Genomic DNA, 57,671 nt, shown 5'->3' on the forward strand with positions numbered 1-57,671 from the left:
ACGGTGCGACTGCGCGACATGGTTGATCGCCTGGTCTTCCGTCACGACCCCGACGCGGTCCGGGAACGCCGCCGCGAAGCCTTGGACAAGCGTGGGGTGTGGACGGAGAACTTCGCCGACGGTACCGGTGAGATCACCGGCGTCATGGCCGCCGAAAACATCCGCATCGCCGAGAAGGCGGTGAAAGCGCTGGCCGACACCGTCTGCGCCCATGACGGCCGTAAACGCAACCAACGCAACTCCGATGCCATGTTCGCACTGCTGACCGGCACCGCCTTCGAGTGTCAGTGCCAGCGGGAGGACTGCGACGCCGACATCCCCGACCCGGCTGAGGTGGTCCGGTCGGTGAGTACCGAGATCGTCATCCACGCCGTCACCGACCCCGCCACTCTCGACGGCGCGCCCGGTATCGGCTGGGTCGACGGCCACGGCGTCATCTCCGACGAACACATTCGCGACCTCGCCAACCGGCCCGACGCGACCATCAAACCCATCACCCCGGTCCGCACGGCACCCATACGTGTTGCCGCAGAGTCGGACTCGTCGGCCGGTGAAGACGAGGGCGACGCACAGTCGCGTCAGGTCGAGCGTTCGCGACCCGACGCCGGTGCGACTGGTGAGCCGTCCGAGCCGAACTCGACGGATGCGCCGGAGGCGGCGTCGTCGGGTGTAGTCGTTGTCTATCCCGGTGCACAATCCGCCGATCCCTACCGGTCCACCACCGCCTGCGCGAATTTCGTGCGCGTGCGCGACGGCTACTGCACCGAACCCGGCTGCCCGAGTTCAGCATTCGACAGCGACCTCGACCACGTCACCGAGTACGACCACACCAGCCCCACCCACGGCGGGGCGACGTCGAGTGAGAACCTGAACGCCAAATGCTGGTTCGGGCACCTGCACAAGACCTTCGGCGACTGGATCGATGCCCAGTACCGCGACGACGACGGCCACCTGGTCACCGAGTACCGCACTCCGGAGGGTTTCACCATGCTCGGTGACGCCGAAACGCTCGAGGACTTCTTCCCCAACCTGCGACGCATCCGCTACGAACAACCACCCCAGGCACCACCGACCCCTCGGGTCATCACCGGCGAGGACACCCCGCCGCCCACCAACCGGCTTGCCAACAAACACGCACGCCGGCGGGCCGAACGTGCCCGCAACAAGAAGCAACGCCTCGCCGACCAGGCAGACCCGCCGCCGTTCTGACGGGTCACGTGTCCTGCGTCGTCGCACGTGAGTCGTCGAACTCGAGCTCAGCCGTCCTGTGCGTCCAGCTTCGCCGCGACGTCGGCGGGGAAGCCGCCAGAGGCGATCGGGCCCCATCGCGTCGGGGTGATGCGGATCAGCGACTTGCCCTGCATGCGCATCGCGGCACGGTACTCATCCCAGTCCGGATGTTCGCCGGAGATGCTGCGGAAGTAGTCGACGAGGGCGTCCTCGGCCTCGGGCATGTCCAGGACCTCGGCGTCTCCGTCGACCTGGACCCAGGCGCCGTTGAACTCGTCGGACAGCACGACGACGCTCGCCACCGGGGTGGAGCGGAGGTTCGTCGCCTTCGCGCGACCCGGATAGGTCGAGATCACGATGCGGCCGTCGGCATCGACGCCGCCGGTCACCGGCGACAGCTGCGGGCTGCCGTTCGATCGGACGGTGCTGAGGATCATCTTGTGACGGGGCCGGATGAAGTCCAGCAGTCCGGCACGGTCGACGGCATCGGCTTTCGCAACGGTTCTGGCCATGCCGACGACCTTACGCCGACGTCTACGTCGGCAATGCGGCGATCAACCCGGCGAGGATCGCCGACACCGGTGGTTCCTGCTTGCCGTCGACGGTGATGTCGTCGTCACTGTTCACCAGGATGATGATGGTCGTGTCGGAATCGTAGTTGTGGAACAGCGACGAGTTGAAGCCCGGGAAATCGCCGTCGTGGCCCCACCAGCCGTCCCGATTGCCGATACCGATGCCATACCCCGCGGTGGCGGTGTTCGGCGGCGGAGACGTGAGGATCGAGTCGCGACGCAACTGCTGGGTGGACGCGTTGAGCACCGCCCGGCCGGTGAACAGGGCATCGCCCCAGCGCTGCAGGTCGTCGAGGGTCGAGATCACCGCGCCCGCAGTGAAGGCGAAGGACGGATTCCAGTCGGTGGAGTCGACGGTCTTCCCGGCCGGCTGACCCTGGCTGGTCACGCCGTCGACGTGGGGATCGGGGATGTCGACGGATCCGCCCGGCCAGGACGAATCGTCCATGCCCAGCGGGCCGAAGATCCGTTCGTCGAAGACGTCGCGGATCGGTTGCCGCAGGACCCTCTCGATGAGGAGCCCCAGCAGCACGTAGTTGGTGTTCGAGTACTGCCAGCCGTCCCCAGGCGCGAAGGCCGGTGGCAACGTCTTCGAGGCGTCGACGAGTTCGGTTGGCGCCCAGTCATATCCGGGATCGGAGAAGAATCTCTGCGTGAAGGTGTCGGACAGGGTGTACGACGGGATGCCACTGGTCATGTCTGCGACCTGACGGACGGTGGCGTTCCCGTTGGGGGCGCCGGGGATGTACTTGCTGATCGGATCATCGAGCGAGACCCGCGCGTCCTGGACGAGTTGCAGCAGGATCGTCGCGGTCATCGTCTTGGTGAGCGAACCGATACGGGTGTGATCGGACGCGGTGATCGGCCGATCCCGTCCCTTGACAGCCGTGCCGGCCGTTCCCGTCCAGATACCCGACGGTGAGATGACGCGAGCGATGACGCCGGGGAAGCCGCCGGTGGACTGGAGGTCGTCGAGCACCTTCTGGAATGCGGCGCTGCTCTCGACCGACACCGATGAGGGGGTGCTCGACCCGTCGGAAGCCGTCTGGGACGTCGAGCAGGCGGCGAGGCCGAGCACCGCTGTCACGCCGAACACCAGGACTCGTAGGACAGCGGGGCGCACGGGCCGACGGATCATCCCGTGATGATCTCTCGCAGACGACTCGAACAGCCAGTCCATCTCGGTATCTGGCGCAGAATTCGCGCTGTCCGGTTTACCTCAGACCCGATGCGCGAAGAGAGCCGCCACCGGGTAGATGTCGAGTGCGGTGGCGACCTTGGCCTCGATGGCCCGTTGCCGCTGCATCGTCCCGAAACCGCCGGCGGTGGGCCGGTCGGGGATCGTGTCTCCCGAATCGACGACACTCCAGGAGGATCCGGCCTCGACGAGGGAACGGTGCTTGATCGAGTAGTAGACCGGCATCGGCACGACCGCGACGCCCGGGTCCCCGGCCGCAGCCGCCATCAGGTGGGGGTGGAATCGCGTGCTGATCCAGGTGTTGCCCTGCCCTGCGGGCAGCCCGTCGAGCCAGACGTCACGGAAACTGAGGATGCGTGCGCCGTCGAGTCGAGACCCGAGACGGAACGGGACCTCGTAGTCGTGTCCCGGGATTCCCTCGACGACGGTGACCCCGGTTCCCGGTACCTCCCAGGCGTCGAGGGTGTCGTGCACGAACCCGGCGAGCGCCTCCGCTCCGGATCCGCGTGAGCCGGTGAACTTCTCGGTGAGGTCCGACTGCAGACACAGCACCACACCGTGACCGTGACCCGGTGCGTCGGCGGGAGTCTCGTCGCGGTAGATCGCCGGTTGCGGACGGTTGAGTGCGAGCCAGGCGTCGTCCCCGGAGTTCCGCACGCCCGCGACCCCATCGAGCGCCTGCGCCGACGGCGTGTCACGCACATCGATGATGTCGAAGGTGCCCAGCGCCGTGGCCAGGGCGGTCCACGCGGGTTCGGAGACGGTGGGCACCAGTCCCTGCCCGGTGGCCACGGCCCTCGCTCCCGATCTGCCCGATACCGCGGCGGCCCCCACGAGCAGCGAAACATGATGCGGCCACACGGTGTTCACATATCCGCCGCCGAGCAGATGGATGGTGGTCGCCGTGTGGAGGAGGTTGATACCGGCGCTCAGCCGCGGTGCCAGGCCGGAGTCGAGGACAGCCCGGCCGACCCACGCCCACGGGGCGTCGGGTTCGATGCCGGGGGCGTGGTTCGTGAGTTGCCAGAGCGTGTCGACGACGAGCAGGTTCGGGTGCGCGTCACCCATCAAGGCGGTCGCCGACCCGGGGTTGTGGCAGTCCAGGATCACCGTCGCGTGGGGACGGATGCGCGTGAGGTGGCGCAGCCAGGTGCGCGCGATGAGTTCGTCGCCGTAGTTGGGGTATCCGGTCGGTGCGATCAGGTAGATGACCTCACCGGAGCCCAGGGCGCGTCCGACGTAGGACTCACCGGCCCGGCGTCGTGCCGATGCCCCCATGCGGCTCGCCAGCCCGCGAAGTCGCGGCACCTGCCCCCATTCCCTCATGGTGAGAGACTACGGCGGCGGGGCGGCGGCGCGACTCGGCGCTTCGCGAGAAGCGATCCCGGTCACGCGAATGTGGCGCGGAGGTAAGCCAGGACCGCGGCGGCGTCGTCGAGCGGGCCGCGGTAACCGAGATAGCCGTCCGGGCGGATGACGAAGGCCGTCGAACCGTCCGGTCGGTATCCGGCGGCGAAGAGGCCTTCGGTGTCGCGGAGCAACGGCAGGTCGGTGCTGCCGACCTGCGCGGTCGGTGCCGCCACCACGTGTACGGTCATGTGCCCGCGTGCCGCCGCGGTGATCTCCGCGGCCAGGCCTTCGAGCACGGCGACGTCCTCGGCACCCGAGGTCGCGTCGGCGTACAACACGAGCGAGTGGTCGACGCCGCCCAGCAAGGAGAACAGCCGGAGCGGGTGATTCACCGATTCGCGACCGAGCCCTGCGGCGTCCGGGGCCCGTTCCCCTGCCCGCGGTGCCGACGGCGTGCCGGGGACCGTCGAACCCGCGGTGAACGGGCTGTCGGCGTAGGAGATCAGCAGCTGGGCTTCGCGGCGCGTCACGAAGTCGACGTCGGTGGAATCGGTGCCGATGCCCTCCCGAGCGTCGCGGACCGTACGTCCGACGACCTCCTCACCGACCGGTCGTCGTTCCAGGTCATAGCTGTCGAGCAGGCCGGGTGCCGCGACGCCGTCGACGGCCAGCGCCAGCTTCCACGCGAGGTTGTGGGCGTCCTGCACACCGGTGTTCATCCCCTGAGCGCCGGTGGGCGGATGGATGTGCGCGGCATCGCCGGCCACGAACACCCTTCCGCGACCGTAGGAATCGACGATCCGATGGCTGATGCGGAACACCGACGACCAGCGCATGTCCGACACAGTGGCGGGTTCGGGTGACAACCGGTCGACGACGGCCTGGATGTGGGACAGCTCGGGCGTGCGGGTGCCCTCGAAACCATGCGCGACACCGTCCCCGCCGGAGGTCTCGCCGATCGCGAGTTCGTCGGGTACGAGCATCGACATGCGATACCGTCCGCGGCCCGGTAGCGGGATGCACACCAGCAGGTCGTCGGTGGTGCCGTCGCCGGCCTGATGCATCGCGCGGATCGCGTAGCCACGGGGCATCGACCAGTCCACGGCCACGTCGCCCAGCATGTACTGCTCGGCGAACGCACCGCCCTCGAAGCTCAGACCGAGACCCTTGCGAACCGTGCTGTGCGCGCCGTCGGCGCCGATCAGATATGACGCGCGGACCTGGGTCTCGCCACCGTCCGCGTCGGCCAGCGTGACGGTGACGCCGTCGACGTCCTGCTCGAACGCCGACACCCGCACGCCGCGTTCGATCTCGGCATCGAGGTCGGTGAGCCGGTCTCGCAGGACGCGCTCGGTGGCGTATTGCGGCAGCAGGTGGAAGCGGAAGGGGACATCGTCCGGCGTGGACAGGTCGATCCGTGAGACCTCAGAACCATTGACGTACACCAACTGCCCGCGCATCTCCATACCCGCGTCCAGGATCGGCTCGAGAACCCCCATGCTCTCGAACACCTCGAGGGTCCGTGGCTGAATCCCAACGGCCTTCGCGTACTGGGGAGGGTCGAGAAGGGGGTCGACGATCCGCACCCGGACCCCTCGCCGGCGGAGTTCGATGGCAGCGGTCAGACCGATCGGGCCCGCGCCCGCGACCAGTACGTCTACGTCATTCACACCGAACCCCTTTCGTCGGTCGGCGAGTGCCGACACTCGCAGGCATTATTCTCCGTGCGGCCGAGCTCGGGCGTGGGACTGGGAAAACGTGGCACAGCTTCGATTCTCGGCACTGCATTGTCGGATGTCCGGCACCGCGGACCGACCGGGCTCAGCGCGGGATCGACGACGGTCCGAGGGTCTCGGCCCCCAGCGCGGTGACCCGCGCGCGGAGTTCGCGATCGGCGGTGACGACCACTCGACGACGGTCGGGGTGCCGGCCCACGACGTCGACGATCATGTCGTCGCCGACCGCCTGCGCCTCCACCACCGTGACGCCGGGGACCGACGCGATCCCCCGAGCCCTGCCCTCGACGACGAGCATGATCGCGAGCGGACCGGTCAACGCCTCGATACCTGGGGCAGCGAGTTCAGCGAGACGATCCCGCAAGCGCTCCGCCGCACCCCGACGGTCTCGCCACCATCCGTCCGGCACCGATCCGACGACATTCGCACCGTCCACGACGAGCAGCGGGACGTCGAGGTGCGACGGCGTCGGATCGGTCATGACCCCATCAGTCCACGGATCGGCGTGGTCGCGCAACCCCCGTCGGCCGACTGCCCGGGTGTCAGACGATGTCGCCGTGGCAGAACCTGTCGTGCGGGTCGAGCGTCGCCTTGATCTCCAGGAGCCGACGACGGTGTTCGACGCTGTAGGACTCTGCGGCGCGGCCGGCGCGTTCGGCTCCCGACGTGAAGTTCAGGTACGTCGCACCCGTGACATAGGGCGCGAGCTCGGTGCGGGTGACGCGCAGCGTCGATTCGACGGCCAACGCCACATGGGGATCGGGGACGATCGACATGAGTTCGAGGAGGAACTGTCCGGAGCGTGCCCGATCGTTCGCCGCCCGGGCGGCTCCGCGCGCGATTGCGCCGTCGGCGTGGCGGATCTCGGCGGAGACGATGAGCGGTGCCGAGCCCGGTGCCGGCCGGCTGCGTCCGGCGATGACGTCGATCGCCTCGTCCTGCAGGTCGTCGAACCATTCGGTGGTGACCATGACCGGCATCGGTTCGGTGGGGTCCATGCTGATCGCGTCCGCTGCCGCGAACGGCATCTCGTCCCACAGGTCGACGAGGGGTGTCCGCCAGTTCCGCCACTCGTCGACGACCGCGCGGCCGGCGGCGATGTCACCGGACCAGCAGCCACGCACCACCGCAAAACTGCCGCCGCGCAACGGTTCCGGAACGTCGTCGGTGGGCGGGAGATTCAGGATGGTGACCGCCGAGGTCAGTTCCTCGCGCTGGGCCGGTGCCCAGTCCCGGAACCGGCGCATGATCTCCTCGGCCTCGGTGACCGGGTAGAACAAGTTGCCCGCGTACACGGTCGCGACGTCGGCGAGGGCGATCTCCATCGAGGTGACGACGCCGAGGCTGCCGGCTCCACCGCCCTTCAGAGCCCAGAAGATGTGCGGGAAGCTCGCGTCGCTGACGCGGATCGGGGTGCCGTCGGGGGTCACGAGATCGAAGGCGAGCACGGCGTCCGACCCCAGACCGAAGCGGCGTCCGAGCCAGCCGAAACCGCCCCCGAGGGTGTAGCCGACCGCGCCGACGGTGCTCGCCGAACCCATCAGGGGTGCGAGTCCGTACGGGACCGCGGCATCGAGGACCATCTTCCAGGTGGCGCCGGCGGCGACCCGGGCGGTCCGCGTGACGGGGTCGACGGTCACCGACGTGAGGCGGGAAGTATTGATGAGGAGACTGCCGTCGGCCGGTACGCCGGTCCCGTGACCGGTTGCCTGGACCGTGATCCGCAGATCTTCCTCGGCGGCGAACCGCACGGCTTCGACCACGTCGAAATGGTTCTCCGGGATCGCGATCACCGATGGTCGGTGGATGACGAGCCGGTTGAAACCGGCGCGGGCCTCGCGAAAACCCGCATCTCCGGGGCCGAGTACCTCGCCGGCGATCCGGTGGCGCAACTGTGCGAGCACCGAGGTGCGGGTGCGGACGATCAACCGTTCGGGTCGGCCGGTCGGTGAGGTGGGTGTCGGGGTCATTCGGTGAGTCCTCGGGTGTGGCCGGCTCGGCCGGCGCGGGCGTTCTTCTGGTCTCCGGTCGGCCCGGATTCGCAGACCAGATTTCCCGACGGGGCTTGGAGGCGACTTGAGGCGGACTTGAGCCTCACACCGACGAGGACACGCCCCACTCTGCGGCGAGCGCGTCGATCCGCCCGACCAGGGCTTTTGCCTCCTGGGTGATCGCGACGTCCCGAGCGCGTCCGAGCGTCGCGCCGAACACCGAGGCCGGCCGACCGTTGGCGTACTCGTAGCGGGCGCGGACGAGAAGACGGTGCGCGTCCCCGTAGCGCTCACCGGTTCGCTCGGCGAAGTCGTCCGCCTGGTCCAGGAGGGCGGCCGCGTCGGTCTTGCCCGCGGTGACCAGTACCTCGGCGTGCAACCCGAGCCAGAATCCCTCACCTGTGCGCGGAGGGGCCGCACTGCCGGGTTCGTCGGTCGCGGGTCCGCCGGTGTCCAGCTGATCGATTCGGACCAGGGCGTCGTCGAGTTCACCGGTCATCGCACGCGCCCACCAGTACATGCGTTCGCCGCCGCGACGCAGATATGCGAGCGGACCCGGAACCTCGGAGTCGATGATCTGTCCGGCGTCGAGCGCCCACTCCGCGTCACCGATCATCGCCGCCGCGCCGACCGCGAAGATCGCCGTACCCAACCGCGACCTGGGGTCCGGGCGGGCGTCAGACATCGTCGCGAACAGCCCGCGGCCGGCATCACCGCCGACGTGGATCGTCGCCGCCCAGATCCGGAAGCCGCGTGCCATCGTCAGTTGGTCGTCGCGGAGCCCGTCGACGTCGTCGAGAGGGCCGTAGGTGTCCAGGATGCGATGAGCCGCACCGAAATTGCCGCGCGTGAACTCGTCGATCCCGGCGACCTGCATGCCGAGGTGAACGACCACGGCGTCGTCCGACCGTTCGGCACGTGCACGTAGATCGTTCGCGAGCCGGTGGCCCGTGCGTACGTCGGCGACCTGGATGTGCGCGGCGCAGCGGGCGTAGTCGAGGGTGGCCAGCAGTCGCCGGTCGTCGAGTGCGGTCGCCAGTGTGCGGGCGCGCTCCTGGAGGTCGGGGTCGGCGGCGAAGTACCCGTGAGTGGAGACCTCACCCGCCAGCTGGGTGGCGATCGCCCGCAGTTCGGCCTGCTGGTCCCCGGTGGCCCGCGCCAGCGTCGACGCATCGCCGAAATGGCGTTTCGCGCCGTCGAAATCGTAGGTGCGCAGAGCGATGTCGCCCGCCGTCAGAAGGGCGCTGGTCGTGCGCTCACGGTCGGCGAGGGGACCTGCCGACCACAGGTGGCGAGCGACCCGGGTGACCGCGTGCGGTGACGAATTGCCGGCCAGTGCGTCGGCGATGGCCAGGTGGATGCGTCGGGCGCGCATCGAGGGGATCGCGTCGGCGATCGCCTCACGGATGATGTCGTGGCTGAAACTGAATCCGAACGGATCGTCGGGTCCGAGATCGATGACCCCGGCGGCGGAGGCGGCTTCGAGGTTGTCGAGCGCCTGGTCGACCGGCCGTCCGGCTGCGGTCGCGAGCAACACCAGATCCACCCGGGTGCCGATGAGCGCCGCGATGTCGAGGAGTTCGGTTGTCTCCGTGGACAGTCCGAGCAGCCTTTGGCGCACCACGTCGCGCACCCCGGACGGCACGGCGTTACCCGCGATCGACCCCTGGGCGGCGAGGATGCGGGCCAGTTCGCGGACGAAGAAGGCGTTACCACCGGTGCGTCGCTCGATCGAGCTCACCGTGGCGACCTCTGGCCACTGCTGCGTCTCGCGGCGGATCAGCTCGGAGATGTCGTCTCCGCGGAGTGGCCCGACCTGGATACGGCGGTGTTCGGGCAGCCGGGCCAGCGTCGCCAGTGTCGAGGCGACGACCGGCCGGTGGGTCGGCGACCGCAGGGAGGCGAAGAACGTGACGCCCGGGGTCCGTCGAGAAGTCATGTGCGCGAAGAGTTCCAGTGAGGCACCGTCTGCCCACTGGAGGTCGTCGAGGACGATGATCAGCTTCGAGGTCTCGGCGACGCCGTCGAGGAGATCGGCGGCCTGATCGTAGAACTGGAAACGTGCTGCGGCGTCGGGCATCTGGCGCGGTGGCGGGATGACGTTGACGCCCTCGGTGACCATACGGCCGAGTGAGCTGTCCAGGAGCCGCTCACGGTCGGCCGGATCGAGCTGGGGGAGGACCGTGCCGAGGATCTGGACCCACGGCCACATCGACGGTGCCGCGGGATCGTCCACGCACCGACCCCACAGCACCCGAAGGTCGGCGGCACCGGCCGCACGACGGCCGGCTTCGTCGATCAGGGCCGTCTTGCCGGCTCCGGGTTCGCCTTCCACCACGACGACCCCGCCGTGTCCGGTCATCGAGGCGAGTACGGCGCGGTGCAGCGCGGCCAGTTCGTCGGTGCGCCCGACGAGCGATGGCGCGTCGTCCGCGGGGTCGAGGGGATCGGCTTCGGGCGTCCGATTCTCCGCGTCGTCGCTGGCCGGATGCTCGACGACGCCGTTGCCGGCCCGCTCGCTCATGGTGATCGCCGCGCGCGGTGCGGTCGGCGCGTCGAGATGTGGGGCGTGGTCGAGGATGTCGCGTTCGAGTTCGCGGAGTCTCGGTCCGGGGTCGACGCCGATCTCGTCGGCGAGGATGCGGCGCGCATTGGCGATCGCCCCGAGGGCATCGGACTGCCGCCCGAGTCGGTACAGCGCGGTGGCGAGCAGAACCCAGAGGCCTTCGTCGAGCGGCGATCGTTCGACGGCGCTGTCGAGTTCGGTGACCAGGAGACGATGGTCCCCGGCAGCCATCCGCGCCTCGAAAGACATCTCCCGCGCCGCGCCGAGCATGCGGTCGAGATGATCGGCGGCCTCGTCGCGGAACGCCAGCCCCTCGAACTCCGGGAGAAGGGGACGGTAGGAGTCGAGGACCTCCTGCAGGAGCGGGGCCGCGGCGGCGGTGTCGCCGTGCTGCATCAGGGTCCGCGCCGAGGTCAGGTCGGTGGTCAGACGCCGCAGGTCGACCTGTTCAGGTGCCGTCGGGAGGCTGTAGCCCGTGCCGTGGGTGAGCAGCACGGTCGAGGGACTGCGCGGTTTGCGGTCGGGTTCGAGGGCCTTGCGGAGCCCCGAGATGTAGGACTGCAGGGACACTTCGGCACGGTCGGGCGGCGAGTCGCCCCAGATTCCCTCGATCAGCCGGTCGGCACGCAGCGGCGCGCCCTCCGCCAGCACGAGCTGCGCGAGTGTGGCACGTTGTTTGCGGGTGCCGAGTTCGACGGGATCGGAACCGATCTGAGCGCCGAGCCCGCCCAAGACCGTGAACGAGAGTCCGAGCATCAGCGTGAGTGTAATGGTCTGGACACCTCTGGCGCGGGGTTGTCGGGGCAGGTGCGATTCTTCGTCCGACATCTGCGGGTGCCGCGAACCCTGTCGGTGGCCCGTCGGCACCAGGCCTCGGTCCCGAAGGCCGGCCGTTTAGCCTCGGGGGATGGGATTCACCAGGGCCGAACTCCTCGAATACCGTGACCGCACCGTCGAGGACCTGGTCGGTGACGGCTGCCGGTTGCTGTTCGTCGGCATCAACCCGGGACTGTGGACCGCCGCCACCGGAGCCCATTTCGCGCGGCCCGGAAATCGCTTCTACCCGGCACTGGCGCGCGCCGGGATCGTCGACCGGGTGATCGACGCGTCGCGCGGCATGTCCGAGGCCGACGCCGAACTGCTGACCGGGCGGGGGATCGGCATCACCAACGTCGTTGCCCGCGCCACCGCAACCGCCGCGGAACTCACGGTCGACGAGTTGCGGAACGGTGGTCGTCGGCTTCGGGCGCGCGTGCGGGAGATCGGGCCCCGGGTGGTGGCGGTCGCCGGGATCACCGCCTACCGCAGCGCCTTCGGGCGGCGAGACGCGGTGCCCGGCCGCCAGGAAGAGACCTGGGACGGGGCGCAGCTCTGGGTGGTTCCGAACCCCAGCGGACTCAATGCGCACGAGACCGTCGACTCGCTCGCCGCTGCGTACCGGGAGGCGGCGGTCGCGGCCGGCGTGGTGTGAGCAGAGCACCCTGGAAAGGGGGGCGCTTTCCGGCTGTGGCTTCCGCCGGGATGTAGGACGGTCTCAGAGGTCTTCGGAATTGAGAATCCGGCGGCGCATCGACAAGAGTTCGACCTCGGGATGGTTGGCGGCGGATCTCTCGACCGCGTCGAGCACATCGACGACGTGGGTCCGGTCGGCCGCCACCACGCTCGTGCCGATCAACGCGCGCCGATGCATGTCGAGGTGCCCGACCTCGGCCACCGAGACCGCGAACCGTCGGCGTAGTTCGGCGACGATCGGCCGGACGATGGAACGCTTCTGCTTCAGCGAGTGCACATCACCGAGGCGATAGTCGAACTCGGCGAACCCGATCCACATCAGAACCCGATCAATTGTCGGTGCGGATCAGCGTCGCCACGTGGTCGGGCACGTACTTGGACAGGGAACGCGGCGGCCGGTGGTAGTTGCCCGTGTCGACCGGCTTCTTCGGTAACGTCACCCGCGGACGGGGCACCTCGCCGTAGTCGATGCTGTCGAGCAGGTGTGCGATCATGTTGAGCCGCGCGTGCTTCTTCACGTCGGATTCGACCACGTACCAGGGGCTCAGCGCAGTGTCTGTGTGCACCATCATCTCGTCCTTGGCGCGCGAGTAGTCTTCCCATCGGTAGACCGACTCGAGATCCATCGTACTCAACTTCCATTGCCGCACGGGATCTTTCACGCGCTGGCGGAATCGCTTGAGCTGTTCGTCGTCGGAGACGGAGAACCAGTACTTGCGCAGGATGATGCCGTCGTCGATCAGCATCTGCTCGAAGATCGGCGTCTGCCGCAGGAACCGTTTGTGTTCCTCGGGCGTGCAGAAACCCATGACCTTCTCGACTCCGGCACGGTTGTACCAGGACCGGTCGAACAGCACGATCTCGCCGGGCGCCGGCAGATGCGCGACATAGCGCTGGTAGTACCACTGCCCGCGTTCGCGGTCGGTGGGTGCCGGAAGCGCAGCGACCCGCGCGATGCGAGGACTCAGATACTGGCTGATCCGCTTGATGGTGCCGCCCTTGCCCGCGGCGTCGCGTCCCTCGAAGACCACCACCACGCGAGTGCCGGTCTCACGCACCCATTCCTGGAGTTTGACCAACTCGGTCTGCAGCCGGAACAGCTCCGCCTCGTAGACGTTGTCGGAGATCTTCTGAGGTTTCCGGGTGTCCTTCTTGGCCATGGGAAGAGAGTACGGGCTGCTGACCGGTCACGGGGTCAGAGCGGCATCGCGTTCGGCCTCGAGTTCGACGATCGACGCGTCGATCCGGGCGCGCGAGAACTCGTTGATGTCGAGCCCTTCGACGATCTCCCACTCGCCGGCGACCGAACGCACCGGGAACGAGCAGACGATGCCCTCGGGCACACCGTAGACGCCGGGCGACGGCAGTGCGGTGGACGTCCAGTCGTCGGCAGGGGTCCCCAGTACCCAGTCGTGAACGTGGTCGATCGTCGCGTTGGCCGCCGACGCCGCCGATGACGATCCGCGTGCCTCGAGGATCGCGGTGCCGCGGCGGGCCACGGTCGGGATGAAATCGTCGACGAGCCACTCGCGATCGGCGGCGAGATCGGCGCCGCTTCGCCGGCCGACACGAGCGTGGAAGATGTCGGGGTACTGCGTCGCCGAGTGGTTGCCCCAGATGGTCACCCGGCTGATCTCGCCGACCTCGACCCCGGCCCGGTGGGAGAGTTGGGCGATCGCGCGGTTGTGGTCGAGACGGGTGAGCGCGGTGAATCGCTGCGGCGGCACCTCGGGTGCGTGTGCCGAGGCGACCGCGGCGTTGGTGTTGGCGGGATTGCCCACCACGATCACCCGGATGTCGTCGGCGGCAACCTCGTTGATGGCCGCGCCCTGCACGGCGAAGATGTCGGAGTTCGCCGCGAGCAGATCAGCGCGTTCCATGCCCTTGGACCGTGGACGAGCACCGATGAGCAGCGCGAAACCAGCGCCGTCGAACGCTTTTCGCGGATCGTCGAAGACGTCGACCGATTTCAGCAGACCGAAGGCGCCGTCGTCGAGTTCCATCGCGGTGCCCACGGCGGCGGGAACCGCCTGGGGTAACTCGAGGAGCCGGAGGGCGATGGGTTGGTCGTGACCCAGCATCGCGCCGGCGGCGATGCGGAACACGCTGGCATATCCGATGCTCCCGGCCGCACCGGTCACCGTGACGACCGCCGGTGGGGAGGTGCTCACGAGTACTTTTCCATCAGCAGGACCTGGGTGCCCTCTGCGGTGAGCACGAGCGCGTGGCCCACCGAATACCAGGTGAGGGGTTCCTTCGTGAACGTGTTGATCCAGTCGTCGGCGCCCGAGCGGGGACCGGGGCACGCCATCATCGTCGAGGCGAGCGAGGCGAGGCGCAGGACCGAACCGTCGACCTTCATCTCACCGACGTGCCGGTTGCATCCGGCGAACAGTGAGATGCGGTTGGCGGCGGGGAAGGTCACCTGTAGCGGCCCTCCGCCGGGGATCTGGGGGCCGGTGACCGTCGTGGACGAATACGACTTGCCGACAAATGGTGGAGTTGCCGGCGCGGCGACACCCGGACCGGCGCCGAATGCACCGATACCTGACACGAACAACACTGCGCTGACCAGCGCGACAATGCGTAAGCTGATGCGATGGTCGCGGGCTGGGTGGAGTACGCGTGCCGTCTGACGGCGATACCCGGAGCTCACGATCTTTACGGTAGCCGACCGGATGGGGATGCGATATGGCCTTCGGGGGTGAGATGTGGTTCCCGTGACGTGCCGGACCGAGTATCTGACGGCCCGCCATCACCGTTCCGCGAGCGCCGCGTGGATCGTGATGATGGTCGCGCTGGTCGGGCTCGTGGGGCTCAACATCGCCGGCGTCGACGGTCTGCTCATCTCGGCAGTGGTAGCCGGACTGCTGGCCTTGTCTCTGTTCGCCGCGGCGTACGGCCGACTGGGCGAGCGTGGAGCGGTGCTGCTGACCGTCGACGACGACACCGTGTACTTCGGCGACGAGGACCGCACGCTCGTGTCCTACCCGTTGACCGCACTACGATCCTTCGCGATCGGTGGTCCGGCGGACGACACCTCGCCGATGGCCGGACAGCGGGCCCAGCACCTCACCGTCTTCGGACAGAAATACCTCAAACTGACCTTCGCGCGTGAGCAACCGCGCGTCGGCGCGGGGGTGGACGAAGATCTCGACTCCGACTTCTGGAGGGTCGCGATCATCGAGGGTGATCCGGCGGCCGCTGTCGTCATCGATCGACTGAAACAGTATGCGCCACAACGTGTTTCGACCCAGAAGCGTTCGACGCAGAAGAGTTCGACGCGACCGAGAGCTGCCGCCGAGCAGCGGGAGAAGGTGTCGGTGGCGTCGGTGCCGCCTGGCCACGACGCCTCGTCCGACGAGCACTCACCCGTCGATCTGCGCCGTCCCCGTATCGCCGACGCCGGATCGGATGAGGCCGCGCAGCGGCTGTGGGAGGAGGCGACCCGGCGCCACGACGAGATCCTCGGCGTCTACGGCAGCTACGAACTCGACCCGGCCCTCCTGCTGAAGTATCCGGCCGTCACCGACGTGACCGTCGAACAGACCCAGACCTTCCATCTCGCGCTCGACGAGGCCACCGCGCTGCGCACCGACGCCTACCCGGGCGACCGCGGTCGCGCCGATGCCTACCAGCAGTCCGTGGCCGCGCTCCGGCGGGCGTGGATCGCATGCGAGAAGCACGGGCGACGCATCGGGGCCGGTTATCTCGAACCCGCCGACCGGGATGCCCTCGACACCGCCCTCAAGCTGTACAACCACGCCGAGGCCAGCAGCACGCCCGCCGAGCAGGCGACCTACTACGGTCGCGTCCGCGACATCGTCACCACGATGTCCGATCGCGGGGTCCTACATCCGCCGGAGGCCGCGGTCGCCGAGCTGCGCGCTGTGACGCGGCGCGCACTCGAGGCCGGTACTCCGCAGGTGTGAGCTTCAGTAATGGGCGGCTCTGATGAATTCTCCGCCGAGTGTGTACATGCCCTTCGATGCCTCGACCCGGGCCATCTCGATGCGGACCACGTGACCCGGGTCGTCGTGGAGCCGAGGCTCGGACACATCCATGGCGACGGCCCCGCGATCGTATTCGGGAACCGAGCCGCGCTTCATCGCGTCGTCGCGAACGCGGTCGAACAGCTGCGGTGAGATCGCGTCGAAGTCGAAGCCGTCGGGCCGGTGGCGTCCCTCCCTGCCGGTGACCTCCGGGAACTTCCCGGGCGCGATCACCACCTGTCCGCTGCGGATCGGGGTCGTGTACCGGATCAGGATACCGCCGCTGTTCTGGATGCTGCTGGCGCTGATGATCGGGGTGTTGTCGGCGATGCCGCGGATCACGAACTCGTCGAGGACAGGTGCGTCCGGCGCGATGCCGGCGAGCGACAGTGCGTCGCGGGCGATCGTGAAGGCGGTGTCGAAATCCGCAGGGTCGAAGAACTCCGCGACGGTTCCGTCGGTGTGGGCCTCGATCTCGACGTCGCGGACGAAGGCGTCGCCGGGGTCGAAGGTGCCGGTGATGACCACCGGCTCGTTCGGCACGGGTCGCTGGATCTGCACCCGGTCGAGTTCTGTCTCGGCCACCGCGGGGGAGACCTCCGCCGACATCGAGTGGGTGATGTCACCGAGCGAACCGGGATTGATGGTCGCGGCGTCGAAGGTCTTGTCCGCCCGGTCCATGTTGGGCACCGCCGACGCGTTGGAACCGCCGTCCCAGACGTTGATGCTCGTCGCGCGGCCGTTCGTGGGATCGAACACGATCGCCTGGTCGGAGGACGAGTCGAGGTTGTAGTTCAGGCGCAAGACGTTTCGGGTGGCACCGGGCCCCAGGCGGTCGACGATCTCGTCCAGGAGCCGCTGGTGGCGCTCGGCCAGTGCGGCCTCGTTCTCGTCCGCATCTCCGTCCACGGCCGAACCGAACGACGGGAACGAAGGGCCGGAGATCTTCCAGCTCCCGGCGACGCCGAACAGCAGGGCAAGAGCGACCAGAAGTGTCACCACGGGGTAGATGACCGCCCACCGGCCGGGATGGTCGTCGAACTCCGGGGTGTCGGTCTGGTCGCGGGGCGGCAGTTGATCGGGTGCGAGTGTCGTGAACGGGCTCGATGCCAGCGCCTGGAAGTGGCCCTTGCCCATGGAGGTGATCCACCGCGCCTCGTAGGAGGTGTCATTCGGCGGGCTGACGGTGGCGGTGACCATCGTGGGCTGCAGGTCGTCGGAGCTGAGACTGCTGCGGGTCAGTGCCTCGACCTCGATCTGCGGGGCGTCCCGGGTGACACCGCGCCGGAACTCCGTCAGTTCGGACACCCGCGACGCGCGCGGACCGATCGCGATGCCCAGGAAGACCAGCGGAACGCCGACGGACAGAGCGACCCACCAGGCGTTGAACGCGCCGAGACCGACGCCGGTCGCCACCACCAGCCCGGCCAGAACGGCCCGGACCAGACGCAGGCGTGTCCTGTTCGGGAAGGTCACGCTCATCGGCCGTCCTAGGGTCGGGGAAGCAGAGGGCGAAATGCGGGCGGGGCGGAACAGGTGGACTGATCATAATGTCGCCGACCCCGCTCTACCAGGGGCCGCGTACCGTTGTTGCTGACCTGACGGGGCCGAGTGGCGCGACGGGTCGTGTAGTGGCCGGGAAACGATCAGGAGAAGTGTTTCGGTGGGAAAGCTGACCAACAGCATGTGGCGACTTCTGGGTGCCCAGTCGACTCGCAATCAGTCGAAGTCGCTGAGTGTGATCAAGGAGGCCGAAGCCCACACCGATTGGGCAGCCGAACTCGACGACGACGCCTTCGTCGGCGAGGCCGAGAAGCTCGACCTCGGGGCGAAGGCCGGCGACCGGGCCAAGTTCCTGGCGCTCGTCCGCGAGGCCGCGGATCGCTCGATCGGACTGCGCCCCTTCGATGTCCAGCTGCAGGGCGCGCTGCGTCTCCTCGAAGGCGACATCGTCGAGATGGCCACCGGTGAGGGCAAGACACTCGCCGGCGCCATCGCGGCGATCGGGCATGTGCTCGAAGGCCATCAGGTCCACGTCATCTCCGTCAACGACTACCTCGCCACCCGTGACGCGGAGTGGATGAAGCCACTCTTCGCCGTCTTCGGTATTGCGGTACATGCCATCTCGGAGAGCTCCAGCCGCGAGGAGCGTCGGCGCGCCTACGCCGGCGACGTCACCTACGGCTCGGTCAACGAGATCGGATTCGACGTCCTCCGCGACCAGCTCGCCCTGTCCGAGGCCGACCTCGTCTCGCCCAAGCCCGACGTGGCGATCATCGACGAGGCCGACTCGGTGCTCGTCGACGAGGCGCTCGTGCCGCTCGTGCTGGCCGGATCGACCGAGACCGAGGTTCCCGACCAGGCCATCCACGACGTGGTGTCGCGGATGAAGAAGAAGCATTACGAGGTCGATGCCGAGGGTCGCAACGTGACGCTCACCGACGAGGGCGCGGCCTTCGTCGAGGAGGAACTCGGCGGGATCGACCTCTACAGCGAGGAACACGTCGGCTCCACGCTCGTGCACGTCAGCATCGCGATGCACGCGCACTATCTGCTCGAGCGCGACATCCACTACATCGTCCGCGACGGCGGCGTCCACCTGATCAACGCCTCGCGTGGTCGGGTGGCGCAGCTGCAGCGTTGGCCGGACGGCGTCCAGGCGGCCGTCGAACTCAAGGAGGGTCTCGCCCAGACCGACTCCGGTGAGGTCATCGACACCATCACCGTGCAGGCGCTCATCGGTCGCTACCCCAAGGTGTGCGGTATGACCGGTACCGCACTCGCGGCCGGCGAACAGTTCCGGCAGTTCTACGACCTGCGGGTGTCGCAGATCCCGCCGAACACCGAGAACATCCGTACCGATCTGCCCGACCGGGTCTACGACACCAAGGCCAACAAGGTCGAGGCGATCGTGGCCTACGTCAAGGAGATCCACGAGACCGGACAACCGGTCCTCATCGGCACTCACGACGTCGCCGAGTCCGAGGAGCTCGCCTACTTCCTCGAGAAGGCCGGCGTGTCGTCGGTGGTCCTCAATGCCAAGAACGACGCGCAGGAGGCGAAGATCATCGCCGAGGCCGGCGCGCGTGATGCCGTGACGGTGTCCACGCAGATGGCCGGCCGCGGTACCGACATCCGGCTGGGCGGCTCGGCCGACGACTCCGCGGCCCGCGACGCGGTCGTCGAGCTCGGCGGTCTGTGCGTGGTCGGCACCGGACGACACGACACCGAGCGGCTCGACAGTCAGCTGCGGGGTCGCGCGGGCCGTCAGGGCGACCCGGGTACGTCGGTCTTCTTCTCCAGCCTCGAGGATCCGGTCGTCACCAAGAACCTCGCGTTCAAGCGCGATCCGGTGTCGCCCAACGACGACGGTTCGATGGGCAGCAAGGGCATCGACCTCATCGAGCAGGCGCAGCGGATCGCCGAGGGCGTGCGCCTGGAATTGCACGCCAACACCTGGCGATACAACAAGCTGGTCAATCAGCAACGCGACATCATCGTCGACCGACGCATGAAGATCCTGACCTCCGACACCGCGCTCGAGGAACTGTCCGAACTCGAACCGGAGCGGTACGCCGAACTGACGGGGGAGAAGTCCCCGGCGGAGGCCGACGACGAGGTCGCCGTCGAGCCGGTGCCCCGTGACGTGCTCGGCCAGGCGGCGCGGGAGATCGTGCTCTACCACCTCGACCGTGCGTGGGCGGACCATCTCGCCTTCGTCTCCGATGTCCGGGCGAGCATCCACCTGCGGTCGCTGGGCAAGGAGAGCCCGCTCGACGAGTTCCACCGGATGATCCTCGCCGAGTTCGCCGACCTGCCCGCCCAGGCGCTGGAGAAGGCGCGGGAGACGTTCCGCGAGGCGAAGATCACCGCCGACGGCGTCGATCTCGGATCGTCGGATCTGCACCGCTCGACGACGACATGGACGTACATGGTCCACGACAACCTCTTCTCCTCGGGCGGGGCGAAGACGCTGCAGGGCATCATCGGGATCTTCCGGTGACCGAGCCGGAGGCGGCCTCCGCGCCGGCTCCGGATCGGATCGTGACCGTGCCGAATGCGCTCAGCGTGCTCCGGCTCGTCCTCATCCCGGTCTTCGTGTGGTTGCTGCTCGTCGAGAAGGCCGACGGGTGGGCGTTCGCGGTCCTGATGTTCTCGGGATTCTCGGACTGGGCCGACGGGAAGCTGGCTCGTCTGCTCGATCAGTCGTCGCGGATCGGGGCCCTGCTGGACCCGGCGGCCGACCGGCTCTACATCGTCATCATCCCGCTGGCGTTCGGCGTGCGTGAGTTCCTGCCGTGGTGGCTCATCGGTGTCATCGTCGGCCGGGATGTGCTGTTGTTCGCCACGGCGCCGTTGCTGCGTACGCGCGGTGTGCTGGCACTGCCGGTGCTCTACATCGGCAAGGCCGCGACCTTCGCGCTGATGAGTGCGTTCCCGTGGCTGCTTGCCGGACAGCTCGATTCGGTCGTCGGCGACATCGCGTACCCGGTCGGGTGGGCGTTCATGATCTGGGGTGTGGGGCTCTACCTGTGGTCCTTCGTCCTGTACTGGTATCAGACGATCCTGGTGATGCGACACATGCAGTCGCGCCGTCAGGCCGACACCTCGCCAGACAGTAGAGTCTGACGGGAACGAAAGGGGCTCTTGTGACCGACAGCAAAGTGCCAGAGGACCTGCGCTACACCGCAGAGCACGAGTGGATCGAGAAGATCGGGCCGACGACCGTGCGCGTGGGCATCACGGACTTCGCTCAGGATGCGCTCGGTGACGTGGTGTTCGTGCAGTTGCCCGACACCGGGGCGGAGGTCACCGTCGGCGAGTCCTTCGCCGAGGTGGAGTCGACCAAGAGTGTCTCCGACATCTTCGGGCCGCTGACCGGTACCGTCAGCGCGGTCAACGACGCACTGGACGCCTCGCCCGAACTGGTCAATTCGGACCCGTACGGCGAGGGCTGGCTGGTGGTGATCGAGGCCGCCGACGAGGCGACCCTCGAGGAGCAACTGGGAGATGGTCTCGACGCCGCGGGCTACCGCGCCGTCATCGAAGGGTAGGACTTCCCGCCGATACCACCCGGTGGCTCTGATCGACCTGGCTGATCGCCCCGGTGACGATATGATCGACCGTGCCGGAGTCGACTCGCTCGCCGGTGCGATCGACATGACCGGTACGGTTACGGCAGTGGGAATGAGGCGTGACGTGAGCGAACTTCGCGATCATGCACCGAGATCTACCCGTCCGCACACGTCATGTAGATTCAACCGGCCATCGTGGCGAGAGCCGACTCCGAACCGACGCGAGACCGCGATCGGGACCGGAGACGTGGACGGCCGGACAGTGCGGTTGGCCGAACAGTGCGGTGTGCACTGACAGTGCGATTGCACTGACGACGACGAAGGAGAAGTGGTGAGCGAAAACGACAGGGACTTCGAGGCGCCGGTGGAGACCACCTCGGTGTTCCGGGAAGAGTTCATCAATGAACTCGATGCCGGGACCAGCACCTCGAGTGAGCCGGCCGAGACGGGAGTCGAGCGACTCGCTCCCGGGACCGCGCTGCTTGTCGTGAAGCGGGGGCCCAACGCGGGATCGCGGTTCCTCCTCGACCAGCCGACGACCTCAGCGGGTCGGCATCCCGACAGCGACATCTTCCTCGACGATGTGACGGTCAGCCGTCGTCACGCCGAATTCCGACTCGGCGACAACGAGTTTCAGGTGGTCGACGTGGGCAGCCTCAACGGCACCTACGTCAACCGGGAACCCGTCGACACCGCATCGCTGAGCAACGGCGACGAAGTCCAGATCGGTAAATTCCGTCTGGTCTTCCTGAGCGGTCCGCGCGACGAAGCAGACGCCTAAAAGTCGTGACGGCGTCCACGGCCCCTCGCGGCGAAGGATCGATGTCTATAGGCACGGTCCTCGCCCAGTTGCGTGATGACTTTCCCGACATCACGATTTCCAAGATCCGGTTCCTGGAATCGGAGGGTCTGGTGACCCCGGAGCGGGCGCCGTCCGGCTATCGGCGATTCAGCGAAGCCGACTGTGAACGGTTGCGCTTCGTGCTGACCGCCCAGCGGGACCGTTATCTCCCGCTGAAGGTCATCAAGGAACAACTCGATGCGATCGACAACGGGAACGGCGGCTTCGGTTCCGGCGGGACCGTGGCGTTGTCCACGGCTCGCGGCACCGTGGCCCCCGCAACCGATTTCGGTGCGCGTGCCGGTCGGGTGTCCCGGGAGTCGCTGATCGAACGGACCGGCGTCGACTCGGCGTTCGTGACCGAACTGCAGCGAAACGGGCTGCTGATCCCGGGCCCGGCCGGGTTCTTCGACGAGGACGCCGTACGCCTCGTCGAAGCGGCCGCGGCACTGGCCAGCTATGGCCTCGAGACACGCCATCTGCGTGCCTTCAAGGTGTCCGCGGACCGGGAAGCCGGCCTGGTCGCCCAGATCGCCAACCCCATCGCCAAGGGCAAGGGGACCGGTGCCCGGGACCGTGCCGAAGAACTCGTTCGCGAGATCGCGGCGCTGTCGGTGACCCTGCACACGCAGTTGGTCAAGGCAGCCGTCCGCGACGTGCTCGACTGAACACTTTCTCGACCAGCGCACTCCGGCCTCCTCGGTGTCCGCATCGGGCTGAAGTGATCGTGCCGCCCAGCAGCGAGTCGGCCGCCGTGTGTCGCCTGAGCGGTGTAGCGTCGAGGTCATCAATCGATCGCCCTACGAGGCGTCTGGGAGGTGCGAGATGAGCGAGATGCGTGTGGTGGGCATCAGGGTCGAGCCCCCGCAGAGTCAGCCCGTGCTCCTGCTCCGCGAGGTCGACGGCGAGCGGTATCTGCCGATCTGGATCGGACAGAGCGAGGCTGCGTCAATTGCCCTGCGTCAGAAGGGAATCGAGCCGCCGCGCCCGCTGACCCACGATCTGATCGTGAATCTCATCCGGGAGTTCGGCCAGACGCTCCTCGAGGTGCGCATCGTCGACATGCAGGAGGGCACCTTCTACGCCGAGATGATCTTCTCGGGCGATCTCCGCGTGTCCGCGCGGCCGTCGGATTCCATCGCCGTCGCGATGCGTGCCGAGGTGCCGATCATCGCCGACGAGGAGGTCCTCGCCGAGGCTGGCCTGCTGATCCCGGAGGAAGAACCCGAGGACGCCACCGCCGAGCCGGCCGACGAGACCAAAGAGGACGAGGTCGAGAAGTTCAAGGAGTTCCTCGACAACGTCTCGCCCGACGACTTCAAGGCCAGTGGCGCCTGAGCTGTCCGTGGTCACGGAACGGCAACCGGTAGGTCACCGTTTGTCTCAATCTCAACTTGAGGTTGAGCCTCATGGCGCGTCGCGTTGATCCGGTGTCTCCCGAGGCATAGCGTCAATCCCGACATCGCGCACCATTCAGGGGCCGATGAAGATGTGATCGGCTGACCCGTGCAGGGCCTGGACCGCGTACTGTAGACGTGGATGTCAGGCATGTGATGCGGCATCCGGTCCGAGCTCTGCGAGGGAGACAGAAGTGGGCGATCGTCCGGTCGACAGTGAAGTGACGTCGAGCGACCCGTCACCCGACCACGCTGTGACCGATCGTCCCGCGGGTCCCACCCAGGGCAGTCTCGAGGAGATCGCACCCGGGCTCTTCCCCGACGACACCGTTCCCGACGAGCTGGTCGGCTACCGCGTGCCGAGTGCCTGCCAGATCGCCGGTATCACCTACCGCCAGCTCGACTACTGGGCTCGTACCTCGCTGGTCGTCCCGTCGATCCGCGGCGCCGCGGGCTCGGGTAGCCAGCGTCTGTACTCGTTCAAGGACATCCTCGTCCTCAAGATCGTGAAGCGACTCCTCGACACCGGCATCTCGCTGCAGAACATCCGTGTCGCCGTCGACCACCTCCGGAAGCGCGGGGTCGAGGACCTGGCCAAGATCACCCTGTTCTCCGACGGCACCACCGTCTACGAGTGCACGTCGGCCGAAGAGGTCGTCGACCTCCTGCAGGGTGGACAGGGCGTCTTCGGCATCGCGGTCAGCGGCGCCATGCGCGAACTCACCGGCACCATCGCCGACTTCCCGGGTGAGCGGGCCGACGGAGGTATCAGCGAGACGGCACCCGAGGACGAACTCGCCGCTCGCCGCAAGAATCGCACCCGCCGTACCGGCTAGCACCCGCACTCTGCCCGCACCCCGCCACGTGATCCTCACGACTCTCGCGATGTCGTCTGGACCAACGGGACGTGGAACTGCGTAGACTGGTGCGCGCGTCGCTACGCCACGGGAGAGCGTCACCGAACACAGGTGACCGCCGAAGGAGCAATACCTCTCCGTCAAACTCTCAGGCACCCGGACCGTGGTGGTGACGGCGTCTCTGGAAAGTGACGATTCGTCGTCCGCCCACGGTGAAAGGTCGTCACGCAACCGCGTGACACCGAATCTCTCAGGCGTCGTCCGGTCCCGGCCGGTGACATGACAGAGGGGGAGGGCGAGCCTGCCGGCACCGAGCCGGCGCCTGCGAGAGGTTGCCCTCACCATGCCCTCAGCCGACACGTCGTCAGCGCCAGTCACCTTCGTGGACCGCCACGTCGGTCCCGACCCCGACGAGACGCAGCGCATGCTCTCGGTGATCGGTGTGTCGTCGCTCGATGAACTCGCCCATCGCGTCATCCCCGCGGTCATCGCGGATGAACTCGACTCGAACGTGCTGGGGGCTCTACCCAGCCCACAGAGTGAGAGTGAGGTCCTGGCCGAGCTCAGCGGTCTCGCCGCCCAGAACACCGTGGCCCGTTCGATGATCGGTCTCGGCTACTACGGCACCCACACGCCCGGCGTCATCCTCCGCAACGTCCTGGAGAACCCGGCCTGGTACACGGCGTACACGCCCTACCAGCCGGAGATCAGTCAGGGACGCCTCGAGGCCCTGCTGAACTTCCAGACCATGGTCGCCGATCTCACCGGGATGGAGGTGGCGAACGCGTCGATGCTCGACGAGGCCACCGCGGCGGCCGAGGCCATGACACTGCTGCGCCGCGCCGGCAAGTCGAAGTCGTCGCGCATCGTCGTCGACGCCGATCTCTTCCCGCAGACCCGCGCGGTGATCGAGACCCGCGCGGAGCCGCTCGGCATCGAGGTCGTCGAGGCATCGCTGCATCCGGAGCTGCCGAACCAGGGGCTCCCCGAGGGCGACTTCTTCGGCGTGATACTGCAGGTTCCAGGTGCTTCGGGTCGGATCGTCGACGCCGCGCCGATCATCGCCGCCGCACACGAGCGCGGTGCACTCGTGGCGGTCGGCGGCGACCTGCTCGCGCTGACGCTGATCACGCCGCCGGGGGACCAGGGAGCCGACGCCTGCTTCGGCACCACCCAGCGTTTCGGAGTTCCCATGGGCTTCGGTGGTCCGCACGCCGGTTACCTGGCGGTCGGTTCGAAGCACGCCCGCCAGCTGCCGGGCCGTCTGGTCGGCATCTCCAAGGACGCCGACGGCAACCTCGCCTATCGCCTCGCACTGCAGACCCGTGAACAGCACATCCGGCGGGAGAAGGCCACCAGCAACATCTGCACCGCGCAGGTCCTGCTGGCCGTGATGGCGGCCATGTACGCGTCGTACCACGGGCCGGACGGGCTCCGGGCCATCGCGCGCCGCACCCACGACGCCGCGGTTCGTCTGGCGAATTCGCTTGCGGCAGGCGGCTTCTCGGTCACGCACGCCTCATTCTTCGATACCATCGAGGTCCGCGCCACGGGGCAGGCCGACGCGATCGTCGCCCGGGCTCGTCGTGAGGGCATCAACCTGCGCCGCGTCGACGCCGACACCGTCTCGATCGCCTGCGACGAGACCACCATGGAGGCCGACCTCGAGGGTGTGTTGCGCGCCTTCGACGCCGCCCGCGTGCAGCCGCTGGATTTCGCGCAGCCGATCGAGAACCGCACCAGCGAGTACCTCACCCATCCCGCATTCAACCGGTACCGCACCGAGACCGCGATGCTGCGCTATCTGCGCGCCCTGTCCGACAAGGACATCGCGCTCGACCGCAGCATGATCCCGCTCGGTTCCTGCACGATGAAGCTCAACGCGACCACCGAGATGGAACCCATCACGTGGCCCGGGTTCGCCGGACTCCACCCGTTCGCGCCGGTCGAGGACACCGTGGGCATCCGCGAGCTGATCTCCACGCTCGAGGGCTGGCTCGTCGCCGTCACCGGCTACGACCGGGTGAGTCTGCAGCCGAATGCGGGTTCGCAGGGTGAGTTCGCCGGACTGCTCGCGATCCGCGGGTACCACCGGAGCCGGGGGGATCTCGACCGTGACGTCTGCCTGATCCCGTCGAGCGCCCACGGCACCAACGCCGCGTCGGCGGTCATGGCGGGCATGCGCGTCGTGGTGGTCGGCTGCCGGCAGAACGGCGACGTCGATCTCGAGGATCTGCGCGCCAAGATCGCCGCGAACGAGGGCCGGATCGCCGCCATCATGATCACCTACCCGTCCACGCACGGCGTGTTCGAACACGACATCCGCGAGGTCTGCGGCGCGGTCCACGACGCCGGCGGACAGGTCTACGTCGACGGCGCCAACCTCAACGCACTGGTGGGTGTGGCACGTCCGGGTCACTTCGGCGGCGACGTCAGCCACCTGAACCTGCACAAGACCTTCTGCATTCCGCACGGTGGCGGCGGACCGGGCGTGGGTCCGGTGGCGGTGCGCGAGCATCTCGCTCCGTTCCTGCCCGGACACCCGCTCGCCGACGAACTTCCGGGCACGGCGACCATCGCCGCGGCACCGTACGGTTCGGCGACGATCCTGCCGATCACCTACGCCTACATCGCCATGATGGGCGCGGCCGGTCTGCGCCGGGCGACACTGACGGCCATCACCGCCGCCAACTACGTCGCCAAGCGACTCCGGGACCACTTTCCGGTGCTTTACACCGGTGAGGGCGGTTTCGTCGCCCACGAGTGCATCCTGGACCTGCGCACGATCACCAAGGAGACCGGCGTCACCGTCGACGATGTGGCAAAGCGCTTGGCCGACTACGGTTTCCACGCTCCGACAATGAGCTTCCCGGTGGCCGGAACCCTGATGGTCGAGCCCACCGAAAGCGAGAACCTCGACGAGATCGACGCCTTCTGCGACGCCATGATCGCCATCCGGGAGGAGATCGACCGGGTGGCCGGCGGCGAGTGGCCGGTCGACGACAACCCGTTGCGCGGTGCGCCGCACACCGCCGAGGCGCTGGTGGGCGAGTGGGACCATCCGTACTCGCGGGAGATCGCGGTCTACCCGCAGGGACTGCCGTCGGCGGGCGCCCGCGCGAAGGTCTGGCCCTCGGTGCGTCGTATCGACGGCGTCTACGGCGATCGCAACCTGGTGTGCAGCTGCCCCCCGATCGAGGCCTACAGCAGCTGATCACTCCGGTCGACGAGTCGGTGCTATCCTCCGGCGGTTTCCGTAGGGGCCGGCGAGACCGCAGAACTCGCCGGCAGACTCGTGGGTCCGTAGACCACGCGGTTGATCGCGACGATCGCGCCGTTCTCCGGTGTGGGCATCGGATCAGGGGTACGCGGGAAGGTGACCGTCGCGGTGGCCGCCGGCATCGGGGCGGCGCCGCGGAATCCGAGTTCGGTGAGCAGCTTCAACTGGTCGGGCTGCGACGCGTAGGTGATGAACTCCGCCACCGCATCAGCCGCCACGTCACTCACCTCCGGCCCGGAGAGGCGGATGATCGGGTAGTCCGCGATCGGCGTCGGTCCGCCCGGTATCACCTCGGCCAGACGTGCCGGTTCGTCGGACCTGGTCATCTGGAAAAGTCGCTGTTCGGTGATCGGGACGACGTGGATCTCGCCCTTGGCCGGGTCGGCGGCGTTGGCGATCGCGGTTGCCGCGCCCTGCGGGGTGCCGTCGGGGGAGAGTGGCGCGCCGTCGAGCATCGCCTTCACACTCGACGTAACACGCGGTGATTCCGCGTCGGCCGTGGTCAGGGGGCCGGTCGTGCGCGTCACGCGGGTGGCGACGGCCTGCGCCGCGAGCGCGCTCGCGTCGGATTGGGCGCCGACCGGCATGGCCATGCGCAGCGCCCCCCAGCCCTGCAGGCCGAACTCGGTGAGCGAGGCGTCGCGTCGTTGCAGGGTCGGGATCTGGGACCAGTCGAGCTGGTCGCCGGCGGCCCGGGCGAATTCCGGCGAGACCGCGAGGACCACCGGGGTCGAGACGAGCGATCGGTTGCTGCCCTCGATCAGATCAGGTTTGGCCGAGGCCAGGTCTGCTGACCACACCGAGGACTGCGGTACCCACGCGGCCGGGTACGCGCCCATCGATTCGGCTTCCCAGGTACCGGTGAGGCCGTCGAGGGTGATCTTCGCGTCTCCGGGACGGACTGCGACGGTGATGCAATGGTCGCGGACCACGGGCTTGGTGTCGGCGAAGGCGGTCGCGATCGCGGCGAGACCGGGCGCGATGTCGGGATCGGCGACGATCGGAACCGACGCGGCGCCCTCGACACACTGGGCGGCCGCGTCGTCGGCCTGTCGGTTGATGCGGTCGCCGAGGTCCTGCCAGGCCACCACGATGGCGGCGACGAGCAGGATCGACAGCAGTGCGAAGACGACACCTCGGCTGACGCCACGGTTGCGGATGCTCTCCCCGCGGTTCCGATGATGTGCCAACGCCGATGCCCTCCCTGCCGTGTGCGCCGGGACCGGGGTTTCCCCGGTCGATGTCCAGCGCAGGGTACGACGATACGCCGTGCCGGTCCACCGGGGACCGGCACGGTCGTATCAGTGCGTCGTGACCGCGGTGTCAGCCGGCCGCGTTGGCGGCTTTGTACTCGCGGCGGCGGCGATGCAGGATCGGCTCGGTGTAGCCGCTGGGCTGCGTCGCTCCCTCGAGGATCAGCTCCTTGGCCGCCTGGAAGGCGATGTTGGAGTCGAAGTCGGGGGCCATCGGACGGTAGGCCTTGTCGCCGGCGTTCTGGCGGTCGACGACCGGGGCCATCCGCTCGAGCGAGGCGATGATGTCGGCCTCGCTGACGATGCCGTGGCGCAGCCAGTTGGCCAGCAGCTGGCTGGAGATGCGCAGCGTGGCGCGGTCCTCCATCAGGGCGACATCGTGGATGTCGGGCACCTTCGAGCAGCCGACGCCGGCATCGATCCAGCGGACCACGTAGCCCAGGATCGACTGGCAGTTGTTGTCGAGCTCCTGCTGCTTCTCCTCGTCGGACCAGTCGGTCTTCGCCGCCAGCGGCACCGTGAGGATGTCGTCGACCGAGGCCGGATCGCGCTTGGCGATCTCGTCCTGACGCTCGAAGACGTCGACCTGGTGGTAGTGCAGCGCATGCAGGGTCGCAGCGGTCGGCGAGGGCACCCACGCGGTGGTGGCACCGGCCTTGGGGTGACCGATCTTCTGCTCGAGCATGTCGGCCATCAGGTCCGGCATGGCCCACATGCCCTTACCGATCTGTGCCTTGTGCTGGAGTCCCGCGTGCAAGCCGGTGTCGACGTTGAAGTCCTCATACGCCGCGATCCACTTCTGCTGCTTCATCTCGGCCTTGCGGACCATCGCACCGGCCTCCATGGAGGTGTGGATCTCGTCGCCGGTGCGGTCGAGGAAGCCGGTGTTGATGAAGACGACGCGCTCGGCGGCGGACTTGATACACGCCTTCAGGTTCACCGTCGTGCGGCGTTCCTCGTCCATGATGCCGACCTTGAGGGTGTTCTCGGGCAGGCCGAGGACCTTCTCCACGCGGCCGAACAACTCGACGGTGAACGCGACCTCGTCGGGGCCGTGCATCTTCGGCTTCACGATGTAGACCGAGCCGGTCCGCGAGTTCTGGAGGCCCTCACTGCTCATGCCGTGGATACCGATCAGCGAGGTGACCAGGCCGTCGAGGATGCCCTCGGGGACCTCGTTGCCCTCGGCGTCGAGGATCGCGTCGTTGGTCATCAGGTGACCGACGTTGCGGACGAACAGCAGCGAGCGGCCGTGCAGGTCGAAGGTGGTGCCATCGGGGGCCGTGTACTCGCGGTTGCCGTTGAGCACGCGGGTGAAGGTCTTGCCGCCCTTGGTGACCTCTTCGGCGAGATCGCCCTTGTTCAGGCCCAGCCAGTTCCGGTAGCCGGTGACCTTGTCCTCGGCGTCGACCGCGGCGACCGAGTCCTCGAAGTCCATGATCGTGGTGATCGCCGACTCGACGACGACATCCTTGATGCCGGCCGGATCGGTGGAACCGATCGGCGACGCCGGATCGATCTCGATGTCGAGGTGAAGGCCGTTGTTGCGCAGCAGAATCGAGGACGGCGAACCGGCGTCTCCGCGGTAGCCGACGAAGGCGGCCGGATCGGCCAGCGTCGAGGTGGCGCCCCCGTCGAGGGTCACCTGGAGGGCGCCGTCCTGAACGGCGAACGATCGCACGTCGGTGTAACTGCACTGTTCGAGCGGGACGGCCTTGTCCAGGAAGTCCTTCGCGTAGGCGATGACCTTGTCACCACGGACCTTGTTGTAAGACGACCCCTTCTCGGCGCCGTCCGTCTCCGGGATCGCGTCGGTGCCGTACAGGGCGTCGTAGAGCGAACCCCAGCGGGCGTTCGACGCGTTGAGCGCGAAGCGGGCGTTGAGAACCGGGACCACGAGCTGCGGCCCGGCGGTCTCGGCGATCTCGCGGTCGACGTTGCCGGTCGTGATCTGGAAGTCCGCGGGCACCTCGGCGAGATAGCCGATCTCGGTGAGGAACGTCTTGTAGGCGTCGAAGTCGGCGGTGCCGGGCTTCAGATCCGCGTCCTTGTGGTCACGGTGCCACCCGTCGATCTTGGTCTGGAGATCGTCGCGGACGGCGAGCAGCTCGCGGTTGCGCGGGGCGAGGTCGGCGATCACCGATGCCGCACCCGACCAGAAGGCGTCGGCCTCTACACCGGTGCCGGGCAGCGCCTCGTTGTTGATGAAGTCGTACAGGACGGAAGCGACCTGCAACCCGTTGACGGTGATCCGATCCGACATGATTGCCTTTCTCGAGCCAATGAAGACACACCTATGCTACTAGCCGGTAACGCCGAACCGTACAGGCGTCCTGTTTAGGCGTGGCGCGCTGTCTCGGCCAGGTGCGTACAGCGTCGTAACACCTCCGCGCGGAGTTGTGTTCCGGCATCGGCGATGGCCGATTGTTCGCGGACGTACTCTGCTCGTCCGGCCGGTGTCTCGATCGGGATCGGCTCGTAGCCGAGGTCACGCAGATCGTAGGGACTGGCCCGCATGTCGAGGTCCCGGGCGCGTAGGGCCAACTCGAAGCAGTCGACCGTCAGACCTGCGGGCAGCAGTGGCGCCAGGGTGAAGCAGTGGCGGTAGAGATCCATCGTCGCGTGCAGGCAGCCCGGCTGTTCGTGGTCGATCTGCGACGCGCGGCTCAGCTGGTTCTCGTTGCGCGGCCGGGCCGGCCCGGTGAAGAAGCGGAACGCGTCGAAATGGGTGCAACGCAACGGCATCTGCTCGACGACGCGGTCGGTCCCCGCGCGGCCCAGCCGTAGCGGGACGTCATGCCGGGTCTCGTCGGTGCGATAGACCATCGCCCACTCGTGGAGGCCGAAGCATCCGAGCCGAGCCGGGCGCGCGGCAGTGGCGCCGAGGAGGTCCACGGTGGCCCGTAGGGCGTCTCGACGGCGCCGGACAAAGTCGAGACCCACGTGCACGCCGGACTCGGTGCGTTCGTAGCCGCGCAGCGGCAGGAACTCGTCGGCGTCCTCGAGGACCACGCCGAACCCCGGATGCCAGCGCAGCACATGCGACGGTCGCGACGAGTAGTACGTGAACAGGAAGTCGATGACCGGGTGTTTGACGCCTTTGCGACGAGCGTCCAGATACGGACCGATGAGCGCGTCGACACGGCGCCGGTGGTCGTCGCGTCGCGCGCGCCATTCCTGCCCGGTCAGTCGCTCCTTCTCGTTCGACCCTTCCTGCTGGTCAGGGTGCACGGTCATGGCGGTCATACGCGGTGGGTCTCGTCCCGGACGTTGCCGACGAACTCCTCGACGAGGTCGGCGAGCGGGACGATGCCGATGGTCCGGCCGTTGTCGTCCACGACGGCGCCCAGATGCGAACTCGTGCGGCGCAGCACGCTCGTCGCCTCGTCGAGGGGCGTGGTCGAGGCGATGACCGGTAGCGGCCGGATCTTGTCGACACCGATGATGGTGTCCGGGCCGATGTGCTCGTCGAGAATCTCGTCGAGGACGTCCTTCAGGTGCAGATAGCCGGTGAACGTGCCGTCCGGTCCGCGGACCGGGAAGCGGGAGAAGCCGGTCTCGGTGACGGCCTTCTCCACGGCGCCGAGCGTGGGCCCGATGCCGCCGGTCGCCGACACCTGAACCTTGACGCTGCGCATCTTGTCGAGGGGGATCATCACCTCGGTGACGGTACGGCCGATGGACTGCAGGGCCCGGGTCAGGCGCTCGTGTTCCTCGGCGTCGATGAGTCCCTCCTGCTTGGACTCGCCGAGCATCTGCGCCAGCTCACCCAACGAGACCGTGGACTCGAGTTCGTCCTTGGGCTCGACGCGCATCAGCCGCAGCGAGATGTTGGCGGTCCAGTTGTAGAAGGAGATCAACGGACGCACCAGACGGATGAACATCAGATGCGCCGGGACCAGCAGCATGGCCGCCGATTCGGGTCCGGCGAGTGCGATGTTCTTCGGCACCATCTCGCCGAGCAGGATGTGGAGCACGACCACCAGGGACAGGGCGATGGCGAATGAGATCGGGTGCAGCAGGGCGTGCGGCACGTGGGCGAGTTCCAGTGGCTTCTCGATGAGGTGGGCGACCGCCGGTTCGCCGACGCGGCCGAGCAGGATCGAGCAGATCGTGATGCCCAACTGGGCGCCGGCCAGCATCAACGACAGGTTCTCACCGGCTCGGATGACGGTCCGTGCACGACTCTTTCCGCTCTCGGCCAACGCCTCGAGACGGTCGCGGCGCGCCGAGATCAGCGAGAACTCGGCACCGACGAAGAAGGCGTTGCCCACCAGCAGCGCGAAGGCCAGCACGACCGCCCAGAGGTCACCCATCTGCTTCCTCCGGATGTCGTGGCTCGTCTCCGATGCGTTCGGCGGGTGGGGCCGGACGCAGTGCGACGACGTCGATTCGACGGCCGTCCATCTGGGCGACGGTGGCCCGCCAGGTGACGTCGTCGCGGGCCTCGGGCATCTCGGGTGAGCCGTCGCCGTCGCCGACGGGGGAGCGGCGCGGCAGGTCGACGACGTCGTCGACAGTGGGAATGCGTCCGAGGCAGTACATGATCAGGCCGCCGAGAGTGTCGTAGGGTCCGTCGGGAGCGTGGTAGCCGGTCGCGTCGTAGAGTTCGTCGATCCGCAGCAGCCCGGCACACAGGTAGCCGTTGCCGTCGATCGGGACGACATCCGCGCGTTCGTAGTCGTGCTCGTCGGTGACGTCGCCGAGGATCTCTTCGATGAGGTCCTCGGTGGTGACGATTCCGGCGGTACCGCCGTATTCGTCGATGACGACGCACAGCTCCATACCGTCGGCACGGATGCGTTCCATCAGGGCGTCCCCGTCGAGGCTGGCGGGTACCCGCGGGACGGTGCGCGCGATCGACGTGACCCGGGTCGTGGCCTGGCGTTCGGGCGGGACGGTGAAAGCCTGCTTGATGTGAACCACGCCGACGAGGTCGTCGAGGTCTCCGTCGACGACGACCGGGAAGCGCGAGTGACCGGTGCGCGACGAGGCCATCACGAGGTCGCGCACGGTGTCGTCGCGGTCGAGGGTGTCGATGGTGACGCGGGGGGTCATCAGGTCTTCGGCGGTGAGCTCGCCGAAACGCAGAGAACGGTCCACGAGCGTCGCGGTCTGCTCGTCGAGCGCGCCGCGCCGGGCCGAGTTGCGGACCAGGGACACCAGTTCCTGCGGTGAGCGGGCCGAGGCGAGTTCGTCGGTGGGTTCGACGCCGAGTCGGCGGACGACCCAGTTGGCGGTGCCGTTGAGTCCGTTGATCGCCCAGCGGAAGACAGCGGAGAAGGCGGTCATCGGACCGGACGTGGCGCGGGCGACGGCCAGCGACTTCGCGATCGCGAGGTTCTTCGGGATCAGCTCGCCCAGGACCATCGACAACGACGTGGCGATGACGAGCGCGAGGATGAGCGAGGTCGCCGAGGCGACCGACTCGCTCACCCCGGCCGCGGCCAGCGGTGGCTTGAAGATGCGGGCGAGGACGGGTTCGGCGATGTAGCCGGTGATCAGCGTGGTGATCGTGATGCCGAGCTGGGCGCCCGACAACTGAAACGACAGAGTCGAATGCGCGCGCTGCACGAGGCGTGAGCGACGGTCTCCGCGTTTGGCGACATCTGCGGAGATGGTGGAGCGTTCGAGGGCGGTCAGGGAGAACTCGGCCGCGACGAACAGCGCGGTGCCCAGCGTCAGGGCGATGAACCCGACCAGGCTCGCGACGAGCAGGAGGACCTCCACGTCACCACCCGCCCGGCAGGGGACGCCCTTCGGCGAAGCCGGCGGGCGACTGGATTCCGAGGACGACCTTGTCGTGCAGCTCCCGCAGGTTTCGGGCCCCGGTGTACGTGGCGGTGCTGCGGATCCCGGAACAGATGTGGTCGATGAGGTCCTCGACGCCCGGGCGATCGGGATCGAGTCGAATACGCGATGTCGAGATGCCCTCCTCGAAGAGACTCCTGCGGGCGCGGTCGTACGGGCTGTCGCCGGAGGCCCGCGCGGCCACGGCGCGTTTCGACGCCATGCCGAAACTCACCTTGTACGGACCGAGTTCGTCCTCGTGGAGGTCTCCGGGCGATTCGTGCGTGCCCGCGAACCACGAGCCGACCATCACGTTCGATGCACCGGCCGCCAGTGCGAGGGCGACGTCCCGCGGATGACGGACGCCGCCGTCGGCCCACACCGACGCTCCGTGACTCGCTGCGACACCGGCGCATTCGGCGACGGCGGAGAACTGCGGACGGCCCACTCCGGTCATCATCCGGGTGGTGCACATCGCGCCGGGCCCGACACCGACCTTGACGATCGACGCGCCCGCGGCGAGGAGGTCGAGGGTGCCCTCCGCCGAGACCACGTTGCCCGCTGCGATCGGGACCCCGAGTCCCGCGTCGGCGACCGACTTCAGTGCGCTGAGCATCTTCTCCTGATGGCCGTGAGCGGTGTCGATGACCAGGAGGTCGGCGCCGGCGGCGGCGAGAGCGCGGGCCTTGCCGGCCACGTCGCCGTTGATCCCGACGGCGGCGGCGATCCGCAGCGCGCCGGTGTCGTCGACGTTCGGCTCGTAGATCGCGTGGCGCAGGGCGCCCACGCGGTTCAGGACCCCGGCCAGTCTGCCGTCGGCATCCACGAGCACTGCCACGCCGAGGTGGAGGTCGCCGAGCGCGTCGAACACCTCGCGGGGCGGGGTGTCGACGGGCAGGGTGACGATGTCGGGGTCGAGTACGTCGCGTATCCGGGTGAAACGGTCGACGTCGCGGCACCGCTTCTCGGTCACGACACCGACCGGATGTCCGTCGTCGACCACGACCGCCACCCCGTGGGATCGCTTCGGGATCAACGCGATCGCATCGGTCACCGAGTCCGACCGGGTGAGCGTGACCGGGGTGTCGGCCACGAGGTGGCGTGATTTCACGAAGGCGATCGAAGCCGCGGCGGCCTCGATGGGGAGGTCCTGCGGGAGGACCACGAGTCCGCCGCGGCGCGCGACCGTCTCGGCCATGCGCTTGCCCGCGACCGCGGTCATGTTCGCCACGACGACTGGGATGGTGGTCCCACTCCCGTCCGAGGTCGACAGATCGACATCGAATCGCGAACTGACCTCCGACCTGCTGGGGACGATGAAGACATCGTCGTAGGTCAGGTCGTGGGTCGGTCGATGGCCTTCGATGAATCGCACCGGTTCTCGCAGGCTCCTATTCGGTCACTTCCGAGCGGTCGCCGCTCCACAGCGTGTGGAAGGTGCCTTCCTTGTCCACGCGCTGGTAGGTGTGCGCGCCGAAGAAGTCGCGCAGACCCTGGGTGAGAGCGGCCGGCAGGCGCTCGGCGCGCAGGCCGTCGTAGTAGGACAGTGACGACGCGAAGGCCGGCACCGGGATGCCGAGCAGCGTCGCGGTCGAGACGACGCGTCGCCAGCTGTCGATGCCCACCTCGACCGCCTCGCGGAAGTAGGGGGCCAGCAGCAGGCTGGGCAGATCCGGATCCTCGTGGTAGGCCTCGCGGATGCGGTTGAGGAACTGCGCCCGGATGATGCAGCCGCCGCGCCAGATGGTCGCCAGCGAACCGCGGTCGACGTTCCAGCCGTGTTCGGCGCTGCCCGCGGCGATCTGATCGAAGCCCTGTGCGTAGGCGACGACCTTCGAGGCGTAGAGGGCGGTCTTGATGTCGTTGATGAACTGCGCCTTGTCGGTGGGCGAGGCACCGAGGTTGCCCGACGACAGGCCGCGGGCCGCGACACGCTGATCGGTGGCGCTCGACAGTGCGCGGGCGAACACGGCCTCGGCGATGCCGGTGGTCGGGATCCCCAGGTCCAGTGCGGACTTCACGGTCCAGCGGCCGGTGCCCTTCTGGCCGGCGGCGTCGACGATCACGTCGACGAGGGGCTTGCCGGTCTCGGCGTCGACCTGGCTGAGCACCTCGGCGGTGATCTCGATCAGGTAGCTCTCGAGTTCGGTGCCGTTCCACTCGCGGAAGACGTCGGCGATCTCGGAGACGGGCATGTCGAGGGCTTTGCGCATCAGGTCGTAGGCCTCACCGATGAGCTGCATGTCGGCGTACTCGATGCCGTTGTGGACCATCTTGACGAAGTGGCCGCTGCCGTCGGGGCCGATGTGGGTGCAGCACGGTTCGCCGTCGACCTGGGCGGCGATCGACTCGAGCAACGGGCCGAGCGATTCGTAGGACTCGGCGGGACCGCCGGGCATGATCGACGGGCCGTTGAGCGCGCCCTCCTCGCCGCCGGAGATGCCGGCGCCGACGAAGTTCAGTCCACGGGCCGACATCGCGGCCTCGCGGCGGATGGTGTCGGTGTAGAGCGCGTTACCGCCGTCGATGATGATGTCGCCCGGCTCCATCGCATCGGCGAGCTCGTTGATGACCGCGTCGGTGGCGTCGCCCGCCTTGACCATGATCAGGACGCGGCGCGGACGCTCGAGTGCGGCGACGAATTCGGCGACCGTCTCGGTGCGGATGAATTCGCCGTCGCTGCCGTGGTTCTCGAGCAGTGCATCGGTCTTGGCGACGCTGCGGTTGTGCAGCGCGACCGTGTACCCGTGACGGGCGAAGTTACGCGCGATGTTCGAACCCATGACGGCCAGACCGGTGACGCCGATCTGAGCTTTCCCGGACGGTGACGATCCCTCGACGTTGTTCATGCCCGACAGCCTATTGCCTCACGATCCGATCCGGCGATCTGCCTCACCTTTGGTGTACGCCCGGACGATGTTCACAGCAGTCGTTAAGAGCGCGGAGATCGGACCGCTCTCACAACGCCGACATCAGGCGATTGAGCTCGGTGAGCCACGGGATCGCGACCGCGAGCGTCGGCAGGACCAGGATGCCGGCAGCGGTGACGTAGGCGCCGACCGCGATCCAGTGGGCGGGGCGGTCGTCGCGCAGACGGTGGACACGGGTGAGGGTGGTGGGTCCGCCGACGGCCATCGCACCGCGAGGAGCGACCGCGTCGGCGCAGGCGACGAGTGCGCGTCCGAGGGTCGTCGGCGCGGTGGCGCGGACGGCTTGATCGTCGGCGAGCGCTTCGACGAGCAGTTCGGCGGCGCCGAGGGCGGAACTGGAGCGGACGAACCGCGGGAAGGCCTCGTGCAGGGCGATGAACGCCTCGAGGACGAGGTCGTGGCGTGCGCGCAGATGAGCTCGTTCGTGGGCGATGACGGCGATGAGCTCGTCGCGGGTCAGGCGATGGACGACGCCTTCGCTGACGACGACGCGTTGCCGCAGGCCGGGGAGGCAGTAGGCGAGTGGCTGCTCGACGTCGATCATCCGGACGTCGCGGGCGTAGAGCGGATCATCGGCGTCGGTCCGGTCGCAGCGATCGAGGATGTCGATCAGCTGGCGGTGGGCTTTGCGGCGGGCGCGGGTGCGCAGTCCGACGCGGATGGTCGTGTAGAAGAGGCGGGCGCCGACCAGCAGGGTGAGGACGAAGACCCCTACGCAGGTCACCCACAGGGGCAAGCCGAGGCGTTCGATCTCGTGCAGCGGATGTGCCGTCGGTGTGCCGTCGGCGCCGATCACCAGGAGGTTGGCCGCGATCGCCAGGCCACAGCTGAACGCCGACAACACGGCGGCGAGAGCGATGGCCTGCCACAGCGTCATCGCCGCACGTGGGGCTCTGATCGGCCATCGTGCCCGGGACAGTGCCTCGGGCACAGGGCCGGCGAGCACCAAGCTGACGATGCCGAAGAGCAGGGCGGTCATCCGGTGGGCTTCCTCAAAGGGTGGGCTGTTGGGGGTGTGCCGCGAATCTAACCGGTCTCGCCGGTTCCTCGTGCGGCTTCGAGTTCATCGAGGGCCTCGCGGAGGGCGGCGGCCTCATCTGCGCCGACCCGGCCGACGAAGGACACGAGCGCGGCGTGCCGTGATCCCGGTGCGTCGGCCTCGCTCAGCGCGTCGACCATCAGGCTCGCGACCAGGTCCTCACGGGGGTGCGTCGGAACGTACTTGTGCGCCCGGTCGTCGCGGATCTGGGTCACGAGATTCTTCTTCGCCAGCCGCTGCAGCACGGTCATCACCGTCGTGTAGGCGAGTGACCGATCCCGCGACAGTTCGGCATGTACCTGCCGCACGGTCTTCGGTTCGGATCCGGCCCACAACGTGTCCATCACCGCGCGCTCGAGGTCGCCTAGCCCATTCATCTTTCGCATTTTACTGCTGTGCCTCCCGTTGTGTGTCTCTCGGCTCGCGTCTTCACCCGATCGACGCGTCCGCGCCCGCGATCGCGCCTCTCACGTGGCTTTCACCACAGCCCTTGACACGTTGGTAAGGCTAGCCTACATTAAGTCACGTTGGACCGCGCGAGAGTCCTGAGGGCTGCAGAGACCCCCGGTCCACGCCACGAAGGTCCCGCATCTCGACGAGGTGCGGGGCCTTCCGGTTTCTCCGAGGAGACAACGCCGGTCCCGGCATTCGTGTTCCCGGGGCGGTATCGCTAACGGCACGGAGCCGTGTCAGTGTTGACGCCATGACTGCGAACAGTGCGGACGAGATCCTCCAGAGCTCCTTCGGCAAGGGACTCGACGGCGTGCTCGGACTCGAGGTCGTCGAGGCCGGACCGGACCGGATCGTCGCGACGATGGAGATCACCGAGAGCCACCATCAGCCGTTCGGGATCGTCCACGGCGGCGTCTACTGCGCGATCGGCGAGAGCGTCGCGAGCATGAGCGGGTTCTTCTGGCTCCAGGAGACGGGTATCGGGGGCACGGCGGTCGGGGTCAACAACAACACCGACTTCCTGCGGTCGGTGAGCTCGGGAACGGTCACCGCGACCTCGACGCCGATCCACCGCGGCCGGCGCCAGCAGCTGTGGGCCGTCGACATGGTCGACCAGGACGGCACGTTGCTCGCCAGGACGCAGGTTCGACTCCAGAACATCGAGGCACGCTGACCGGCTCGCTGAATACGTTCCGGTGACGCCGGTCTCCCCTCCTGAGGACTGACCCGCGACGTTCCGGGCGGCGGATCGGCGTCGGCGAGCCGTGGCCGCGCCGGCGTGGCAGGATGTCTCCACTGCCATCGACCACGACCTCCCGGGTCGGCCATCTGCGAGGAGCGATCTCGGTGCGACTGTCGCCGCATGAACAAGAACGGCTGTTGATCTCGTATGCGGCCGAACTCGCGCGACGGCGGCAGGCCCGTGGGCTCAGGCTCAACCATCCCGAAGCGGTTGCGCTCATCACCGACCACGTCCTCGAGGGTGCCCGCGACGGTCGATCGGTGGCCGAGCTCATGACCTCCGGTCGTGAGGTGCTCGGCCGCGACGACGTGATGGACGGCGTGCCCGAGATGCTGCACGACGTCCAGGTCGAGGCGACGTTCCCAGACGGCACCAAGCTGGTGACCGTCCACGACCCGATCGTCTGAGCGCTGCTCCGCCAACCGATCCGAGCTGCTGAAGAGAGACCGAGATGTCGGGTACGCCACCCACCGCCACACGCTCCTCACTCGTCCCGGGTGAGGTGATCCCCGCCGAGGGCACGATCGAGCTGAACGCCGGTGCCGACACCGTCGAGTTGGCTGTGGTCAACACCGGCGACCGCCCGGTCCAGGTCGGGAGCCATGTGCACTTCCCGCAGTCCAATCCCGCGCTGGACTTCGACCGTGCGCTCGCGCACGGACGACGCCTCGACATCCCGGCCGGAACCGCGGTGCGGTTCGAACCGGGTATCGAGATGACCGTCGGCCTCGTCCCGCTCGGGGGAACCCGTGAGGTGTACGGGATCTCGCTGGATCCGCCGGGCGAATGCGGACCGGTGGGTGTTCCCATGACGGATCGCGCCGACGGGAGCAAGTGACATGGCGACACTCGGCCGCGATCGCTACGCGCAGCTCTTCGGTCCGACGACCGGCGACCTGATCCGCCTCGCCGACACCGATCTGCTCATCGAGGTCACCGATGACCTCTCGGGCGGCCCCGGGCGTGCCGGTGAGGAAGCGGTCTTCGGCGGCGGCAAGGTGATCCGCGAATCGATGGGTCAGAGCCGTGCGACCCGCGCCGACGGTTCACCCGACACGGTCATCACCGGTGTCGTGGTCCTCGACCACTGGGGAATCATCAAGGCGGACCTGGGAATCCGCGACGGACGCATCGTCGCGCTGGGTAAGGCGGGAAACCCCGACACGATGGACGGCGTCCACCCCGACCTCGTCATCGGACCATCGACGGAGATCATCGCCGGCAACGGCAAGATCGTCACCGCGGGTGCCATCGACTGTCACGTGCACTTCATCTGCCCGCAGATCATGGACGAAGCACTCGGCAACGGCATCACGACGCTGATCGGCGGGGGTACGGGCCCGGCCGAGGGGAGCAAGGCCACCACCGTCACCCCGGGTGCCTGGCATCTCGCGTCGATCCTCGCCGCGACGGACCACTGGCCGATGAACATCGCGCTGCTCGGCAAGGGCAACACGGTCAGTACGGCCGCGATGCACGAGCAGATCCGGGCGGGCGCTTCGGGTTTCAAACTGCATGAGGACTGGGGGAGCACACCGGCCGCGATCGACGCGTGTCTGCGGGTGGCCGAGGAGACCGGGGTGCAGGTCGCCCTGCACTCCGACACGCTCAACGAAGCGGGCTTCGTGGAGAGCACGCTCGGCGCGATCGCCGGTCGCAGCATCCACGCGTATCACACCGAGGGCGCCGGCGGTGGTCACGCGCCGGACATCATCACGGTCGCGGCATATGCGAATGTGCTTCCGTCGTCGACCAATCCGACGCGGCCGCACACCGTGAACACCCTCGACGAGCACCTCGACATGCTGATGGTGTGTCATCACCTCAACCCCACGGTGCCGGAGGATCTGGCGTTCGCGGAGAGCCGGATCCGGCCGTCCACCATCGCCGCCGAGGATCTGCTGCACGACCTGGGCGCGATCTCGATGATCGGTTCGGACTCGCAGGCGATGGGCCGTGTCGGCGAGGTGGTCTTGCGCACCTGGCAGACCGCCCACGTCATGAAACGCAAGCGCGGTGCGCTGCCCGGAGACGGTCGCGCCGACAACAACCGGGCCCGGCGGTACATCGCCAAGTACACGATCTGCCCGGCCGTCGCGCACGGCTTCGACGACGAGATCGGGTCGGTGGAGGTCGGCAAGCTCGCCGACCTCGTGCTCTGGGACCCCGCGTTCTTCGGCGTCCGGCCCGATCTGGTGATCAAGGGTGGTGCGATCGCGTGGGCGGCGATGGGTGACGCGAACGCGTCGATTCCCACGCCGCAACCGGTCCTGCCGCGCCCGATGTTCGGTGCCGCACCGAAATTGGCGGCCGCCACGTCGGTGAGTTTCGTCGCCCCCGGCGCGGACCCCGACTTGGCCGAGCGGATCGGTGTCGAAAGCCAACTGGTCCCGGTCAAGAACACCCGCGGGGTCGGCAAGGCCGACATGGTCAACAACGACGCGTGCCCGACCATCGAGGTCGATCCCGACACGTTCACGGTGAAGGTCGACGGCGAGGTGTGGGATGCCGAGCCGGTGTCCGAACTGCCGATGGCGCAGCGGTACTTCCTGTTCTGATGTCCGACCGTCCGGAATCGTCCCCGTCCTCGCCCGCACACGCGCCGCTGGCGATGATGCTGTCGCTTGCCGACTCCCGGCTTCCCGTCGGCGGGCACGTGCACTCCGGCGGCGTCGAACAGGCGATCGCCGACGGATTCATCCGCACGGCAACGGATTTGGCGGACTTCCTGTATCGCAGGGTCACCACGAGCGGTCTCGTGGCGGCGTCGGCCGCCGCTGCCGTCGCCGATGGGGCACTGGAAGTCGGTGCGGCGCAACGCGAGGTGAATGCACGCACCCCGTCGGCCGCAGCCCGCAAGGCCTCGCTCGCGCAGGGCCGGGGAATGGTCCGGCTTGCGCGCCGCATGTTTCCCGACCACGACTGGACGGTGCACCGGCCGGCCACACATCTGCCGGTCATCAGCGGATCGATCGGCGCCGCGTCGTCCCTGTCCGGATTCCACACCGCACTGATCCTCGTCTACACGACGATGAGCGGCTCGGCGACCGCCGGCCAGCGCCTGCTCGCCCTCGATCCGGCGGATGTCTCGATCATGATCGCCGACCTCGGCGCCGAATGCGAACGAGTCGCGGCCGAGGCCGCCGTGGGGCTTGCGGACCTGTCCGACCCGGTCCTCGACATCTTCGCCGAACGCCATGAGCGACAATCGATGCCGCTCTTCATGTCCTGACAATCCGGATCCACCGGAAATCGTCCCTGAAGCCCCGACCGAGAGGAGTCGACGATGCCCCCGCATCTCATCGACGGGCAGCCCCACAGCCACGACCACGACCGTCCCCGCCGGAAGCGTGAACCCGGTGAGGCGTTGCGCATCGGCGTCGGCGGCCCCGTCGGATCCGGGAAGACCGCCTTGGTCGCCGCGCTCTGCCGCCAGCTGCGCGACGAGCTGTCGGTCGCGGTGCTGACCAACGACATCTACACGACCGAGGACGCGGACTTTCTGCGCCGCAACGCAGTCCTGCCCGACGAGCGGATCACCGCGGTCCAGACGGGAGGGTGCCCGCACACCGCCATCCGCGACGACATCACCGCCAATCTCGACGCCATCGACGACCTCGTCGAGGCGAATCCGCCGCTCGATCTGATCCTGGTCGAGTCCGGTGGCGACAATCTCACGGCGACGTTCTCGACGGGCCTCATCGACGTCCAGATCTTCGTGATCGACGTGGCCGGTGGCGACAAGGTGCCGCGCAAGGGCGGTCCGGGCGTCACGTTCTCGGATCTGCTGGTGATCAACAAGACCGATCTGGCCGAGCGCGTGAACGCCGACCTCGACGTCATGCGGCGCGATGCGGACAAGGTGCGCGAGGGACGTCCGACGGCGATGATCTCACTGACCGACGATCCGGCGGCCACCGACGTGCTGGCCTGGGTCCGCGAGCAGCTCGCGGCACCCGTGACGACCGGCTAGCGATGCGCACCGACGTCGAGATCACCGCGACCGCCGACCGCGGTGTGCGGCACAGCGCGACCGGTGGTCTCGCCGTCCGGGTGACCGCACCCGGCCACGTCCAGCTGATCGGCACCGCGGCGACGCCGCTGGGTGGCGACGAGATCGCGGTCCGCATCCGGGTGGAGCCCGGCGCACGTCTGAGCGTGGGCACCGTCGCCGCCACGATCGCGCTGCCTGCGCGGGACCGCGCGGATTCCCGGGCCCGGTGGGAGATTGAGGTGGGTGCGGGCGGTCGTCTGCGTCTCGATCCGCAGCCGACCGTGGTGGCCGGCGGCGCGGTCCACACGTCCGACGTCGTCGCCGAGATCGACCCGACCGGGATTCTCGATCTGTACGAGCACGTGCAGATCGGCCGGGCTGTCCAGATCGACCGGGCGACGACCATGGATCTCGACCGGATCGACCGCGACCGAACCGGCTCCTGGACCGGTGGCCTACGGGTGACGGTCGGCGGTGAGGTCTGGCTGGCACATCGGGTCATGCTGGGCGCGTCGACACCCGCCGCCGCGATCGGTCATCGTGCGATGAGCAACGTGTTCCGTTACCCGGATGACCGCCCGGAAGAATTGCATCCGAGCGAGTTCGCGGCTCGGCTGCGTCTGGCCGGGGAAGCCACCCTCACCAGCGCACTCGGCACGTCGGTGACGGCCACGCGCCGCCTGACCGACGCTCTCGACACCGCAGCGCTGGTCCCCAACGGTTAGGGGACCAGCGCTGCGGTAGGTCTGTCTGTCCGGGTGTCAGCTGGCCTCGGCTTCGGACTCCTTGCCTGCAGCATCCTTGCCGGCGGCGTCCTTGCCCTCGGTGGGCACCGAGCCGGATGCGTCGGTGGCCTTCGAGTCCACGGTCCCCGTGTCGGTCTTCGCGGCCTCGGCGTCGGGTCCGGTTCCGTTGCTCTTCGCGGCCTGCTTCTCCAGTGCCGACAACTGTCCGATCGCGGTGCGAGCGTAGACCTGCTGTTCGGTGACCGCGAGCTGCGAGCGGCCGCGGGTGGTGAACGCGAAGAACCAGTTGATCAGCGTGTTCAGCCGGTTGCGGAAGCCCACCAGGTAAACGAGGTGCAGTGCGAGCCAGCCCACCCACGCGAAGTAGCCCTCGGTCTCGAAGGGCTTCTTGAAGCCCGGGATCGGGACCTGCATCACCGCGGAGTACCGCGAGATGGTCGCCATCGAACCCTTGTCCCAGTAGCTGAACGGCTTGCGCTGGTCCGGCGTCTGGCCCTTGAGCTCGGCCTTGATCGCATCGGCGGCGTAGCGACCACCCTGGATCGCACCTTGTGCGACACCGGGCACGCCGTCGACGGCCATCATGTCGCCGACCACGAAGACCTCCGGGTGACCCGGGATCGTCAGGTCCGGTCCGACCTTCACCCGGCCCGCGCGGTCGAGTTCGACACCGGACTGTTCGGCGAGTTGCTGGCCGAGCGGGCTGGCCTGGACACCGGCCGACCACACCTTGCACTGCGACTCGATGCGACGCGTGGTGCCGTCCTTCTCCTTGACGACCAGACCGTCGTAATCGACGTCCACGACCATCGCGTTGAGCTGGATCTCCACGCCCATCTTCTCGAGACGGGCCGCGGCCTTCCCACCGAGCTTGGGCCCGAACGGCGGCAGCACGGCGGGGGCCGCGTCGAGGAGGATGACGCGAGCCTCGGTGGGGTCGATGTTGCGGAAGGCGCCCTTGAGGGTCTTGTCGCTCATCTCCGCGATCTGGCCGGCGAGTTCGACACCGGTCGGACCGGCACCCACGACCACGAAGGTCAGCAGCTTGGCGCGTTCGGCGGGGTCATGGGACAGCTCGGCCTGCTCGAAGGCGCCGAGGATCCGTCCGCGGAGCTCGAGCGCGTGGTCGATGGTCTTCATGCCCGGTGCGTACTCGGCGAAATGGTCGTTGCCGAAGTACGACTGATCGGCGCCGGCCGCGACGATCAGGTCGTCGTAAGGGGTGACCGTGATGCGCTCGAGCAGTCGCGAGGTGACCGTCTTGGCCTCGAGGTCGATGTCGAACACGTCGCCCATGAGCACGGAGGTGTTCTTCTGTTTGCGCAGCACGACGCGGGTGGCCGGGGCGATCTCACCTTCGGCGACGATGCCCGTGGCGACCTGGTAGAGCATCGGCTGGAAGAGATGGTGGGTGGTCTTGGCGATCAGCGTCACGTCGACGTCGGCCTTCGCCAGACGCTGGGCGGCGAACAATCCGCCGAAGCCGGAGCCGATGATGACCACTTTCCTGCGGTCGGTGGCCGCTACAGCGGGGGCCTGGACGGCGGGGCTGCTCATCTCCAGACATCTCCTTCTCGCTTGTTGGGGGACGATTGTGCTTCGGCGCCGTGCAGGGTCCGTGTCGTCACGTGGCCGAACCGCGTCGGGCGACGGTCGAGGCAAAACCGTACTTGCCCACAACGGTAGTCAATGATGCGCGACCCGGCGCGACCAGGACGGTGCAGCCGGGCCGGTAGCCGAGGTCACGTTCGGTCGGCCGAGCCCGCCTCACCGTCATGCGGTGAGGTCACCCGCCGATGACCAGCGCAGAGATCGTCGCTGCCACTCGGCCAGGAGGATCTGATACTCCACCTCGTACCGTTCGGGACCGAGGTGCAGCGGATGCGGGGTGATGCCGGAATCGCCGGTTTCGTCGCCCACATGTATTGCCGACAGTGTCATGCCGAGCTTCTCCATGACCCGCCGTGAGGGGGTGTTGCCCGCGACCGTGCTCGCAAAGACACGTTCGGTCGCGAGGTGGTCGAAGGCGAACGCCATGAGGGCGAACGCGGCCTCGGTGGCCAGACCGCGTCCCCAGACCGTCCGGCGGATGCGGTAGCTCAACTCGAGTTCGGGGCGACGACTGTGTCGCGGGGTGCGCAACGACGCCCAGCCGAGGAACGCACCGGTCGCCGGGTCGCACAGCACCCACGTGCCGGTTCCGTACACACGCCGCTCCGACTCGGCGCGCGGCAGGACCCAGTCCTCGATGACCGTCCGCGGGGTCGGTGTGCCGCCGCTCACGAAGCGCATGACCTCGGGGTCGCTGTCGAGATGGACGAGGTCGTCGATGTCCATCGCGGACACCGGGCGCAGACGTGCCCGTGCCGTGTCGATGTTCACCCGAGGCCCCTCACTTTCGGCGATCCGGGCGCGATTCTACGGTCTCGACACGGTCGGCACCGCAGTTCACGGTGCGCGTGTCCCGCCGTTATGGTTGCTGCCGTGGCTTCTGAATCCCCGGCACCGGACTATGTTCTCGAGATTCCCGTCCATCTGCGGTGGGGTGACATGGACATCAACAACCACATCAACAACGTGCAGATCTCGCGCCTGTTCGAGGAGGCGCGGGTCCGGTCGTTCCATGAGTGGATACCGGACCGTCCGCGGGACTTCTCCTTCCTCGTCGCACGCCAGGACGTCGAGTTCTCGGCGCCCGTGCACTACTCGACGCACCCCGTCCTGGTGCATTCCTGCGTCGGGCGGATCGGCCGTTCGTCGTTCGTGATGGCACTCCGCCTGTTCGACAAGGAAGGGGTCCTGTGCGCCACGGCCGAGACGACGATGGTCGTCGTTGATCCGGCGGCGGGTCGGCCGGCGCCGATACCCGAGGATCTACGGGACGTCCTGACCGCGGCCCTCGGCGAGCCGGCGCGGTTCCATGCGCCACGGACCGCCACCGCGAACTGACCCCGGACCCCCCGGGCCTGACCGGATGCTGATCCTTCACCGCGCCGAGCGCACCGATACGTTGGCCGAGGCGTTGGCCGAGGTCCTCTCGACACCGCTCGACGATCCGATGCGTACCGAGATCGTGTCCGTCCCGGCGGCCGGTGTCGAACGCTGGCTCGCACAGCACCTCGCCCGCCGGCTCGGTTCCGGTGCGGGACTGTCGGACGGCATCGCCGCCAACATCGACTTCACCGGTCCCGGACGGCTGGCCGACGCCATCTCGGCCGCGGTGCTCACCGGTGACCGGTTCACGGCCGACACCCCGTTGTCGACGGTGAACCCCTGGCGCGCAACGGAATTGACCTGGCCGGTGCTCCGGGTTCTCGACGAACGGATCGACGACCCTGATCTGACGGTGATCGCCCGTCACATCGGTGCGGGTGACGCCGAGTCGCCCCGGGTCGGACGCCGCTATGCGACGGCACGCCACCTGGCCGAACTGTTCGAGCGGTACGGACGATCCCGACCGTCGATGATCGCCGGCTGGGCCGTCGGGGACGACCTCGACGGTGCGGGTGCTCCGTTGCGCGACGACCTCGCCTGGCAGGCGGGGTTCTGGCGCGCGGTGCGTGCCGAGATCGGGCAGCCGCATCCGGCGGAGGTCCTCGGCGAGGTGTGTGAGCGCCTGCGCTTCGATCCCGGCGTCGCCGACCTCCCCGGGCGCTTGTCCGTGTTCGGCCCGACGCGGATCACCGAGTCGTTCCGGAACATCATCGCCGCGGTGAGCGCGCACCACGATGTCCACCTCTTCGTCCCGCACGCGAGTCCCCGTCTGTGGGAGGAGCTCCGAGCCATCGGCGGAGGAGCGTCCCCGGTGACCTCGACGGTGGGTGTCCCGCCCCGGCGGCGTGAGCGTCCGGTACCCGAACTCCGGAATCCGTTGCTGGCCGGACTGTCCCGCGATCTCCAGGAACTGCAGTTGCGTCTGGGGGATGTCGTCGACAGGGACGTCCACCATCCGCCGGCCACCCCGCTGCCCGACGCGCTGCTCGGCGCCCTGCAGGCGGGTATCCGCGACGACGCAGGTGTGTCCCCGCCGGCCGAACGCGCCGACGACGGGTCGGTCGAGGTCCATGCGTGCCACGGTCCGGAACGGCAGATCGAGGTGCTCCGGGACCGACTGTTGCACCTCTTCGCCGACGACCCGACCCTCGAACCGCGTGACGTCCTGATCATGTGCCCCGACGTGGAGACCTTCGCGCCCCTCATCCGAGGTGCCTTCGGGCAGGCCGGATTGCCGCATCCCGCCTTCGATCTGCGCGTGCGCCTCGCCGACCGCGGCGTGCGTCAGGTGAACCCGGTCATCGACACCGTCGTCGGCGTCGTCGAACTCGCGGCCGGTCGGGTGACCGCGGGCGACGTCCTCGATCTGCTCGGGGCCGAACCCGTCCGGACACGTTTCGCGATGACCGACGACGACCTGGACCTGGTCCGGGAATGGCTGGGCCACAGCAACGTACGCTGGGGACTCGGAACCGCGGAACGTGCGCGGTTCGGTCTCGAACGTTTCCGGCAGGGCACCTTCGATGCGGGTCTCGACCGCATCGCGCTCGGTGTGGTCGCCGAGGAGACCGACGACGAGTGGCTCGGCACCGCCCTGCCACTCGCCGGTGTGGAGAGTACCGGTATCGACCTCGTCGGCCGGCTCGACGAATTCCTCGACCGGCTCGGCCGGGTCCTCGCGGAGCTGACCACGACCGCGCCCGCCCACCGTTGGGCAGCGACCCTCGTAGAGGCGGTCGGATCGCTCACCGCGACCGCTCCCGCCGACGATTGGCAACGGGCACAGGCCATCCGGATGCTCGAGGACGCCTTCGGCACCACCGAGGAGGTCCTGCGTCTCGCCGACGTGCGTGACCTGTTGTCGGCACTGATCGCCGGACGACCCACGCGAGCCAACTTCCGGACCGGTGAGCTCACCGTGTGCACCATGGTGCCGATGCGTTCGGTGCCCCACCGGGTCATCGTGCTGCTCGGCATCGACGCCGAGGTCTTCCCGCGCGTGCAGCGCATCGACGGGGACGACGTGCTCGGTGTCGAGCCGCTGGTGGGCGAACGCAATCCGCGCGACGAGGACCGGCAGTGCTTTCTCGACGCGATCGGTGCGGCGCAGGACAACCTGCTCGTCTTCTACAGCGGCGCCGACCCGGTGTCGGGCCGGCACATCCCGCCCGCCGTGGTGGTCAGCGAACTGATCGACACCGTCGACGGTCTCACCGGTCCGGACCGGCCGACGATCGTCCGGCGGCACTCACTGCACGGCTTCGACGCCCGCAACTTCGTGGACGGGGGTGTTCGCGGCATCGCCGGACCGTTCAGCCACGACGCGTCGCTTCTGGCCGGGGCGACGGCCCTGCGCGGGCCGGCCGATCCGGTCGTCCCGTCCGCCCGGGAGATCCTCCCCGCACCCGAGCCGACCCCTGACCTCGCCGACATCGACCTCGCCTCGCTCATCGACTTCCACGTCGATCCGATCACCGCCTTCGTCCGGCAACGCCTGGGCGCCCGGATACCCGACGACGAGACACCTCACGACGACCAGCTCGACGTCGAACTCGACCCACTCGACAAGTGGGGGATCGGCGACCGTTTCCTCACCCGGATGCTGGCCGGGGTTTCCATCGTGGACTGTGAAGCCGCCGAACTGCGTCGTGGGACGCTGCCGCCCTTCGCGTTCGGTACCCGGGAGCTGGCGCCCATCTCGCGAGCGGTCACGCGGCTGCACGGCGTCGTGGCGCCTCTGCGTCCGGGATCGCCGGAAACCCTCGACGTCCTCGTGACACTGCCCGACGGACGGCGCGTGCACGGCACCGTTGGCGAGGTGTTCACCGCCGACGACGGACAGGCCCGGCTGGTCCGCGCGACGTACTCGCGCCTCAAGGCGAAACAGCAACTGAGCGCCTGGATCACGCTGCTCGCGGTCGCGGCGGCCGCGACCCAGGGCAACGCCGGCGCGGCGGAGGTCGGGTCCGCGGTGTCCGTCGGTCGCGCCGCCCGTGGGGGTGGAACCACCACGCTCACCCTTCGACGCCCGGAGGATCCGGTGCCGCTCCTCGATCAGCTCGTCCGCTTACGGGACGAAGGTCTGCGCCGTCCGCTGCCGTTGCCGCTGGAACCCGCGTTCACGTTCGTCGACAACGACGGTCCCGGTCGCCGGAGCCACTGGGCCCTCAACAGTGCGCGCAAGGTGTTCGACGACACCTTCGGTCCCCGCCACGATCGCTACCTCAAACTGGCCTTCGGCGGCGACGTCCTGACCGACGTCGAGTTCGACGCCCTGCTCGAGGAGCGGGCACCGGCCGACCGCGCCCTCGGCGGGGTGGAATTGGCCGTGGCAGAGGACGAACCGCTGTTCAGCGGACTCGCCCGGGCGGTGTGGGTCCCCGTCGGACAGCACCGGGAGGGCTCATGAGACGTCCGGAGACCTTCGACATCACCGCCGAACTCCCGGAACACACCACCGTGCTCGAGGCGAGCGCCGGGACGGGCAAGACGTACGCGATCGTGGGACTCGCGGCACGGTATCTCGCCGACGGTGTGCCGATCGCGGAGATGCTGCTCGTCACGTTCAGCCGGGCGGCGACAGCCGAACTGCGCGAACGGATGCGGGCGCGTGTGCGGGAACTGCTCGACGCCCTGGCCGATCCCGCGGAGGTCCTGTCCGGGTCCGCTCAGGCAGGCGACGCGTTGTTGCGGCAGTTGGCGAGCGGCACACCCGGGGAGGTCCTCGCGCGCCGACGGAATCTCGCCCGCGCACTGAGCGACTTCGATGCGTCCACGATCGCCACCACCCACACGTTCTGCAACCGGATGCTGGAGGCGCTGGGATTCCTCGGCGAACGGGAACTCGTCTACTCCATCGTCGAAGAGGTCGACGAACTCACCGAGGAGGTCGCGCTCGATCTCTACCTGCGCGGTTTCTGGGCCAGCGACGCACCGGAATTCAGCTTCGCCGAAGCACGGGAGATCGCGCGCGATGCGGTACGTCAGGCGACGGTCGAACTCGCACCGGACAAGAGCGAGACGACCGGGGGTTCGGTCGCCGACGACGTCGCGGCACGCCGGGTCAGCTTCGCCAAGGCGGTCCGGCAACACGTCGAGACCCGCAAGCGGGACGCCCGCGTCCGAACCTACGACGACCTCCAGGCGATCCTGCACCGCATCGTCAACGATCCGGTGGTCGGCGACCGTGCCTGCCAACGGATCCGCGACACGTTCACCGTGGTGCTGGTCGACGAGTTCCAGGACACCGATCCGTTGCAGTGGGACATCCTGCGCCACTGCTTCCACGGGTACCGCCGGATGATCCTCGTCGGCGATCCGAAGCAGTCCATCTACGGTTTCCGCGGTGCCGAGGTGCTGAGCTATCTCGCGGCGGTGTCGTCCGCCGACACGCTCCGGGCGCTCGACGTGAACCGCCGGTCGGACGGCGCACTCGTCGGAGCACTGCAGCACCTGTACGGCGAAGCGACCCTGGGGCATCCGGACATCGTTGCGCGTCCCGTCCGGGCCGCATTCGCCGGCAGCCGGCTCGAGGGCCGCCCACCGCTGCGGCTCCGAGCGTTTCTCCGCGGCGACTTCACGTCTCTCAACTCGTTCAACCTCCCGGGTGTCAAGGAGGTGCGATCGCGCATCGCCGCCGATGTCGCCGGCGACATCGCGACCGTGCTGGCACGGGGAGACCGGATCGACGTCGACGGTGTGTCCCGGCCGGTCGATCCCGGGGACATCGCGATCCTCGTGCGGCTCAACAGCACGATCGAACCGCTGCAGGCCGAACTCGCCGAACGAGGCATCAACTCGGTGATCGGGTCGGGCATCAACGTCTTCTCGACCTCGGCCGCCCAGCACTGGCTGTGGGTTCTGCGCGCCGTCGAACAACCGTCACGCTCCGACCGGGTGCGGATGGCCGCATTGACCACGCTCTTCGGCTGGTCCACCGAACGGGTCGCGACCGCCACCGAGCCGGAGGTCGCCGAACTCGGTGCCGAACTGTCCATGCTCGCCAGGGTTTTCGCACAGGGCGGATTCGCCGCGATGGCCCAACGACTGTTCGACGCGCATGAGGTGGCGGCCCGGGTTCTCACCGTCGAGAACGGGGAACGAACCCTCACCGACCTCATCCAGGTGTCGGCGTTGTGCAACAAACACGTGGTCGAGACCGGCGAAGGGCTCAGCGCGCTCGTCGAGTGGCTGACGGAGCGGATCACCGACACCTCGTCACGCCGGCGCTACGAGGACCAGAGTCGTCGCCTCGACCGCGACACCCAGGCCGTCCAGATCATGACCGTGCACGCGAGCAAGGGACTGCAGTTCCCGATCGTGTACGTGCCCTACGGGTGGGACGGCACGTGGGTCAACGATCGCGGGAACATCACCTACCACGACGAATCGGGGAACCGCCGGCTCGATGTGGGAGGACAGCAGGCACCAGATCGTGCCGCCCGACGCCGACGTTATGCCGACGAGGTGGCGGGAGAGGACCTGCGGTTGCTCTACGTCGCGCTCACCCGCGCCCAGTCACAGGTCGTCGCCTGGTGGGCGCCGTCGCGGAACACCACGACCGGACCACTGCACCGGTTGATCTTCGGACGCGAGAACGCGGTGCGGTCGTCGACCGGAGAACCGGAATGGACGGTCGCCGGGGAGGTGCCCATTCCGGAGGCCGACGTCGACTGTGTGTGTGTTCTGCGCACCCTCACCGAACGTGATCCCGCGATCTCTGTCGAACCGGCCGGTCGGCTCGATGCGGATGTCGTGGCGCCACCCGCCGGCGACGGGGAGGGGGCTGATGCTCTGGGCATCGCGCACTTCGATCGTCGGATAGACCAGGACTGGCGTCGAACCTCGTATTCGGCACTCACCGCCGACGTCGCCCATGGCGCGCACGGTGCACCCGGAGGGCCGCCGACCTCCGTCGTGGAGACCGGCAGCGAACCCGACGACGAGCTCACCGACATCCTCGACGACGAGCCGATCGCCCGGCCGGGCGACGGAGTCGACGACGCCGGAACCGATTCGGACGCACGTCGTGCGGGGATGGCATCGCTGATGAACGGGCTACCGTTCGGCGCGGCCTTCGGCACCCTGGTCCACGAGGTCCTCGAGTACGTCGACACCTCTGCGCCCGACATCGAAGGGCATGTCCGGGAACTGTGTTCTCGGGCGCTCGGCGGGCTGGCCGGTGACATCGACCCTGACCGGCTCGTCGCCGCGCTGGTCGGCGTGCTCACCACACCTCTCGGTTTCGGTGATCTGTGGAGCATCGATCCGCGTGATCGCCTCGCCGAACTCGATTTCGAACTTCCGCTCGGCCCCGCGGACGAGCGGGCATCCGGCGGGGGCACGACGCTCGGGCGCCTCGCCGATCTGATGGAATTGCATCTGCCGGAATCGGATCCGCTGCGAGCGTACGCCACGCACCTGCGCGCGGTGCCCGGTCGGCGTCTTCGTGGTTTCCTCACCGGCAGTATCGACTCGGTGCTGCGGATCCCCGACGGCCGTTACGTGATCGTCGACTACAAGACCAACCGCATCCGCCCGGGCGACCTCGTGGTCGAGGACTTCGACGCCGAGGCGATGGCCGGTGAGATGATCGCCGCCCACTATCCGTTGCAGGCGATGTTGTACTCGGTTGCGCTGCACCGGTATCTGAGGTGGCGGTTGCCCGGTTACGACCCGGATCGTCACCTCGGTCCGGTGCAGTACCACTTCGTGCGCGGCATGGCCGGACCGGACACTCCGCCCGGATGCGGTGTCTTCGAATGGGTGCTGCCCACCGGGCTCGTCGCCGGGCTGTCCGAGGCGCTGGCCGGGGCGGAGCCGAACGCGTCCGCCGGAACCGGGGGGAGAGGTCGATGAGCACACCCGATGTCCAGCACGTCGATTCGGCGACCGGAACCCTGGCCGACTGGAACGCCGCGGGCCTCCTTGCCGCCGCGGATCTGCACATCACCGACCGGTTGATCCGGATGTGCGCTGAACCGGTGTCCGACGAGGCCCGGCTCGGCGCCGCTCTCGCCGTTCGGGCCGTGCGCCTGGGCTCCACCTGCCTAGCCCTGGACCGCATCGGCGAACTGGCAGCGGGGGACACCGCAGAGGTCGAGATGCCCTCGCCCCGTGCTGTTCTGGACGCGCTGGCCGCGAGCCCGCTCGTCACCGGCAGCGAGGCCGGACCGTTGCGCCCGCTGGTGGTCCGGGATTCCGTCGACGGGCCACTCGTCTACTTGCAGAAGTACTTCCGGCAGGAACAGACGATCCGGGAGATCCTCGACCGGCGGGCGCGGACATCACCCGCCGTCGATACGGAGGCGCTCGGCGAGGCCATCGCGACGGTCTACTCCTCGCCCGACGACGGCGCCCTGCAGAAGCTGGCCGCTGCGGTGGCGGCGACGCGCTGGACGACGGTCCTCGCCGGCGGTCCGGGAACGGGCAAGACGTACACCGTCGCCCGCATCCTCGCCGTCCTCGACCGCCTCCAAGGACCGGGTCTGCGCATCGGTCTGTGTGCACCCACCGGACGCGCGGCGGCACAGCTGCAGGCCTCGGTCGAGTCCGAGTCGACCCTGCCGGTCACGGCCCATGCGGTCACCCTGCATTCGCTGCTCGGCTGGCGCCCCGGCTCGAACCCCCGGTACGGGCGCGGACGCACGCTGCCCCACGACGTCATCGTCGTCGACGAGACGTCGATGCTGTCGATGACCGCGATGAGCCGGCTGCTCGACGCCGTTCGACCTGATGCCCGCGTCGTGTTCGTCGGCGACCCCCACCAGCTGGCCTCGGTGGAGGCGGGTGCGGTGCTCGCCGACCTCGTCGAACGGACCGACCTGCCGGACACCGGGGCCGAGGATGTGCCGCTGACGACACCGACACAGGCGTTCGATGCGGTGGGCCTCGATCCCGCCGCCGAGGACCTCGACCCCGACGACGTGGCGCGGCTGGCCGACGGCGTCATCACCTTGCGCACGCAGTTCCGGTTCGGCGGCGGCATCTCGCAGGTCGCGGCCGCCGTCAACGCCGGCAAGCCCGACGCGGTCCTCGAACTCGTCACCTCGCCGGACATCGACGATGTCGAACTGGTGGCGCCCGACGAACTCGACGACGTGGCCGGCGACATCCTGGCCTGGGGTCGGAATCTGCGCGCGGCCGCCCAGAGGGGCGATGCGACCGGTGCCCTGGACGCCCTCGACAGTCATCGGGTCCTGTGCGCGCACCGCGAGGGTTCGTGGGGTGTGCGCGGATGGACCACGCGCATCACCGACTGGCTGGGGACCACCGAGGCCGAGCACATGGGTTGGTATGTGGGACAACCCATCCTGGTGACGGCGAACGATCGCCAGACCGCCACCTTCAACGGCGACACAGGTGTGGTGATCGTCGATCCGGACTCGGATGCGCAGACGTCGAATCGATCCGGTTCGCCGGAAACGATCCGGGTGGCGTTCCGCCGGGGCGGCGAAATCCGGCTGCTCCACCCGACCCAACTCGCCGACGTCGTGTCGGTCCATGCGATGACCATCCACCGCAGCCAGGGCAGCCAGTTCGATCGAGTGACCGTCGTGCTCCCGCCGGCCGGCTCGGAGCTGCTGACCCGCGAGCTCCTGTACACCGCGATCACCCGCGCCCGAAGTCGCGTGCGGATCGTCGGAACCGCCGACGTGCTCGCCGCAGCCGTCAACCGTCGCGTACAACGCGCCAGCGGGTTGCGCTCCGCGGTCACCGCGATCTAGCCACGACCCTGCTGCTGAGGTGCGAGCGAAGCGACCATCGAACTGCTCCCTGAGGTGCGAGCGAAGCGAGCCTCGAAGGGTCAGATCAGGTCACATCCACCCGGGACGAGATCCCGGCGCTGATAGCACTCGACGCCGAGCAACCTGTCCTGGAGCTCCTCGGGGAGCGACATGAATCCCGCGATCGCGCGACTGCGGGCGATCTCCGACCGGTGTGCGACGACACCCGCCTTCTTGCGTGCCGCCAGATCGGACACGTCGACGACCACGTCGATCTCGGAATCCGGTGTACCGGGTAGTTGTTCGCGAGGGATCTCGGGGAACAGGCTCGGTGCGAGCAGGTCCATCATCCATTCGGGGATCGTGGCGAAGTACAGGGACCGGACCCGCCAGGCCGGCCCGGCCCGGTGATAGAGAGTCGTCGAGGCGGCGGCGTCCGCGGCGGCACAGGCCAGACGGTGGGCGTGGATGTGGTCGGGATGTCCGTAGATGCCGAGAGCGTCGTAGGTGACGACGATGTCCGGCTGGAGTTCACGGATGTGCTCGGTGAGTGCCCGGACCTGGTCGTCGAACGACGCGGCACACAGCCGCGGGGCGTCGGGAGCCGACTCGGGCCGGCGGTCGTCGGCGTAGCCGAGCATGATCGGCGGGCGCGGCATGCCGAGGATGTCGACGGCGTCGGTCAGCTCCCGGTGCCGGATCGTGCCCTCCGCCCACGTGCACATCACGAGGTCCGCCTCGCCGCCGGAGTCGACGTGACGGGCGGTGAGTCCGCCGGTCCACAGTGACTCGTCGTCGGGGTGTGCGTGCACCAGCAGCAGTCGAGGCGTACCCATCCACCTGGCTTCCTGATCGTTCCCCGCGTGTGATGCCTCTCGGGCACCATCCGCAACGGGGGTAGTCGGTCCCCGACCCAGGGTAGCCATACCGGCGCTCGGTAAAGTCGGTGTCCGTCACGACGTGTCGCGTCGGGCCTGCGCCCGGCGCCGGACGCGTGCCACCGAAACCACACGAACACGCGAGAACAGAACATGGAGGTCTGCGATGAGCGCTGCGCCCGAAGTTCACGAGTTCCAGGCGGAGACCCGGCAGCTGCTGGATCTCATGGTCCACTCGATCTACTCCAACAAGGACAGCTTCCTGCGTGAGCTGATCTCGAACGCATCCGATGCGCTCGACAAGCTGCGCCTGGAGTCGTTGCTGGACAAGGACCTCGACGTCGACACGTCCGACCTGCACATCACGCTCACCCCGGACTCGGACGCGCGCACCCTCGTGGTCGCCGACAACGGCATCGGCATGACGCGCGACGAGGTCGTCGGACTCATCGGCACCCTGGCCCGATCGGGCACCGCCGAAATACGCCGATCGCTCGCCGAGGCCCGCGAGAAGGGCGTCTCCGACGCC

47 protein-coding genes and 1 riboswitch (1 of these 48 running past the window's edge) are annotated in these 57,671 nt (G+C 68.3%); of the genes, 23 read left to right on the forward strand and 24 right to left on the reverse strand.

Annotated elements, in window-relative coordinates; translation table 11 throughout:
• The coding region (locus GOAMI_RS05785; RefSeq protein WP_006435477.1) for an HNH endonuclease signature motif containing protein at positions 1–1,209 on the forward strand (1,209 nt) is incomplete at its 5' end.
• Between the two features lie 47 nt (positions 1,210–1,256).
• Here the strand turns inward: GOAMI_RS05785 and GOAMI_RS05790 are convergent.
• From GOAMI_RS05790 to GOAMI_RS05820, 7 genes are all read right to left on the reverse strand, one after another.
• Positions 1,257–1,742, reverse strand: a complete 486-nt coding sequence (locus GOAMI_RS05790; protein WP_006435478.1) for a PPOX class F420-dependent oxidoreductase — start codon at positions 1,740–1,742, stop codon at positions 1,257–1,259.
• 22 nt (positions 1,743–1,764) lie between these two features.
• Positions 1,765–2,940, reverse strand: coding sequence for a serine hydrolase domain-containing protein (locus GOAMI_RS05795; protein ID WP_040004611.1), 1,176 nt, complete (start codon positions 2,938–2,940; stop codon positions 1,765–1,767).
• Positions 2,941–3,021: 81 nt separating this feature from the next.
• The gene (locus GOAMI_RS05800; RefSeq protein WP_006435480.1) at positions 3,022–4,326 is read right to left on the reverse strand and encodes a polysaccharide pyruvyl transferase family protein; all 1,305 of its coding nucleotides are present in this window, start codon (positions 4,324–4,326) and stop codon (positions 3,022–3,024) included.
• A gap of 62 nt (positions 4,327–4,388) precedes the next feature.
• Positions 4,389–6,020: an FAD-dependent monooxygenase gene (locus tag GOAMI_RS05805; protein ID WP_006435481.1), complete on the reverse strand. Its 1,632-nt coding sequence runs from the start codon at positions 6,018–6,020 to the stop codon at positions 4,389–4,391.
• A gap of 151 nt (positions 6,021–6,171) precedes the next feature.
• On the reverse strand, positions 6,172–6,567 hold the full coding sequence (locus tag GOAMI_RS05810; protein WP_006435482.1) for a PIN domain-containing protein: 396 nt from the start codon (positions 6,565–6,567) through the stop codon (positions 6,172–6,174).
• Between the two features lie 61 nt (positions 6,568–6,628).
• Positions 6,629–8,056 (reverse strand): FAD-binding oxidoreductase, encoded by a 1,428-nt coding sequence (locus GOAMI_RS05815; protein ID WP_006435483.1) that lies wholly within the window; start codon positions 8,054–8,056, stop codon positions 6,629–6,631.
• A 124-nt stretch (positions 8,057–8,180) separates the two neighbouring features.
• Positions 8,181–11,399 carry an ATP-binding protein gene (locus GOAMI_RS05820; RefSeq protein ID WP_006435484.1) on the reverse strand — a complete coding sequence of 1,073 codons (3,219 nt, stop codon included), beginning with the start codon at positions 11,397–11,399 and terminating at the stop codon, positions 8,181–8,183.
• Between the two features lie 151 nt (positions 11,400–11,550).
• On the opposite strand from GOAMI_RS05820, the gene GOAMI_RS05825 reads away from it, so the two are divergent.
• Positions 11,551–12,114, forward strand: a complete 564-nt coding sequence (locus GOAMI_RS05825; RefSeq protein ID WP_006435485.1) for a mismatch-specific DNA-glycosylase — start codon at positions 11,551–11,553, stop codon at positions 12,112–12,114.
• A gap of 63 nt (positions 12,115–12,177) precedes the next feature.
• Here GOAMI_RS05825 and GOAMI_RS05830 read toward each other — a convergent pair whose 3' ends face one another.
• Genes GOAMI_RS05830 through GOAMI_RS05845 form a run of 4 tightly spaced genes read right to left on the reverse strand, consistent with a single transcriptional unit; the run spans position 12,178 to position 14,718 of the window.
• The gene (locus tag GOAMI_RS05830; protein WP_006435486.1) at positions 12,178–12,474 is read right to left on the reverse strand and encodes a DUF503 domain-containing protein; all 297 of its coding nucleotides are present in this window, start codon (positions 12,472–12,474) and stop codon (positions 12,178–12,180) included.
• 10 nt (positions 12,475–12,484) lie between these two features.
• A complete protein-coding gene (ppk2, locus tag GOAMI_RS05835) occupies positions 12,485–13,315 on the reverse strand; it encodes a polyphosphate kinase 2 (RefSeq protein ID WP_006435487.1) in 831 nt (276 codons plus the stop codon).
• A gap of 27 nt (positions 13,316–13,342) precedes the next feature.
• Positions 13,343–14,326: a malate dehydrogenase gene (locus tag GOAMI_RS05840; protein WP_006435488.1), complete on the reverse strand. Its 984-nt coding sequence runs from the start codon at positions 14,324–14,326 to the stop codon at positions 13,343–13,345.
• Entirely contained in the window at positions 14,323–14,718 is a 396-nt protein-coding gene (locus GOAMI_RS05845) for an META domain-containing protein (RefSeq protein WP_006435489.1), read from the reverse strand. Before GOAMI_RS05845 ends, GOAMI_RS05840 begins: the two co-directional genes overlap by 4 nt.
• A gap of 148 nt (positions 14,719–14,866) precedes the next feature.
• Here GOAMI_RS05845 and GOAMI_RS05850 point away from each other — a divergent pair, with 148 nt between their 5' ends.
• The gene (locus GOAMI_RS05850) at positions 14,867–16,087 is read left to right on the forward strand and encodes a hypothetical protein (protein WP_006435490.1); all 1,221 of its coding nucleotides are present in this window, start codon (positions 14,867–14,869) and stop codon (positions 16,085–16,087) included.
• Positions 16,088–16,090: 3 nt separating this feature from the next.
• On the opposite strand, the gene GOAMI_RS05855 is transcribed toward GOAMI_RS05850, so the two are convergent.
• On the reverse strand, positions 16,091–17,629 hold the full coding sequence (locus tag GOAMI_RS05855) for a hypothetical protein (protein ID WP_006435491.1): 1,539 nt from the start codon (positions 17,627–17,629) through the stop codon (positions 16,091–16,093).
• Between the two features lie 181 nt (positions 17,630–17,810).
• Here GOAMI_RS05855 and secA2 point away from each other — a divergent pair, with 181 nt between their 5' ends.
• From secA2 to gcvP, 8 genes are all read left to right on the forward strand, one after another.
• Positions 17,811–20,150, forward strand: a complete 2,340-nt coding sequence (secA2, locus tag GOAMI_RS05860; protein WP_006435492.1) for an accessory Sec system translocase SecA2 — start codon at positions 17,811–17,813, stop codon at positions 20,148–20,150.
• Complete coding sequence (locus GOAMI_RS05865; protein WP_006435493.1) at positions 20,147–20,776, forward strand: CDP-alcohol phosphatidyltransferase family protein; 630 nt, start codon at positions 20,147–20,149, stop codon at positions 20,774–20,776. Before secA2 ends, GOAMI_RS05865 begins: the two co-directional genes overlap by 4 nt.
• Before the next feature lie 20 nt (positions 20,777–20,796).
• Positions 20,797–21,201 (forward strand): glycine cleavage system protein GcvH, encoded by a 405-nt coding sequence (gene gcvH / locus GOAMI_RS05870; RefSeq protein ID WP_006435494.1) that lies wholly within the window; start codon positions 20,797–20,799, stop codon positions 21,199–21,201.
• A 349-nt stretch (positions 21,202–21,550) separates the two neighbouring features.
• Positions 21,551–22,003 carry a glycogen accumulation regulator GarA gene (gene garA, locus GOAMI_RS05875; RefSeq protein WP_005199386.1) on the forward strand — a complete coding sequence of 151 codons (453 nt, stop codon included), beginning with the start codon at positions 21,551–21,553 and terminating at the stop codon, positions 22,001–22,003.
• Between the two features lie 41 nt (positions 22,004–22,044).
• Positions 22,045–22,731 carry a transcriptional regulator FtsR gene (gene ftsR, locus GOAMI_RS05880; protein ID WP_024497474.1) on the forward strand — a complete coding sequence of 229 codons (687 nt, stop codon included), beginning with the start codon at positions 22,045–22,047 and terminating at the stop codon, positions 22,729–22,731.
• 157 nt (positions 22,732–22,888) lie between these two features.
• Positions 22,889–23,401, forward strand: a complete 513-nt coding sequence (locus GOAMI_RS05885; protein ID WP_006435496.1) for a bifunctional nuclease family protein — start codon at positions 22,889–22,891, stop codon at positions 23,399–23,401.
• 253 nt (positions 23,402–23,654) lie between these two features.
• Positions 23,655–24,296 carry a MerR family transcriptional regulator gene (locus tag GOAMI_RS05890; protein WP_006435497.1) on the forward strand — a complete coding sequence of 214 codons (642 nt, stop codon included), beginning with the start codon at positions 23,655–23,657 and terminating at the stop codon, positions 24,294–24,296.
• Between the two features lie 99 nt (positions 24,297–24,395).
• Positions 24,396–24,491: riboswitch (glycine riboswitch) on the forward strand.
• A 169-nt stretch (positions 24,492–24,660) separates the two neighbouring features.
• The gene (gene gcvP, locus GOAMI_RS05895) at positions 24,661–27,531 is read left to right on the forward strand and encodes an aminomethyl-transferring glycine dehydrogenase (RefSeq protein ID WP_006435498.1); all 2,871 of its coding nucleotides are present in this window, start codon (positions 24,661–24,663) and stop codon (positions 27,529–27,531) included.
• Positions 27,532–27,554: 23 nt separating this feature from the next.
• Here the strand turns inward: gcvP and GOAMI_RS05900 are convergent, their stop codons facing one another.
• From GOAMI_RS05900 to GOAMI_RS05940, 9 genes are all read right to left on the reverse strand, one after another.
• On the reverse strand, positions 27,555–28,787 hold the full coding sequence (locus GOAMI_RS05900) for a hypothetical protein (RefSeq protein ID WP_006435499.1): 1,233 nt from the start codon (positions 28,785–28,787) through the stop codon (positions 27,555–27,557).
• Between the two features lie 133 nt (positions 28,788–28,920).
• Complete coding sequence (locus GOAMI_RS05905; RefSeq protein ID WP_006435500.1) at positions 28,921–31,113, reverse strand: malate synthase G; 2,193 nt, start codon at positions 31,111–31,113, stop codon at positions 28,921–28,923.
• Positions 31,114–31,187: 74 nt separating this feature from the next.
• Positions 31,188–32,096 carry a hypothetical protein gene (locus GOAMI_RS05910; RefSeq protein WP_006435501.1) on the reverse strand — a complete coding sequence of 303 codons (909 nt, stop codon included), beginning with the start codon at positions 32,094–32,096 and terminating at the stop codon, positions 31,188–31,190.
• Complete coding sequence (locus tag GOAMI_RS05915; RefSeq protein WP_006435502.1) at positions 32,093–33,166, reverse strand: hemolysin family protein; 1,074 nt, start codon at positions 33,164–33,166, stop codon at positions 32,093–32,095. Before GOAMI_RS05915 ends, GOAMI_RS05910 begins: the two co-directional genes overlap by 4 nt.
• The gene (locus GOAMI_RS05920; protein WP_006435503.1) at positions 33,159–34,580 is read right to left on the reverse strand and encodes a hemolysin family protein; all 1,422 of its coding nucleotides are present in this window, start codon (positions 34,578–34,580) and stop codon (positions 33,159–33,161) included. Before GOAMI_RS05920 ends, GOAMI_RS05915 begins: the two co-directional genes overlap by 8 nt.
• Before the next feature lies 1 nt (position 34,581).
• Positions 34,582–36,015, reverse strand: coding sequence for a GMP reductase (guaB1, locus tag GOAMI_RS05925; protein ID WP_006435504.1), 1,434 nt, complete (start codon positions 36,013–36,015; stop codon positions 34,582–34,584).
• A gap of 16 nt (positions 36,016–36,031) precedes the next feature.
• Positions 36,032–37,489 (reverse strand): NADP-dependent phosphogluconate dehydrogenase, encoded by a 1,458-nt coding sequence (gnd, locus tag GOAMI_RS05930; RefSeq protein WP_006435505.1) that lies wholly within the window; start codon positions 37,487–37,489, stop codon positions 36,032–36,034.
• A 109-nt stretch (positions 37,490–37,598) separates the two neighbouring features.
• Positions 37,599–38,549 carry a M56 family metallopeptidase gene (locus GOAMI_RS05935; protein WP_006435506.1) on the reverse strand — a complete coding sequence of 317 codons (951 nt, stop codon included), beginning with the start codon at positions 38,547–38,549 and terminating at the stop codon, positions 37,599–37,601.
• A 47-nt stretch (positions 38,550–38,596) separates the two neighbouring features.
• Entirely contained in the window at positions 38,597–38,995 is a 399-nt protein-coding gene (locus tag GOAMI_RS05940) for a BlaI/MecI/CopY family transcriptional regulator (RefSeq protein WP_006435507.1), read from the reverse strand.
• Between the two features lie 317 nt (positions 38,996–39,312).
• On the opposite strand from GOAMI_RS05940, the gene GOAMI_RS05945 reads away from it, so the two are divergent.
• The 7 genes from GOAMI_RS05945 to GOAMI_RS05975 all read left to right on the forward strand — a co-directional run bounded on the left by GOAMI_RS05945 (position 39,313) and on the right by GOAMI_RS05975 (position 44,523).
• On the forward strand, positions 39,313–39,735 hold the full coding sequence (locus tag GOAMI_RS05945; RefSeq protein ID WP_006435508.1) for a PaaI family thioesterase: 423 nt from the start codon (positions 39,313–39,315) through the stop codon (positions 39,733–39,735).
• A gap of 173 nt (positions 39,736–39,908) precedes the next feature.
• The gene (locus GOAMI_RS05950) at positions 39,909–40,211 is read left to right on the forward strand and encodes an urease subunit gamma (protein WP_006435509.1); all 303 of its coding nucleotides are present in this window, start codon (positions 39,909–39,911) and stop codon (positions 40,209–40,211) included.
• 44 nt (positions 40,212–40,255) lie between these two features.
• Complete coding sequence (locus GOAMI_RS05955) at positions 40,256–40,642, forward strand: urease subunit beta (RefSeq protein ID WP_006435510.1); 387 nt, start codon at positions 40,256–40,258, stop codon at positions 40,640–40,642.
• A gap of 1 nt (position 40,643) precedes the next feature.
• Positions 40,644–42,362 (forward strand): urease subunit alpha, encoded by a 1,719-nt coding sequence (locus tag GOAMI_RS05960; RefSeq protein ID WP_006435511.1) that lies wholly within the window; start codon positions 40,644–40,646, stop codon positions 42,360–42,362.
• Entirely contained in the window at positions 42,362–43,036 is a 675-nt protein-coding gene (locus GOAMI_RS05965; RefSeq protein ID WP_006435512.1) for an urease accessory protein UreF, read from the forward strand. The genes GOAMI_RS05960 and GOAMI_RS05965 overlap by 1 nt, the downstream gene beginning before the upstream one ends.
• 54 nt (positions 43,037–43,090) lie before the next feature.
• Positions 43,091–43,777: an urease accessory protein UreG gene (gene ureG / locus GOAMI_RS05970; protein ID WP_006435513.1), complete on the forward strand. Its 687-nt coding sequence runs from the start codon at positions 43,091–43,093 to the stop codon at positions 43,775–43,777.
• 2 nt (positions 43,778–43,779) lie between these two features.
• Complete coding sequence (locus GOAMI_RS05975; RefSeq protein WP_006435514.1) at positions 43,780–44,523, forward strand: urease accessory protein UreD; 744 nt, start codon at positions 43,780–43,782, stop codon at positions 44,521–44,523.
• A gap of 36 nt (positions 44,524–44,559) precedes the next feature.
• Here GOAMI_RS05975 and GOAMI_RS05980 read toward each other — a convergent pair whose 3' ends face one another.
• Together GOAMI_RS05980 and GOAMI_RS05985 are read right to left on the reverse strand one after the other, a co-directional pair.
• Positions 44,560–46,101, reverse strand: a complete 1,542-nt coding sequence (locus GOAMI_RS05980) for an NAD(P)/FAD-dependent oxidoreductase (RefSeq protein ID WP_006435515.1) — start codon at positions 46,099–46,101, stop codon at positions 44,560–44,562.
• 216 nt (positions 46,102–46,317) lie between these two features.
• Entirely contained in the window at positions 46,318–46,926 is a 609-nt protein-coding gene (locus GOAMI_RS05985) for a GNAT family N-acetyltransferase (RefSeq protein ID WP_006435516.1), read from the reverse strand.
• A 90-nt stretch (positions 46,927–47,016) separates the two neighbouring features.
• Here GOAMI_RS05985 and GOAMI_RS05990 point away from each other — a divergent pair, with 90 nt between their 5' ends.
• The 4 genes from GOAMI_RS05990 to recD are packed head-to-tail and all read left to right on the forward strand — an operon-like array spanning position 47,017 to position 56,264.
• Positions 47,017–47,493 carry an acyl-CoA thioesterase gene (locus GOAMI_RS05990; RefSeq protein ID WP_006435517.1) on the forward strand — a complete coding sequence of 159 codons (477 nt, stop codon included), beginning with the start codon at positions 47,017–47,019 and terminating at the stop codon, positions 47,491–47,493.
• 25 nt (positions 47,494–47,518) lie between these two features.
• Positions 47,519–50,947: an exodeoxyribonuclease V subunit gamma gene (gene recC / locus GOAMI_RS05995; protein ID WP_006435518.1), complete on the forward strand. Its 3,429-nt coding sequence runs from the start codon at positions 47,519–47,521 to the stop codon at positions 50,945–50,947.
• The gene (locus GOAMI_RS06000) at positions 50,944–54,396 is read left to right on the forward strand and encodes a UvrD-helicase domain-containing protein (protein WP_006435519.1); all 3,453 of its coding nucleotides are present in this window, start codon (positions 50,944–50,946) and stop codon (positions 54,394–54,396) included. Before recC ends, GOAMI_RS06000 begins: the two co-directional genes overlap by 4 nt.
• The gene (gene recD / locus GOAMI_RS06005; protein WP_006435520.1) at positions 54,393–56,264 is read left to right on the forward strand and encodes an exodeoxyribonuclease V subunit alpha; all 1,872 of its coding nucleotides are present in this window, start codon (positions 54,393–54,395) and stop codon (positions 56,262–56,264) included. Before GOAMI_RS06000 ends, recD begins: the two co-directional genes overlap by 4 nt.
• Positions 56,265–56,344: 80 nt before the next feature.
• On the opposite strand, the gene GOAMI_RS06010 is transcribed toward recD, so the two are convergent.
• The gene (locus GOAMI_RS06010; protein ID WP_006435521.1) at positions 56,345–57,100 is read right to left on the reverse strand and encodes a PIG-L family deacetylase; all 756 of its coding nucleotides are present in this window, start codon (positions 57,098–57,100) and stop codon (positions 56,345–56,347) included.
• 208 nt (positions 57,101–57,308) lie between these two features.
• Here GOAMI_RS06010 and htpG point away from each other — a divergent pair, with 208 nt between their 5' ends.
• Positions 57,309–57,671: the beginning of a molecular chaperone HtpG gene (htpG, locus tag GOAMI_RS06015; protein ID WP_006435522.1), read on the forward strand. 1,623 nt of this gene lie beyond the right edge of the window; the window shows 363 of its 1,986 coding nt (coding positions 1–363); it begins with the start codon at positions 57,309–57,311; its stop codon lies off the right edge, out of view.

Origin of the sequence: Gordonia amicalis NBRC 100051 = JCM 11271 (assembly GCF_000332995.1) — a bacterium.
GTDB lineage: Bacteria > Actinomycetota > Actinomycetes > Mycobacteriales > Mycobacteriaceae > Gordonia > Gordonia amicalis.

Coding starts and splice junctions, on each gene's coding strand:
- GOAMI_RS05790 (WP_006435478.1), bottom strand. CDS start 1,742: ATGGCCAGAACCGTTGCGAAAGCCGATGCCGTCGACCGTGCCGGACTG.
- GOAMI_RS05795 (WP_040004611.1), bottom strand. CDS start 2,940: ATGATCCGTCGGCCCGTGCGCCCCGCTGTCCTACGAGTCCTGGTGTTC.
- GOAMI_RS05800 (WP_006435480.1), bottom strand. CDS start 4,326: ATGAGGGAATGGGGGCAGGTGCCGCGACTTCGCGGGCTGGCGAGCCGC.
- GOAMI_RS05810 (WP_006435482.1), bottom strand. CDS start 6,567: ATGACCGATCCGACGCCGTCGCACCTCGACGTCCCGCTGCTCGTCGTG.
- GOAMI_RS05815 (WP_006435483.1), bottom strand. CDS start 8,056: ATGACCCCGACACCCACCTCACCGACCGGCCGACCCGAACGGTTGATC.
- GOAMI_RS05820 (WP_006435484.1), bottom strand. CDS start 11,399: ATGCTCGGACTCTCGTTCACGGTCTTGGGCGGGCTCGGCGCTCAGATC.
- GOAMI_RS05825 (WP_006435485.1), top strand. CDS start 11,551: ATGGGATTCACCAGGGCCGAACTCCTCGAATACCGTGACCGCACCGTC.
- GOAMI_RS05830 (WP_006435486.1), bottom strand. CDS start 12,474: ATGTGGATCGGGTTCGCCGAGTTCGACTATCGCCTCGGTGATGTGCAC.
- ppk2 (WP_006435487.1), bottom strand. CDS start 13,315: ATGGCCAAGAAGGACACCCGGAAACCTCAGAAGATCTCCGACAACGTC.
- GOAMI_RS05855 (WP_006435491.1), bottom strand. CDS start 17,629: ATGAGCGTGACCTTCCCGAACAGGACACGCCTGCGTCTGGTCCGGGCC.
- ftsR (WP_024497474.1), top strand. CDS start 22,045: ATGTCTATAGGCACGGTCCTCGCCCAGTTGCGTGATGACTTTCCCGAC.
- GOAMI_RS05885 (WP_006435496.1), top strand. CDS start 22,889: ATGAGCGAGATGCGTGTGGTGGGCATCAGGGTCGAGCCCCCGCAGAGT.
- gcvP (WP_006435498.1), top strand. CDS start 24,661: ATGCCCTCAGCCGACACGTCGTCAGCGCCAGTCACCTTCGTGGACCGC.
- GOAMI_RS05905 (WP_006435500.1), bottom strand. CDS start 31,113: ATGTCGGATCGGATCACCGTCAACGGGTTGCAGGTCGCTTCCGTCCTG.
- GOAMI_RS05910 (WP_006435501.1), bottom strand. CDS start 32,096: ATGACCGCCATGACCGTGCACCCTGACCAGCAGGAAGGGTCGAACGAG.
- GOAMI_RS05915 (WP_006435502.1), bottom strand. CDS start 33,166: ATGGGTGACCTCTGGGCGGTCGTGCTGGCCTTCGCGCTGCTGGTGGGC.
- gnd (WP_006435505.1), bottom strand. CDS start 37,489: ATGAACAACGTCGAGGGATCGTCACCGTCCGGGAAAGCTCAGATCGGC.
- GOAMI_RS05935 (WP_006435506.1), bottom strand. CDS start 38,549: ATGACCGCCCTGCTCTTCGGCATCGTCAGCTTGGTGCTCGCCGGCCCT.
- GOAMI_RS05940 (WP_006435507.1), bottom strand. CDS start 38,995: ATGCGAAAGATGAATGGGCTAGGCGACCTCGAGCGCGCGGTGATGGAC.
- GOAMI_RS05945 (WP_006435508.1), top strand. CDS start 39,313: ATGACTGCGAACAGTGCGGACGAGATCCTCCAGAGCTCCTTCGGCAAG.
- GOAMI_RS05955 (WP_006435510.1), top strand. CDS start 40,256: ATGTCGGGTACGCCACCCACCGCCACACGCTCCTCACTCGTCCCGGGT.
- GOAMI_RS05960 (WP_006435511.1), top strand. CDS start 40,644: ATGGCGACACTCGGCCGCGATCGCTACGCGCAGCTCTTCGGTCCGACG.
- GOAMI_RS05965 (WP_006435512.1), top strand. CDS start 42,362: ATGTCCGACCGTCCGGAATCGTCCCCGTCCTCGCCCGCACACGCGCCG.
- ureG (WP_006435513.1), top strand. CDS start 43,091: ATGCCCCCGCATCTCATCGACGGGCAGCCCCACAGCCACGACCACGAC.
- GOAMI_RS05975 (WP_006435514.1), top strand. CDS start 43,780: ATGCGCACCGACGTCGAGATCACCGCGACCGCCGACCGCGGTGTGCGG.
- GOAMI_RS05980 (WP_006435515.1), bottom strand. CDS start 46,101: ATGAGCAGCCCCGCCGTCCAGGCCCCCGCTGTAGCGGCCACCGACCGC.
- GOAMI_RS05990 (WP_006435517.1), top strand. CDS start 47,017: ATGGTTGCTGCCGTGGCTTCTGAATCCCCGGCACCGGACTATGTTCTC.
- recC (WP_006435518.1), top strand. CDS start 47,519: ATGCTGATCCTTCACCGCGCCGAGCGCACCGATACGTTGGCCGAGGCG.
- GOAMI_RS06000 (WP_006435519.1), top strand. CDS start 50,944: ATGAGACGTCCGGAGACCTTCGACATCACCGCCGAACTCCCGGAACAC.
- recD (WP_006435520.1), top strand. CDS start 54,393: ATGAGCACACCCGATGTCCAGCACGTCGATTCGGCGACCGGAACCCTG.
- GOAMI_RS06010 (WP_006435521.1), bottom strand. CDS start 57,100: ATGGGTACGCCTCGACTGCTGCTGGTGCACGCACACCCCGACGACGAG.